The organism is Roseburia sp. CLA-AA-H209, assembly GCF_020687575.1.
GTDB classification, from domain to species: domain Bacteria; phylum Bacillota; class Clostridia; order Lachnospirales; family Lachnospiraceae; genus Roseburia_C; species Roseburia_C amylophila.
Genome location: NZ_JAJEQU010000017.1, coordinates 1 through 56,389 on the forward strand (window position 1 = coordinate 1; position 56,389 = coordinate 56,389).

A 56,389-nucleotide genomic window follows, 5' to 3' on the forward strand; every position below is an offset into this window, starting at 1 on the left:
CTGCATCAAACTGTCAAACAGCATTTGTGTTTCGTCTAATGCTTTTTGCACGGCAACTTTTGATTTGTCGACTTGGTGGACAAAATCGGCGAACTGGTTTTGAAGTTCTATTGGTGGAACTGGAACATCAAATTTTCTAAAATCATTCATAGAAACTCTTGGCATTTTTGCTCCAGCAACTTTCTCATTTATCATATTCACAAACTCATCATTACGAAGCATGAAAGCAAGATATTCTCGATTAATCTTAGTATTAACAGGCTGCAACGGAACCAATTCCGATGTTGCATACCCACATCTATTTGGTATTACAACTTTATTTAAATAAGGGCGAAGTTTAGAATACAGTACATTACTTGTATCAAACGTACAGGTTGAATTACCTACCTCATCCTCTGTTACTATCAAGTAATCAATTATTCTACCTGTCTGAGCCTCAACCATATCTAAGTTAAGAAGCCATACTTCTTCATGGAACTCTCCCTTATAATTCACAATAGGTGCAACATCTTCCATTGATTCTGTTGACCATCCTTTTGTATTTGAGACCGGCATACCAAAGAGTTCGACAAATCGGGCTTTAATGAGGTTGTCTAACATATCTAGTTCGGTTTTTCTTTTTTCTATTAGATTTGCTACTCTATCCAATATCTCGCATACTTTTTTTTGTTCATCCCATTGTGCGACATTTACAATAGTTTCTCTGATAACTCCCAAATGTAAATTAGGCACACCAATGCCCTTTAATCCAGCATTAAACTGGCGTTTTGCAACTGGACTATTTATTGCATATAAAAGATATTTGGGATAGATTGTTTCTAATGGTCTTAATACTGCCAAACTCACATATACATCAAATATTTCGTCTCTATCCACAATAGCAGCAACACCTGTTGTTCCATTTTTAGCCAGTAGAATATCATTTTTTCGTGGACTTAGTCGTTTGTACAATTTTTCATGTAACTCATCTGGGATATACCGAACATCGTCCCAATTAATTTTCCTTTCGGTAACATCTTTAGAAGATAGAAAAATCACACCATCATCACAATACTCTGGAGTCTGATGCGTTCCATCTGTTATGAACTCACACAGTTCATCTAATTTATATTTTGCCATCTACATCATCCCAACAAATCCGAATTTGTCTTCCTTTCTATTCTATCATTTCGCACTAACTGCAATCAAATAATTCACAAAAGCACTACACGACACCAACATAAATTTTGCTTCTTCAAATGTTGATGATGGTCCACCAATATTGCCAGCATGTCTTATTCCATTAGCATCCGATGTATATCCATAAAGCATATTAAAAGCCGATTTCAATCCTGCATGAATTACCACACCATTATCTTCTAATTTTTTTAACATTTTCCCCAATGAAGCCTCTTTTCCCGTTATTCCAGTAAGTATTTCACATAATGCTTCAACCGCACTAATACTTTCTTTGATAGAATTCTCATAATCAGGTTTGCTTCTGTCTGCTAGTAATTTGTTTGCCTTAGATATATGCTCATATACCGGGCTATATGGGTTTTCTAACGCTTGATTTACTTCTGTGACTTCATATTCATCACTTATTGGTACAATTATATCATCCACAAACCGATAGCCTATATACTCATCTTTAAAAAGATCATTAGCAGCTTGATACAATGATTTAATCGGATATTGGTCAAAACAAGTGTTGTAATACATAACTCTTTGCATATCAGTCCGATAGTCTTCCCAATATTGAATAATAGCTTCAATCAAAGTCAAAACATCATCATAATCGTCCTCTTGTATGGTTTTATTAATCATCTTAAAAACTGTATCATCGTAATAAGTCCGACTAGTATCCACAGGTTCCGAATAAATGGTTCCGATAACATATCTTAAAAATTCCTGTATGTTTTCTCTACCATAATATTCATCACCATATATTTCCTTATAAAACTGGCTAATCATATTTTGCAATTGTACTCTAGTTCTCTTATCAAACTCTTTTAACTGAATCTCTGTATTTTCCGGTTTGATTTTATTTCTATCAGAAAATCCACCCCGTTTACTTACTTTTGCCATAATCTCATTCTCCTAACAATTTCTCCAACTCTTCCATCTCGTTCCCAATCTCAATCTCAATCTCCCGAATATTAGCCATAATCTCAGATGTAGGCGGATACTCTACAGGCACATACTCAACTTCTTTATACTTATTGATACTAAGATCATAATCATTATCAACGATTTCATGCTTGGGAACCATGAATGACTTATCTGTACGTTTTCTATCTAACTCAGCATCACGATTGCGAAATCTTTCAATAATATCCGAAATATCATTATCCGCAATTGAAGAACGCTTGTCATCCAAGCTAAATCCATCTGCCTGCATATCATAGAACCATACATTGTCTGTTCCACCATGCTCTGTCTTTGTAAATATCAGAATGGCGGTCGATACTCCAGCATATGGTTTGAACACACCAGAAGGCATTGAGATAACTGCTTCGAGTCTCTGATTTTCCACAATTTCTTTTCGCATATCCTTATGAGCCTTGGAAGAACCAAATAATACTCCATCAGGAACGATACAGGCACATCTACCGCCGACTTTAAGCATACGAACAAACAATGCTAAAAAAAGAAGCTCTGTTTTCTTTGTTTTGCACACCTTTAACAAATCTGCTGATACAATATCTGCATCAAGGCTTCCCTTGAAAGGTGGATTTGCAAGAATCAGAGAATATTTATCCTTATCTGGATTCTGATCGGACAAACTGTCTCTGTATTCAATAAATGGGCTTTCTACTCTATGATTCATCATGTTCATTGCTCCTATACGAAGCATAGTTCTATCCATATCATAACCATGGAACATATGATTCATAAAATGATCTTTTTTCTTTTTATCATAGAAGATTTCATCTTTCTTATTCGCCCACAGATACTCTCCTGCTTCCACCAAAAATCCCGCTGTACCACAGCTCGGATCGCAGATTACATCATCAGCTTTAGGATCCATGAGTTCTACCATCATTTTAATGATATGACGAGGCGTCCTAAACTGACCATTTACCCCTGCTGTAGCCAGCTTTGAAAGAAGGTACTCATATACATCTCCTCTGGCATCTGAATCATTCAGTTTTGCCATCTGTGTATATAAATCATCCATTGCATCTACAACTTTGGAAAGCATTAGTGGTGTAGGAAGCTTAAAAATTGCATCATCCATATATTTTGAAAAAGCACTATCTTTATTAGCATGCAGATTCTTAATAAACGGGAATACCATTTCCTGCACTACAGAATACATTCTATCAGCCGGATAGTCCCTGAAAACAGACCACTTAAGTTGTGTTCCGTCAATAGTCCTCTCACCAATTTTTACTTTCTCGGCAAATACACTTTCATATGGAAGACCAAGCATAGCACTTTCTTTTGCATGTGTATTATCTGACACATCTAAATCGTGAATGAACATAAGATATGTCATCTGTTCAATTACATCCAACGGATTTGTTAGACCTCCCGTCCAGAAAATCTCCCATAAACTGTCTATTTTATTTTTTAATTCGCCTGTAATCATTTTCTAAATCTCCTTATCCCAGTTCCACTTATACTTTGTATAGCGGCCATTTCCAATCTTTATTATCTTCCCTGCCTTAACCAAATCTGTTAGTGTCCGCTGTACTGTAGTTGTACTTATTCCTGACGCTGCTTTTACAATATCAGTCTTAGTAATTGTACCTATGTGATTCTTTATAAGTTCTTCAATTCTATCTGGCTTAGGTATTCTCTTTTCCTCAACAATCTTTGTTCTATCAAAAAAATCGCGATATGCCGCAGTAATTATCCCCAAAATATATTTCACAAAATGCTCGTAATTGTTCTCATCTTCCATCCATCCTTGCGAACTTTCCTGTAAAGCATCATAATAACTGCCTTTTGTTCGCTCTATTAGCTTTTCCAGGCTGATATATTTTCCAACAATATAGTCATTCTGATATAACAATAATAAAGTCAATAATCTACTCATTCTTCCATTTCCATCATTAAACGGATGAATGCATAAGAAATCTATAATAAACATCGATATTAACAAAAGCGAGTCTGCTTCGCCTTGGTTAATTGCCTCATTATATGCTGTACACAAATTTATAATTGCGTCTGGAGTTTCCCATGCAGGTAATGGTCTGAATCTAACAAACTTATTACCCTTTTCATCCTCTTCCTCAATAATATTATCGGAAGTCTTGAATCTTCCTCCGTTAGAAGCATTCTCAAATTTATATAAATCTCTATGAAGCTGTAATATAAATGTATCACGAATCGGAATATGCTGAAAATTCTCGTGTATAGTATTAAGTACATCCCTGTATCCTGCTATCTCACGCTCATTTCTTGTCCTTGGCATTGTCTTATCCAAAACAATCTTTTTCAAACGTTCCTCAGAAGTATAAATACCTTCAATTTTATTAGAGCTCTCTGTACTTTGAATCTTTGCCATCTCAACAAGATTTTCCAGCACATCAGCGTGACGTTCAGCAATCAAGTACTGTTTACCTTTGTACTCATGAATTGTTGTAAGATAACTTACAATTTCTGGTGTAAGCAATTTCTTCCATTTTTCCGTATAATCGAATTGTTTCATTTTAATTGCCTCATTTCAAGTTCAACTTCGTCACATTCACAAAAATATCCTAATTGAATTATATATATAATCTTAGTCAAAATCAAGTTCAATTTAGTCATTTGTATAAAAATGACTAAATTGAACTTGATTTTGACTAAGTAATCATATTTCATAAAAGTCAGCACCATTCTTTGATATTTTATCCTGTAGGCAAAACTCTTCATTAATTTTGATTACGAGAATTATGAACATTTTTAATAAAACAATGTAGTCATTCTGCTGTTGTTGTTCATCTAGAGAATTCGTATCATGAATATATCGATTCCGTAAATCAAGGCCATTAGAAAATTCCGCCTTATTTAATACATAATCAAAATACTCCCATTCCGGCTTCGATAACAACGAGCTTTCCACTCTAATTTCGCCTTTACTAATAAGTTCTCTTAATATGTCACTATCTTTATATTGCAGACAAATAACACCTTTATCATTTAATTCCTTTAGAATCCGTATTCTTTCATAATTTAATATAAATATTCCATCATTTATAACCACTGCTCCGCGTTCTAATAACCAGTTAAATTCGTCGAAATTGTACTCTTTTAGTTCTTCTGGTCTTACATGTTCAGATTGAAGTAATTCGAAAAGTGTATTATATCTGCCTTTAGTCTTCTCAGTATAAGAAAGCAAGCCTTGATTCGAAAACATATCCTGCATTTCACGTAAAATTTCATTGCTATTCGCATATGCATACTTATTTTTAATTAAACTCGGAATTTCTTTATATCTCACAGACCCCGATATCATTTCATATAATTCTCTGTCAATCTCTCCTTCTTCGCAAAAAAGCTTAAACTGCTTAGTCACTCCGTCCATAACCGTAGCCACACGCTCATACTTACTAAGAATGCTGTCACTCTTCTCCGGCATAATACAAATAAAACCATTCGCACCAAATTCATTTTTTAAGTAGACTTCAAAAAACCATTTAATTATCTCCTCTAAATAAATGTCAAAATTATTAAGAATATCAACATAACCCTGCATTTGTCCACTTGAAAGCACATTTAGCAATTCAAAAAGCTGCCCCTTTTGATACATTCCATTTCCTTGAACAGATACCATTTTTTCAAAAATCCCCTGTTTCAAGCTTCTTGCAGTAAACAAACATCTCATACAAATATCTGTATATCCAAACAGATAAATGAAATTATTTAACAATGTAGGATAGTCCAAATTATTTTTTATCCAATCGGAATTGTATTTTGCAATAATAATACCGTCTGAAAAATCTAAATCTTGATCTGGATTTTCAGGTGAAAAAGATACTTCTACACCTGTTTCATATTCAAACACCGAAGTTGTATTATTGTTCCAATAACGCTCACTCCTTTTCTTTGCAAGATGTCTAAGTTTTGCATCTACATCAAATTCTTTCGATTTTTTTGACTTACCATTTATGATTAAGTCTAAAATATTTATATTTACTATATCTCCATTAATATAAGCTTTTATAATATTATACTTGTCCTCTTTCGTTAAACTTTTAGGAAAATAGCACTTCGTCTTTCCATTATCTTTCCTCATATAATAATCAACAATAAATCTAGCTCCATATTCCGGATTTTTAAGCATTTCTGTAATCTGTGTATCAAACTTCTCAACTAAATTTTTATTTTTCAAAAGCTCGTTTGGCGGTATGCGGAGCCCGTCTGCAATTTCTTTGAAATGCTCTGCAGAAATTTTGTCATACACCTTATATATGTAGAAATATTTCCAAAATTCATCCCAAAATATAACTTTACATACATTATATATAGGAACAATTGCATTCTCCGTAATGCTTTGAAAAAATAATCTCACCTCTTTTTCAGCATTTCTAGAAAGTTCTTTATACTTTCTATAATAATCATCATTCCAGGCATTTACATAATCATATTTATCAAAAAATTCTTTAATACTACTTAACTCCAAAACTCTATTTACATCAGATAAATCCAATTGATTTTTAGCATAAGCATCCAAAACGAGTGGAATTTTTTTCTCCTCACCCACAAAATAATATCCTATTGCAAAATATTCTTTCAATCCCAGTTCTTGCAAAGCTCTATACCTCTCTATGTCCCATTCGTATCTATAAAAAACTTTCTGTCAACATTTTCGTTCTATTATCCCCCTAATTTTCCCCCAAAAAAAATTCACAAACGACCAATGCCCTTACGCATCATATCTTTTGTGAACTTCTAATCTCTTTTTATCATATTTACTTAGCTTTTTCATAACTTCTCTCTCCCTCCAAATCCTATATAAATATTATGCAACTCCTTTTTCCAAATTGCAACCTTTTTTAATAAAAACCGTCAAAATCTCCCCTCTTATCAATCTGCTTCACGCCCCAATTCGACAATACTTTCTATGATTTCTATTTTATATTTATATCTACATCCTTATCTAACAATTCCCATCACAAAAGAGCACAGAATCTCTTCCATGCTCTTATCTTGCAACTTTCATCTATCTAATTATCTTCAGCCTGACCTTTCTCCTCATCAGAAGCCTCATCCCCAGATTTTTCTTCCGTCCCCATCACGATTTTTTCCTCTTTCTCTTCCTCAGCCAAACTCGAAACTACCTCATTCTCCCCCGAATCCGCAGTATCTTCCAATGCCACCACATCCTCCAGCACGTTTTCCTCTTCTAACGCCTCTTCTTCCTGCACCGCATCTTCCACAACTACTGTCTCGCCCTGCTCTGCATTTTCTGTATCTTCCGTGCCTTCATCCGAAGCAAAAACGCCCTCTTTCTCTTTCTCCTTCTCCTTTTCTTCCGTTTCTTCCACTCCCCCATCCTTCCGGAACTTCTCCCGGAACTGCTCTTTCTTGGCTGCCACAGCGTCCATGAGGGCAAGCTTCTTCTCTTCGCGGTTTTCTAAGGCTTCCTGCTTCTTTGCGTCACGGAGTTTTTGCTGTTCTTCGCGCTGTGCGGCTTTCTTAAGCTCTTTTTCCTGGCGTTGCTCTTCTTTGATGCGAAGCTTCTCGGCTTTATCCTGCTCCTTCTGCTGCAGGCGGTTCTGGCGAAGCTCGTCTTTTGCCTGCTGCTTCTGGCTCTTCTTGACCTGCTTTTTGGCGGAACGCTCGATAGAACGGATCATGCTCTTGGCATCACCGACTCTGCGGCGGGCACTGCGGTATGGATCGTAGAGGAAATAGGATGCTGTGGTAAGTGCCAGCAGCACCAGTCCTATGATAAGGCAGATTGGAAGTAGAAAATCATAGAAGCCGTACTTTAATTCATAACCGATAAAGAGAACCAGCATCACCGGGAAAACTACTGCTGAGAAAATATCGCAGATGAGTCTCCAGAGAAAGAAGCACTGCTTCTGATGTACAAAAATGGCAGCCTGCACGCCGGTAAAGAACATCAGCATCAGACAGATTTGTGATGTGATTCCATGTAAAAAGCCTACAAAGACACACAGTGCCAGTGAAAAGAAAAACATGGCTAGGGCGTAGCCTCTGCGGTATGCATATTTGTATTCCCGCATTCCCTCTCGCTTATCTGCACTCAGGTCATGGATTTCATATACCCGGTCATTGACCCGCTCCTTCATGTCCTCCCGGTATTTGCGGCCTTCTCTGGCATGTGCCATATTTTCGTCCATGTCTTCGTCCAGTTCCTGCAACATTTTCTGTTCCATAAAAATCTGCTGCAGTAACTCATCTTCCCGCTCTCTGCGCTTTGTAATTTCATCCTGAATCCAGCTTGCCTTCTGCATCTGGAGACTCTCTTTCATCCATTGTTCCTTTTCCATATTTTCACCCATAGCTGCCTTCTCCGTTTCGTACGCTTCCATTCTGTTCTATTTCTAATCAATCAAATCATTCTGAAATCTCGACAAATGCTCATAAGGAAGAATCAGTCTTCCCCGGTATAAGCCGCAGCCGTCATTCATCAGGCTGTTGCTTACTGCTGTAAACATGTCGACATCCACACCGGAAAGCTCCAGTTCCTGCAAACGCCTGCACCGTTCATAAGCTTCATCAAAATAAATGCATTCTCCCTCCGGGATGGTATCCCGGCGTGCTCTGGATGCTTCCTGCTTTTTCTCATAATTAATATGATTGGCGGAACCGATTTCTGCAATATCGTCCATCTGCTTTGTGCGAAGCTGCATTTCCACATAACATCTCGCACTGTTATCATAAAAAGTAATATGTAAGGATTTGTAATCGTCCTCCTTTTCGCTGGTGATATAATCCCGGTAATATGGTTTTACAGCATCATCCAAAAGCGGGGAACTGCTTCTTAAGACACCGCCTGTCAGCTCTGCCGTAAATCCACGCTCCTCTAAAAACTGTGGCAGCACATTTGCAATCTGATAAAGGTGCTTTAATTCCTCTTCTTCGCGGTTCTCATGATTTTTCAAATGACACCGTGGCATGGAAATCACAATCCGGTATGCAATCAGATCACGGAAGCAGTTCAGCTTTTCCTTTAATTCTGCAATGTCCGGATAGCTTTTATGCTTTTTATAATAATCATAAATGTACTCTACAATATAGCCGTTGAATTTGCCCTCCGCACGAATCAGTGACTTGATTCTTCCTTTAAAAGTAAAGGAAAGATAAGGATATTCCATTGCCATATATTTGTAGAACTCACGGATTTTCTGGGACTGCGCTGTCAGGAAATCATTGTGCTCTAATAGCTCCATAATCTGAATCAGGAAATTGCAGTGCACCAGATCCACTTCATTTTTTGATACTTTTGCGGATGCCCGGAGGTCCTGCGTATACTTTTTCAATATCCGGAACACCGTTGCTCCGGAGTATAAGTAATCATTTAATGTAACCATTTTCCCTCGCTAAAATATCTTTTTATTTCAAATACTCTGCCAGTTCATATACCCTGTTTCTTGTTAATTCTGCCGCCTTATCATTTTCCAATAATGGCTGCAGGCTTCCGCCCTCGGCATCTTTGCCGGCTTCCTCTACTGCACTGTCTTTTGTCTTAATCCAGTCACGCTCTTCCTGGGTAAGAGTCGTCATAGTGTCCTCATCCAAAGTCTCTTTTAAACGGCTCCAGATAGAATTCAGCTCATTATCCCACAACTGATACAACTGCAGAGACAGGGTATTCATTTCCTGCTGTGTCAGTTCTCCACTGGAAAGGTCTTCTTGCATGGCTGCTGCTTTCTCCTCGATTTTCTGCAATTCACTCTCTATGGATACATCGGAAGTTGTGGTTTTATCATTTACCGTAACCTTATCTCCACTCGGTCCTAAAAAGGTATCAAAGGTCAGCGTATTAAAAATTGCATAGAATGGAAGCGTCGTATCCTCATCGGTAAGACCAATGGATGCCCAGTCCAGGAATCTTTCCGGCAATTCATCTAACGGTGCACCCGGCAGATAAATATATAAATCATAAACCTCTTCCAAACCAGCCGGTCCCGTGTAAATATATTTCACGCCGCCTTTAATTTCCGTGTCGCCTTCTGTTTCCTTCGTTGCAATATTCTCCAACTGCATCTCATAGGTATAATCATTTATCTTTTCCGGCTGGGTGAATTTTCCATAGAAATCACAATAGTAAAGGGTTCCATTTGGATATCCATCCCCGCTATCTCCTGCATCTGCATCATGATAATTTCCCACAAAAGAGCCATCCTCGGATAAAATCAATGTAGAATCCCATGCACCGGCTCCGCTGGTAAACATAAAGCTTTCTCCTGCAAGCTGTGCAAAAATGTCATCTTCATCCACATTTTCCGTTTCTGTCTCCTCTGTCACCTCTTCTGAGTTTTCCGTTTCTTCCGTCTCAGTCTCAGCCTCTGTTTCTGTGGTCTTTTTCTCCGGCTCCACGACTCTTCTTCCGCAAGCCGCAAACGTTGACATTCCCAACGCTGCACTTAATATCATTGCTAAAAACTTTTTCCCTTTCATAAACGAATCCTCCTGATGTTCCTTTTCATTTCTCTCCCCCTTTTTTATCTTTCTATGATTCTAAATCAAAGACATCCTGGTTTCTTCCCCGCTCCTTTGCCGCATAAAGTTTCTCATCCGCTAAGCGATATAATACCGTAACAGCAATTCCTTCTGTATAATGCTGTACTCCGCTACTGAAAGAGCATTCGATATTCTTTTCATGCTTTGTATATTCTTTATATTCCCGTCTTATATGCTCTAGCATTTTACCGATTTCATCCGTGTTCATCCCCTTTAAAACCAGCATAAATTCTTCTCCACCAAAGCGTACTGCAATCCCTTTATTCTTTACATGCTTCGTTAAAAGTCTTGCAAATTCCACCAGAATAATGTCTCCAAACCCATGTCCGTAATTGTCATTCACATGTTTAAAGAAGTCAAGATCAATCAGTACCGCATCAAATTCTTCCTTCTCATCCAGAATAAGTTCTCCCAGATACTGATTTAAATAACGACGATTATAGAGTCCGGTCAGTGCATCTTTATCTGCGGCATCTTTCAACTGTTCATTCAACTTCTTTACTTCTTCTTCCTGCCTCTGTCTCTGCATCTGAAGCAGGATAGAAATCAAAAAGACACAAAGTAAAACGATAAGCAGGGAACAAAGTGTGCTCTGCAGCACGACTTCTTTTGACAATTTTTCACTTTCCAGCGGTCTCATATAGGCTAAAATAACTGCTGCCACATCGGCTACAATTACTATGCCGGCAAACCGGATTGCATTTCCGGTTGGAATAAAAATCGCAATTGCTACCATCGCAAGTACCATGTATACAATCGTTCCCGTCTGATATATATAATATAGTGTTGGAAATTCCACAAGGCTTAATACTGCTATCATCAAATAAGACGCATAACGTATCTGACCTTTTTTAATTCCAATGAAACTTCCTGCGGCCATAAGTAACATACAGATTCCACAGAAAATCGTTGTTCCGTTCCATCCGAAAATCAATGCATTTCCAATAAATCCTGCCAGATTTCCGATACAGCTTCCCATTGCCAGCACATAAAACTGTCTGCGGTTCACATCAATTGAAGTATCAAATAAAAAATTCATCTTACCTCTCCCATTTTATGAAAATAAAATTTTCAATTCATCCAGTGTATTTGCACATATCGTAAGTTTCTTTTTTAATTCATCATCCGGCTGTGTCTGATCCGGAACCATTGCCACCTGACAGCCTGCCTGACAAGCACTCATAACCCCATTGGGCGAATCCTCCACCGCAAGGCATTCTTCCGGAGCAAGTCCAAGTTGTGCACATGCAAAAGTATAGATATCCGGTGCCGGCTTTCCGTGTTCTACCATGGTTGCACTGATGATTTCATCAAAGTACGGATATAGTCCTATCTGCTTTAAATATCTTTCTGTCCGTTCCATGTCGGTTGCCGTTGCAACTGCCCGCCGGATTTTCTTTTCTTTTAAGAAATTCAATAACTCAACAGCTCCTCTTTTTATCTCAATACCGTTCTTTGCAAGATATTCCTCCATCAATTCCTTCCGGTAAGCCCGGATAGCCGGATAGTCAAGATTCTCATCTGCAAACATTTCCTTTAAATGCGCCGGTGCAAAGGGTTGTCCTAAGGAACGCATGGACAATGCCTGCTCATCACTCATTTCATAGCCAAAATGCGCCATTGCCTTAGGCCAGCAGATTCTATAGTATTTCTCTGTATCAATGAGTGTTCCGTCCATATCAAATAAAACTGCTTTTATCATATTACATTTTCTTCCTGCCTTTTTCATTGACTAATTTGCCATACCCACTACCACAGTTACCGAAAAAAGATTTTTTTCCTGTTTCAGGAAAACATCCCCGTTCATTTTATGCATCAGCTTTCTGCATATATAAAGCCCCAGTCCGCTTCCTTCCTGGCTTCCTGCATTGGAGCCACGATAGAAGCTGTCAAAAAGATGCGGAAGTTCCTCTGCCGGAAGAACTTCTCCTGTATTTTCCACGGTAATCAGCACACAGTCTTCTTCTTTTGAAATTGATATACCAATTTTTTTGTCACTACCATATTTTATAGCATTTTCTATGATATTCTGCAATACTTCCAGCAAACGTTCTGTATCTGCTTTCACCAGAGAATTCTGATACTCCCCCATGTTAAACCCTATATGAAGCTGTGAAAGTTTATCTTTATAGTATACTGTATCTCAACAGACATTTCCGATGGCATGCCTTCTTCCGTAAGTTCTTCTGCCAGGCAATCTAATTCTTTTGCCAAATCAGCCCGGGTCTTTCCTGCCATATTCCCCATTGCCTGTGATACATCTGATATGTAGACATCACTTTCTTTTCCAAATGTCGTAATCAGATTCTTACTTTTCATGGTATCTGTTGTAATAACCACTCCCAGCATAAAAACGGAACAAAGGAAAAAGGACAATATAATCGTAAGGAACCGTCTTGGACTGCTTAAAATATCATTGACTGCCAGATACCAGGTACTGTTAAAACGGCTTTTTCCCAGCCGGTAAATGGATTTCTTTTTAAAGCGTTCTCCGGACTGACCGTTTCGAATAGCATCCACCGGTGTCAGCTTCTTTACTTTTCCGGTACACCGGTATGCAAACCAGATAGTAACTGCAATAACAATGACTGCGCTCATGAAATTTACCGTAATGGCATGACTGTTTCCCAACATCATATTTTCTGTCACCGACTGCAGAAGCATATTGCCAAATGGGATGCTTGCCAGGAATCCAATTGCTGCTCCCACAACAGCCAGCATCAGATATTTTACAAGATAAAGGCTTCGTATCTTAAAGTCCGTAATTCCGATGGCTTTCATGACACCGATTTCCCGGTATTCCTCTGTCACCGTAAAAGTAATTGTAAATTTCAACACTGCAAAGGATACTATCATCAGGCATACACTTAAAACCAGCACCACAAATGCCACAATCATATCCATGACATAACACAATTTAAAAATGCCCCGTCCCCGGTTAAATAGGATGTTGGATGCATTGCTTAATAAAGAGGCTATTTCCGATGGATTGTCTGTGTCAATATAAATGATCTCGCCACGGTATTCTGCAAGACTTTCATCCGATGCAAATTTCTGATAATCCGCTTCGTTTATAATAAATCTTTTATTTCCCATAAATTCAGAACCCAGCAGCGCATCTTTTGCTTTTCCGGCAATCGTAAGCTCCACACTGTTTTTGCCATGGGTAATCGTAAGTTTATCTCCCTCTTTTAAATCATTTGCATCTAAGAAATTTCCTGTGACATAGACCTCACCCTCAGGCACTTTTGTAAGCTCCTTATTATCCTTTGTGAAAAAATGTATCTCACTTTCGGAAATGGATTCTATGATCATTGCCTTGTTTGCCATATCAAGTTCTTTTCCCTCTGCCTTGATATTCCCCTTGGTTGCATATATAATATGATCCATGCGGTAGTCTTTTACATACTGACAGGTATCCAAAAGCTCCGGCACACCGCCATCCCCCTGCTGGGTCAGTACTACATAATCTCCAATGTCTGCCTGATTAAGATAATAATCGGTTCCATTTACTACCGTCAGTACATTGTTCAGCCCGCTTGCCACAAACATGGCAGCTAAAATAATAAACAGCAAAATTACAATATTAATTGTTTTCTTTCGCTTTAAGTCTTTGCGTAAGATATCCCAAAACATCTTCTGCTCCTTTCTATCCTCTTAGTATACCTCAACTACGCGAAACACGCTTTGCAAGTTTCGCGCCGCAGTGCGCATCCTCGCGGAGCGTTTTTTACTTTACAGGCAATTTCCTGTAAAGTAAAAAAGAACCGGCAAAGTTTTATTTCCTTTGCTGGTTCTACTATAACGAATCAATTATTAAAGAATCCTTAAATCTGAAAATTCTTATTTCATGCTTTCTTTTAAAATAAATGCCATCAGAAGTGCATCCGGTCCGATATGGGTTCCGATTGCCATTCCAACTTCATGTAAGCTGCTTTCTGTCAGGGAAAATGCTTCCATGGTTTCTTTCCGGAATTCCTCTCCCATTTCCGGGTTATTGCTGTGAGCAAATTCTACCGGCATGCAGCTATCCACTTCTCCTTTTTTCAAAAATGCCTGCATTCCGCTTTTGGCCGCTTTCATGCCGCGGGCTTTGGAATATCCTTCAATCTCTCCATTCCGGAGCAGCAGCACCGGCTTGATTCCCATTACATTTCCCACTGCTGCAACTACCGGAGAAATACGTCCGCCCTTTTTCAAATATAATAATGTGGACGGAACACCGGTAAGATAGGTGCGGTTCTTTACTTCTTCCAAGATTCCTGCAATCTCTTCTGCACTTTTGCCTTCTTCTTTTAACTTCACGGCATACTCCACCAGAAGCCGCAAGGATAAGGATGCCTGCAGGGAATCCACGATATATATCTTTTCATATCCGCACATTTCCTTCGCCAGCACTGCTCCGTTATAGGTTCCCGAAAGCTTCGAGGAAATGAGTATTACTAACACTTCTTCCCCTGTTTCTTCTGCCGCTTCATACTTTTCTAAAAATGCTGCCGGTGATGGCTGGCTGGATACCGGAAGTTGTTCCTCGCTGCGCAGTTTCTCATAAAATGCTTTGAAATTCTCTTCTGTATTCCGGTCAAATATAACATCTTCAAAGTTTGCCGAAATCGGCACCAGATTCACGCCCATTGCCTTTGCTTCGGTTTCTAATATGTCAGATCCTGTATCTGTAATTATCTTCATTTTCGTCTCCATCTCTTGACTGTTGTCTGTATCTATGCCACACTATATGTGAGATAATTTATATCACATCGTTGTGGCTGCATAAGTAGCATTGTAGCATAGTTTTCCCTTTTTTCAACGGTTTGATGTGAGACATTTTATATCATTTTGTATCATGATACGGATGTGGTGCCGGTGGGTGGGACAGTCGTTTTATATTTGTTATTACGATTTGTATTTGATACATACATTGCTTCTAACGTCAAAGAGCGGTTTTTCTTGCACTGCATTTTTCTTTTGCCGATAAAGCCTGTCTTTCCAATGTTTGACAGTATGCCGGACTCTGTTCGCCTGAATGCGGATACGATATATGCAGTCTGTTAGAGACGCTTAGAATTCCGGCAGCAACCGGCAACGCTGGCACAGGGACGTGCCAGCGAGGCACATCTTAAGCATGGATGCGAATATGTGCCGGGTGCCGGAAGATACGGAAACTTTAACGGAATTCTTAGCGTCTCTTTCAGACGGAATGTTGTATCCGCATCAGACGGACAGAGCCGGCATCCGGTCAAAGCAACGGAAAGGACAGCCTGACAGCAAGAAAAATACAGTGCTAAGAAAAATAACGCTCTTTGCGTAATGAACCAATGCACATATCAAATGCAAATCGTAAGAAACGAATATCATATTCTGTCCCACCCACCGGCACGCATCCATAGCACATACGAACAGGAGCATTTAAATGAAAGAAACAGACAAACGATACGAAGCAAACCGCCAGGTAAAATTAAAGATTGCCCGTGCCCTGACCAAACTCATGGACACCAAAGCATTTTCCGATATATCCGTAACCGATATTATTACCACTGCCGGAGTAGCAAGAGCTTCCTATTACCGGAATTTTCATTCCAAGGAAGAAGTGTTGATTAAAATTACGGACGATATTATGGAAGAATACCGGAAGAGGGCAGAAAAGCTTGAAAATGACTTTTTCAGCTATGAGGCAATTTTACTGATTTTCCGGTATTTTAAGACTTACAAGAAATTTATTTTAAGTGTATATAAGGCAGGTCTTGCATACATTTACTTAGACCTTTTTGATCAGGAATTAGAAAATCATATGGGTGACATGCCTTATAATGATATTCACCGGTATAAAGTCTACTTCTATTCCGGTGCGCTCTATAATGTTTTCTTAAAATGGCTGCAAAACGGAATGAAAGAACATCCTTCCGCTATGGCTTCCATGGTGACGGAAATGTTAGAACAGGGAGCCTATCCGCTAGCTTAACTGCCAGCGGACATGGCTTCCTTCTTCATCTTTTGTAATAAGAAGCTGGTCTTCCATTTCCTGCTTTAATTCTGTTACATGGGAAATGATTCCAATAAGCTTTGAGCCGCCTGCCATCTCTTTTAATACCCGGACTGCCTGCTCTCTTGCATGCTCATCCAGGGAACCAAAGCCTTCATCAATAAACATCATATCAAGATGTATGGCAGCAGAATTTTCCTGAATCTCATCTGCCATGCCCAGTGCCATGGATAACGCCGCCATAAAGGACTCTCCTCCGGAAAGCGTACGGACTTCCCGCTCTTTTCCGGTTACATTGGAATATACCATAAGGTCAAGTCCCTTGTTCTTTCCGATTGCAGCCTTCTTCTCATCAAACATTCTGAGTTCAAACTGTCCTGCTGACATTTCTTCAAAACGGCGGTTTGCTGCATAAAGAATCCGCTCCAGATAATAACGTTGCACAAAGGTCTCCAAATCCATACGGCTGCCGGACACATTTCCGGAAATGACAGTATAAAGCCGTGTTATACGGTTGTGCTGCTCTAATACCTGCTGCCGCCCGCTCCATATTTCCTCTACCGCTTCTAAGATTTCCGTATCCTTCTGATTAGAAATCTCCCACTCATTGGCCGCCCTGCCTGCAAGCTTACTCTGCTCCTCTGCTGCCTTAAGTTCCTCTGAAAGCTTCTCTACGTCCGGTTTTTCTTTCTCCCCTACAGTTTCTTTCGCTGTCTCATAGCGGCTTTGATACATCGTCTTCTGATTCTGATAATCTTCCCTTTTCTGCCGCATCTCTTCCATGGCATCTATCGAATACTGCTCCACCAGAGTCTGCCATTCCAGTTTGGAAATATCTTTTTCTTCTATATATAAATCATATTTTTGCTGCTTGGCTTCTGCTTCCTTTTTCCGTTCCGGAAGTTCTCTTTCACAACGGACAATGCCTGTCTGTGTACCGGTTTTCTCTTCCTCTAAACGGCTCTTTTCTTTATCAGCCTTTGCATATGCACTTTCTGCAGAAGCCTTCTTCTGCTGTGCTTCTGCCAAGACTTCATCCGCTTCTTTTTCAGATGTATAGTCAAGGGTGCGGTTCCGCTCTGTGTAAGCTGCCTGACAACGGTCAAACTGCTCTTTTGCCAATAGCTTCTTTTCTGTTGCTTCTGTCTCTTCTTTTTGAAGTGCAATCTTTTTTGCTTCTGCCTCTTCTAATTTATGAGACAATTCCTTCTTCTTTTTTATCTCCTGAGAAAGTGTTTCTTCTTCTTTTGCAAGCTCTTTCTTTTGCGTGACAAGCCACGGTTCTATTTCTTCATCGGCTGCCGGGTGTGCTTCCTTTCTAAAGGCTTCCATTTTCTTCCTGCACTTTTCCTGTTTTTCTGCCAACTCTTTCTCCCGGTTCTCTCTTCTTACGTGACATGTACCGGCTTTTGTAGATGCTGCTTCCTGCTTCTGCTGTAACTTTGCAACCGTTTCTTCTAAAGTTTCTAACATTTCCCGGCTTAATTCTTCCTGCATTTCTACCGCAATGCATGGCTTTGGATGTTCCATGGAACCGCAGACCGGGCATGGCTCTCCCTCTTTTAATTCCTTTGCTAAAATACCTGCCTGGGCATCAAAAAACCGCTTACGATATGCTTCGTATTCCTGCTGCTTTGCCTGATACTGTCCGGATGCTTCCCGATAAATCTCTTTTGCATGTTCCTCCTGTTTCTTTTCTTTACCAAGAAGCTGCTTTGATTCTGTAATCTCTGCTACGGCATCTTCGATTTCTGCAAGAGCATTTTTCTTTCCGGTAATCTGTAACTGCCTTACTTCCATTCCTTCGAAGGCTTCTGCTTCTTTCTTCCACTGCACAATATTCTGCTCTAAGACAGCGCTTTTTTCTTTTGTCTCTTTTTCCGTCTCTTCCGCCTGCTGCAAAGCATCTTTACTCTGCTCTACTTCCTGTGCGGCTTTTCTTATTTCTTTCAATGCCTCTTTCGTGCGATTTACTTTTTCTTCTATAATACTGTAATTCTTCTGCTGTGTTTCCTTTTCCGCCTCTGCTAAGTTTCTTTCCTTTTCTGCCTCTTTTAAAGCTTTCTTTATCTCCGGCAGCTTTTCTTCTAATTTCTGCTGTTCTGCCTTTAAATTCTCCAGCCTCTTTACCGCTTCTTCATACTGCTGATAGAGCTGCTTTGCATCATAGGCAAGCTTTATCATCTGCTCTAACCGGGCAGTCTCTTTTATCTCCTCTTCCGCTTCAAAAAGGCATGCCAACTCCCGCTGTGCTTCTTCCATCTGGGTAAAGGATTTTTGCAGATTTTCCGCTTCCTGCAACGCACTCCTGCAATGCTCCCGCAGTTTTTCCGCTTCTTTTGCTTCCTTCTTTTTCTGCTTTCCCTCTTCCTTAAGATACTGGCACAATTGCTGCATCAATTCTAAAAAGCGTTCCATCTCCGGTGCTTTTGCATCCGCCTGCTGCATCTTCTTTTTCAATGCCAACAGGGCTTCGGCTTCTTCAAAGGCTTCCGGTATGTCCGCATTCTCAGCTTTGGCATGAAACTTCGTACGGATTGTGGCAATCTCTGCATCTAATTTTCTTTTCCGGTCTCCTAATTCATTGGCAATCTTTTCATATTTTTCTGTGTGGAATAATTTTCGGAAAATCACTTTTTTCTCATCGGATTTTGCCCGGAGCAGTTCCATAAATTCTCCCTGGGCAATCATTGCCACCTGCATAAACTGCCCCTTGTTCAGCCCGACAATATCAATGATTTTCTGATTCGTTTCCTTTTGTGAATAAACGATTTCATCCGGCATGATTAAGGTAACGGATTCGCTTTCTTCTTTTTCACCGCTTCCCCGCTTCAATGGGCGGACATGTCTTGGCACACGGCGCACTGTATAGACGCCGCTTTCTTCTGTTCCTTCACAGAATTTCAATTCCACATAAGGCTCTGCGCCTGCTGTGGCAAACTGACTCTGCAGCTCTGTTCCACTTTTTTTATTAGCTGTGGAACTGGCTTCTCCATATAACGCAAAGGCTATGGCATCAAAAATAGTGGACTTGCCGGAACCGGTATCTCCGGTAATCAGAAATAAATTCTGGGATGGTTTTCGAAAATCAATTTTCGTCCGGTCTCCATAGGACCCAAATGCCTGCATTTCCAAGGTTAATGGTCTCATAACTCACTCTCCTCCTCTACTTTATTGATGACTTCCTTAAGAATTTCTCTCTCTTCCTCGTTCATCTCTCCAATAAACTCACAGCATAGCGAAAAGGCATCAAGCTCTGCCTCATGCCGGAATTTTTCCATTTCATAATTGGCTTTGTGCAGCGTTTCTCTTCGGATTTCCAGCAAATTGGGAAATGCATGACGCAGCCGGTCCTGCATGTCAAAGACATTGACATCCACCTTATCGGTAAGAATCACAGTTACAAAATTATCGGATGGCTGCTTTAATACTTCTTCTAATTCCCCTTCCACAATACGCACCTGACGCAGTGGTTTTAACGGAATTACTCTGGTGGAAAGCCTGCCCTTTTCTTCCAGTTCCACCATAATAATGCCTTTTTTCTGTCCCGCTTCACTGACGGAGCAGGCAAGAGGTGTTCCACAGTAACGATAACTCTCTTTTCCCACGGTCATAGGCTTATGAATATGTCCCAATGCCGCATAGTCAAACCGCTCCAACACATCCGCAGACACTTCATCAATATTTCCCACGGTGCGGATTTCGGAATCCATCCGCTCAACATCCTCCGCCGCTTTTCCTGCCGGCAGATAGAACTGGTGGCTCACCAGCACATTCCGCTCTGCTTCATTTACATTTTCTCTTTCCAGAAGCTTATGCAAAGTTGCATCATAAGAAAGATTGTTGTCATTTTCATCCGTTCCCACAATCTGCTTTACCATAGACGGCTTCACAAATGGCAGAAGATAAAAATTCACTTTTCCATACTTATCCGTCAATGTCACTTTCTCAATGTATTCCTCTTTCGTCTCAGGCGGCTTTCCTATCATATATAAATGCTGTCTTGATAAAATGCTTCGAAAACAGTTCACTCTTGGTGCGCTGTCATGGTTTCCGCTAATCATCATAAGGACAGTCTCCGGCACCATCTCCGTCAGTTCATTGATAAAATGATCGAATACCTCTACTGCCTCTGCCGCCGGCACTGCTTTATCATAAATATCTCCTGCAATCAAAATGGCATCCGGTTTTTCTTCTCCCGCCCGCTCTACAATCTGATGCAGGATATATTCCTGGTCTTCCCTTAAATCATGATTCATTAATTTCAATCCGATGTGAAGGTCGGATAAGTGAAATATCTTCATAGCCCATGTGCTCCTTTTCTATACAGGATTATCCTACAAAGTAAGATTATATTTTTCTCTTACTTTGTATTATAGCTTGTCTGGGGTTCTGCCGCAACGGACTTCTGCCGAATTATATGGCAGCATTTTTAAGCAGTAGGCTAATTCTTTAGGGGGAAAATCTTTCAACTTTCTTCACTTTATAAAAATTTCGCAGTTTTTTTATTGATTTTATGACTTATTTATGTATAATAATTATGATGACGTAACTAGGATTTATAGTTTCTCAGTCAAGATATCATAAAAACCTGCTTTTTGCGGGCGATTATCATATTACTATATTTAAAGGAAAGAGGTAAAAAACAAAATGGCAGAAATCAATTTAAGCAAGTATGGCATTACTGGAACAACAGAAATTGTCTACAACCCATCCTACGAAACATTATTCGCAGAAGAGACCAAGCCAGAACTGGAAGGCTATGAAAAAGGTCAGGAAAGTGAACTTGGCGCAGTCAATGTTATGACTGGTATCTATACAGGTCGTTCCCCTAAAGACAAATTCATCGTTATGGACAAGAACTCCAAAGACACTGTATGGTGGACATCTGATGAATACAAGAACGACAACCATCCAGCATCTGAGGAAGCATGGAGTGCTGTAAAAGACATCGCTATCAAAGAACTTTCTAACAAAAAACTTTATGTAGTAGATGCTTTCTGTGGTGCTAACAAAGATACCCGTATGGCTATCCGTTTCATCGTAGAAGTAGCTTGGCAGGCACATTTCGTAACAAATATGTTCATCCAGCCTACTGAAGAAGAATTAAAGAACTTTGAGCCGGACTTCATCGTTTACAATGCTTCTAAAGCAAAAGTTGAAAACTACAAAGAATTAGGATTAAACTCTGAGACAGCAGTAATGTTCAACATTACAAGCCGTGAGCAGGTTATCGTTAATACATGGTACGGCGGAGAAATGAAAAAAGGTATGTTCTCTATGATGAACTACTATCTGCCATTAAAGGGCATCGCTTCCATGCACTGCTCTGCTAACACAGATATGAACGGTGAAAACACCGCTATCTTCTTCGGACTTTCCGGAACAGGTAAGACAACCCTTTCAACCGATCCTAAGCGTCTCTTAATCGGTGATGACGAGCATGGTTGGGATGACAACGGCGTATTCAACTTCGAGGGTGGATGCTACGCTAAGGTTATCGACCTTGACAAAGATTCCGAGCCGGATATCTACAATGCAATCAGACGTGACGCTCTTCTTGAGAACGTAACATTAGATGCTAACGGAAAAATCGACTTCGCTGATAAGAGCGTAACAGAAAACACCCGTGTATCTTACCCAATCAACCACATTGAGAACATTGTCCGCCCGATCTCTTCTGCTCCAGCAGCTAAGAATGTCATCTTCCTTTCCGCAGATGCATTCGGAGTACTGCCTCCAGTATCTATCTTAACTCCAGAGCAGACTCAGTACTACTTCCTGTCTGGATTTACAGCAAAACTTGCTGGTACAGAGCGTGGAATCACAGAGCCTACACCTACTTTCTCAGCATGTTTCGGACAGGCTTTCTTAGAGCTGCATCCTACAAAATACGCTGCAGAGCTTGTTAAGAAAATGGAAAAGAGCGGAGCTAAGGCTTACCTCGTAAATACAGGATGGAACGGAACCGGAAAACGTATCTCCATCAAAGATACCCGTGGTATCATCGATGCTATCTTAAGCGGAGCTATCTTAACCGCTCCTACAAAACAGATTCCATTCTTCAACTTTGAAGTTCCTACAGAGCTTCCAGGCGTTGATTCAGGCATCTTAGATCCTCGTGATACTTACGCAGATGCTTCTGAATGGGAGACAAAAGCATTAGATCTTGCTGACAGATTCATCAAGAACTTTGCTAAATACGAAGGAAATGAAGCTGGTAAAGCTCTTGTTTCTGCAGGTCCTCAGAAATAATTTTCCTGATAAGGAAATCAATAGAAATGGAAAACCGGATGTGATTCCACATCCGGTTTTCTTTATCTGTTTCTTATTTTGCTGCCAGATCCTTTACTACTTCACCTGCGATAATCAGTCCAGCGACAGATGGCACAAATGCCACACTGCCCGGAATATCACGCCGCTCCGTACATTTATGGGCTGCTCCCGGCGGACAGATACAGTTGGTTCTACAGCTGATTGCCATATCTTCAACTGGTCTGGTTGGCTGCTCTTCGGAATAAACCACCTTAAGCTTCTTTACGCCACGTTTCTTTAACTCACGGCGCATTACTTTTGCCAGCGGGCATACCTTTGTCTTATAAATATCTGCCACACGGAACTGACTGGCATCTAACTTATTTCCGGCTCCCATACTGCTGATAATCGGCACATTCATCTCCTGTGCCTTCATAACCAGTGAAATCTTCGCTGTTACCGTATCTACTGCATCTACGATATAATCATACTCTTCAAAAGGAAATTCATCCGCATTTTCCGGCAGGAAAAAGCATTTATGCACTTCTACCCTGGCATCCAGATTAATCTCTAAAATACGGTCTTTCATGACGTCTGTTTTATATTTTCCAACGGTCTTTCTGGTTGCAATAATCTGACGGTTGAGATTCGTCAGACATACCTTGTCATCATCAATCAGATCAAAAGCTCCAACTCCGCTTCTTACCAATGCTTCGCAGACATATCCACCTACTCCGCCAATTCCAAATACTGCAACCTTTGCATTCTTTAATTTTTCCATTGCTTCTTTTCCAAGCAATAGTTCGGTTCTTGAAAACTGTGTCAGCATCTTCTATCTCCTCTTCTTTGACTACGCTACATTTTACCGCGTCCTTATGTTCTTTGCAACAGAAAAATGCTGCACTCCCATTTCTGAAAGTACAGCATTTTTATTTTTCATTTCATGACTTTTCTATTTCCGATATATCCCTTTTCACTTATTTCATACGGCATCCTGCATTTAATCTGCCATATGCTCCCGCAGCCACTCCTGCCGCAGCAATCAGTACAAGAAGATATAGGAATATCTGATTGTCGTCTCCGGTTTTAACCTGTGTGCTGCTATCAGACGTTGTTGCTGCCGGTGTCTGTACCGAAGATGCGCCTGGCAATGTTGTAACAACATTACTTCCGGCGGTTAATGACGTTCCATTAGTATTTCCATTTAGTGTAGTTCCATTATTATTTTCATTTGGCATGCTTCCACCTGGTGTATTTTCCGGATTATTTCCGCCGCCCGGGTTTGACGGGTTTAAGCTGTCGGAAGAAGGAAGTCCTTTTTCTACTACAATCTGTGTTGCAGAAGACGCATAATAATTGCGTGTTTCCTGATAACGTACCAGATAAGTTCCGTCGGCAAGTCCGGTCAATTCATTTTCTGTAATTGCGGTATAGGTAGTTCCATCAATACTGTATTCCATTTCCGCATTCACACCACGAATCTTTCCATCATTTTTGCCATCAAGGGTTTCTGCTACTGCGGTAAGTCCTGTTGGTGCTCCACGATGTGCTTTGGTAATGCTGAAGTATTTTGTTACACTGTCTAAAAAGCGGGAACCACTGATAATTGCTGCAGCTGTATCACCCACTTCAATATTATCAACATAAGTAACCGTAAAATCCCTTCCTTCCGTTAATGTCATTCCATCATACGTTACGGTTACAGCCGGCTCTTTTCCTGTACCATCATAGACAAAGGCAGCCGGGCTTAAAGTAATGTCCGCTTCTGCCAGCTTCTTATTACGAAGCACCAGATTTTTGGCACGATTTCCGGATTCATCCAGTACTGTAATATCAGTATCAACAAAAACTGAATATCCGAAAGGAATTAATTTATCCAATGCCTGTTCCATTGCTGGTACATTTTTATAGTTTGCCAGACCACTTATCATGTTTTCTACTGTAATTACAGAATCGTCATCCGGTGCTATTGTAATCATTTCTACAAAGAATGAGCAAGGGGATGCCTGTGAACCTACATGAAGTCTACTGCTCTTTAATTCCAGACCACCATTTGCAGTCCAACTTATCTCATGGATATCCGCTTCCACATTTTCTAATGTACATTTATCAGAAAGACTAGTATTTGCATCATTGAGCGTACTCAGGTTAAGCTTTCCATTGGAAACGCTTAAGTGATTCATGATATTAAATGCATCTAATGTTAAACTCTTCCCATTTAAATCAAGATTTACAGCCTTATATACAGAGGATAAATCAATTGATTCACTGCTGTTCTTATAATCAACGAATAATTTTACGGTATTATATTCATTGGCATTATGGAATGCATCGGACAGACTGTTATAATTTGTTACATTTCCGTTGGCATCTACAATAGCTGCCACCGGCTCCTGGTCATCACATACAACACATTTTCCATTGATACGCTTTGGATGCGTACATCCGCTGGCAGCATATACGGTTCCATCTACGATGGCTCCTTTCTTTGTGCCGTCTACAAGCTGGATTACACCTGTTTCAAAAATCCCATTCACCATGGAAGCTAATGCTGTTCCTTCTGTATTTCTCTTTACCGTAACCGTTCCACCTGCATTCAGGCTGACTGCATTCTGAGTGTCAATCACATATGTGCTGCTTTCCTGTTCTATTGTAACATCCCCATCAGTACTCTCAATACTTCCACTGCCTCCAATCCAGGTAAGTGATGAATTTGTTGCTCCATTCTGTTTCAGTGTCACATCATTCTTTGCCTTTATATCAAGTTCTCCCCAAAACATCGGTACCGTTGCATTAGTTGAAATGCTTACTGCTCCTGCCAATGCCCGAATCGTCAGCTTACCATCTTGCATGACAGGGTTTGCAGTCTGTTCTATTGTAACATCCCCATTGGTTGAAGTTAAACTCACCTGTGGATTACTTTTGGATGTTATTATATTCGCAGATTTTAAAGAAATATCTCCGGCAGCTTCAATGGTAAGACTACTGTTGGTCAGCACCGCTGTGCTGGTATTTTCCAATTCCACCTTTCCACCGGTATTTTTCAGAGTAACATTATCTGCATTAAAAATTGGATACCAAAGAGATGATGAACTTATTACAAGGTCTCCTTCTGTCTGTGCCAGGTTCAGTGTGGATACTCCACTGTCAATCATACCACATGGTGCGGTTATCGTAACTTTCTTTCCACTTAAATCAACCACTCCACTGCTCAAAGCAATTGGCTCTGAAGACGTTGATGCAGTTTCCAGTGTAATATCACCGGTTGTATCTATCTCAAATCTGCTGCCACCGTTTATTACATTACTATTACTTGTTACCTTGAAATTTCCGGTAAAATCCTTTGTGACAACGGCAGCACTGGTTCCGGCTAACAGAAATGCAGGAGAAGTTCCTTCTACAGTAAAATTTCCTGCTCCGGAAATTGTTAAGTTTCCGCCTGTTACTGTCACCGGATTCGGTCCGGAAGTAGCAATCTCCATATCATTATATACAGTCATGGTTGCCGTATCTTTATCAAAATAAATATAACCACCACTTTCCGGTTCTTCCCCTACTTTATCGACGCCACGAATCGTTGCAGATGGTCCCGGTGTAGAAGGAGGATCCACCGCCTTCACATACCAGCCCGTCTCTAATGTTGTAATTCCTATTTGAACGGATGCCGGCGTATCCTCTGCCTTTACCAGTAGTCCGGCAGCATCTCCCATAAATAAGCCTGTCATCATAGTCAATGCCATCAAAAATGCCAGACATCGTTTTTTTCGGTTTCTTCCCATATTTCCTCTCCTTTTTTATTCTATTTCTTTTGTTCACACAGTTTCTATTTTAAGAAAACGCTTAAAATTTTGCAACCAATTCTTCCAAATTGTGATTTTATCTTCCTGATTGTCGATAAAAAATGATTCTTATTTTCTTTCAATATGTTATACTTGTTTCGTATCCGGTGTTTTTACTTTTTATATACAGGAGAATAATTATGCTGATTTACTTATGCGAAGATTCTGAAAGCGATGCCTTACGGCTGAAACATCATCTGAATACATATGCCACGAAACATCATTGTAATATGGAGATTCTACTTTTTTCTTCGGGCGAAGAGATGATTCAATATTATAAGGAAGAAAAGCGTTATCCGGCTCTGCTGTTTTTAGATATCTATATGAATAACCAGGACGGTGTGGAAACAGCACGTATCCTTCGCTCACTGGGCTATGAGGGTGGCATTATTTTCACCACTTCTTCTACGGAACATGCCATGGCAAGCTATGAGGTAAATGCTCTTTACTATCTGCAAAAGCCTTACTCACACACAGATTTTCTCAATGCCATGAGCCGCTGCGATACGCTTTTAGAGGAATCCAATGAAGTATTTACCTTTTCTGTCCGTAGGAAGGAATATTCTCTTCCTTACTCAGATATTCTCTTTTTTGAAACCGGGCAGCACAATGTCCTGCTGCACGCTATATCAGAGACTTTTACGATTCCCGGAAACCTGACACAGCTTACCGAGAACTTTGCCTCTGTTGCCTGTTTTCTTCCGGTTGGCCGCAGCTATCTGGTAAACTTAAATCATGTCACCGGAATTCTGCAGCACGACCTTATTATGGAAGACCACTCCATTGTGCAGATTCCTTTTCGTAAACGTGACGAGGTAAGCAAGGCCGTTAATAGCTGGTTTGCAAAGCTTGAGAAAGAGCCAACTCATCCCGGCTTATCCTAGAGCCAGATATTTCCCATGTTTCCAATGTACTCCTATTGTGAAAATGTTACAGACTTGTTACAATTCATTTGTACTTAGCTAAGACATGATTTCAAAGAAAATAAGGAGGACGAAACTATGTGTTTTAATTTCAATAGCTGTTCCGAGTTATTTAACACAATCTGCAAATTATTCAGACTCGGATGTTAATATGTTTTATGCGATTTGCATAACCTAAAAAAAGCTGCCGGTGGGCAGCTTTTTTCTGGGTAAAGATATTGTCTTTTTGATTGACAGTTTCTTTCTTATATGTTAGTTTTCTACTAGAACCATTATTGGTTCTTTTTCTTTACATATTATGTGCATATCATTTTAAGTAGTTCTTTTAATCTTCCTATTTCAGATTATTCCATGCATTTTTATTATCTTTTTTGTTTTAGTTTATTCCACTCTTGACACACGTATTAACACGTATTAATATAATATTGATCAAAGGAGAATTGCGTATATGCCAATGACTTCCAGAGAAATGGTAAACTACCTTAAGAAACATGGTTTTATCATAACCAGCCAAAGCGGTTCTCACATAAAATTATTTCATCCTATCACGAATAGAACCGTCATTGTTCCTTATCATAACAAAGACTTGAAGAAAGGATTAGAACAGGCAATTTTAAAAGAAGCCGGACTACGATAATCCAACTTCTATCGAAAGGAGGTTCTTATGAACAAATTATTTTATCCTTCCATTTTTCATATTGCAGAAGAAGGTGGATTTTGGGTTACTTTTCCAGATTTACCGGAATGTATGACCCAGGGAGATGATATGCAAAATGCTTATGAAATGGCTGTTGATGCCTTAGGTCTTGCCCTGACAAGCCGTAAACAGGAACATCAGGATATTCCGGTTCCTTCCCAGCCAAAAGATATTAACGTTTCAAAAAATGAATACTGCATTATCATCGAATTCGATATGCTTGCTTATCAAAAACGCAATAACTCAAAAGCAGTAAAAAAGACCCTCACTATTCCGGAATGGTTAAATGAAGAGGCTATCTCGCTCAACATTAATTTTTCACAGGTACTGCAGGATGCTCTTATTCAAAAAATTGGAGCTAAGCTGTAACCCTTAAGCAGTTTTATCCGCTAGGTCACTTTTTGAAGTGAAAGATTTAACCTTTTTGTATTTATTGACATTTATCATTCTATTATGCTATATTTTTCGCAGAATGACACATTGGACTGAGGTTCGTCTTGGACGTACCGGCTCGGGTCATTTGACACAGCCACCCCAGGGAATGTGTCATTCATTCTATTTTTCTATTCTGTGTTATCTGCAATGCTTTTGCCAGTATCTGCTCCTCCGCTTCGCTCGGATTGTTCCGATACATTTCCTCTGGAATATCCAGTGAAAAACTTATTAGTTCTTTCATTTCCTCGTCCGTTTTCAGCATATTGCATATTCCCCATATTGTAGTCGAAGCTATCCCACATGCGTCTAACCAAATTATTAAATCTTTCTCTACTTTTGTAATTTCCTTTGAACCTGCCACTGGCAGCTTCTTACGGATGCCTGCAACAAAAAAGGCTGTAACCCTTGAAAAATCAAGGATTACAGCCTTTTTTCCAGTTAAGCTGGCAACGGGAATCGGACCCGTGACCTCCGCACTACCAATGCGACGCTCTACCGACTGAGCCATGCCAGCAATTCTGTCGGAACTAATCCCGACTTGTAATACTATACTATAGAGAGCTATGATTGTCAATACTTTTCTACAGCATAATGTCAGATTTTTCTTTGCTATGCTCAATCTTCATATTTAACTTCCGGAACGGAATTGCAATTACAAGTCCAATCAGAAGTGAGATTATAATATAGATGCCCAAGATGCCGAGGCATTTCCAATAAGTCATTCCATACATACCACCGATGGTCTCCCGGAGTGCATCCATTCCATAAGGGAATGGGAAGAAACGGTAAATCCGCTGATAGATTGCCGGCAGTACTTCAATTGGGAAGGAACCGCCTGCTCCTGCTACCTGGATAACCATAATGACTACCGCCAAAGCCTCTCCGACATTTTCAAAGGCTACCGTTAATGCGTACATAAATAAGGTAAATACAAAGCTGCAGCATGCGCAGGCAAGCCAGAATAAGAATGGGTTATGGCATTGTATCTTAATATAAAACAAATCTCCCAGTGCAGTAATCAATGCCTGCACCTGTCCAATCAGGAAGAATGTAATATATCTTCCAAAGAATTTCTGGTAAGGTTTTGCATTCGGTATTTTCTCATCCGGAAGTACCTTTACATGAATGATTGCCACCAGAATCAACGCACCTACCCACAATGCCAGTACCGTATAGAACGGTGACATTGCCGAACCATAATTGGAAATCGGATAAATCTCTTTCGTCTCCATATTGACCGGAGAAGATAAGAAATCTCCTAACAAAGTCGGGTCGGTCTCTAAGATTTTCATCAAAGCCTGATACTGGTCACTGATTTCCAGAGCACTGAGACTTGTAATCACACTGTCAAGTCCGGTCTTCATTTCCTGTGCTGCTGCCAATGAATCACTTAAGCTTTCATTTCCCTTATCGAGGGTTTCACTATAAGCATCCAATACTTCCGATACTTCATCAAAATCTCCATCGACACCATTTAAAATTGCCTGTGTCTGATTCAGTGACCCCTGCATGGACTGAATGGTTGTCTCCAGCTGACCTTTTACCGAATAGTCAAACGTATCTTTTAAAGCTTTTATTTTGGTCTTACAGGAAGTTATTTCGGTAGATATTTCAGTGTTTAAAGTATCCTTTGCAGTAGTTAAATCTGTGACATTATTCTGGACACTGTTTAAATCTGCTTCAATTTTATCTAACTGTGCTTCGATTTCTGCAATCTGACCGGAAACACTTTCATCATCCTTCCAGTCTGCCACACTGTTTTCAAATAACTGACGGATCAGCGGCATCATATTAATTGCGCTCTGCAGTCCGCCGGAAGATAAATCACCATAGTTATCCAACTGATCTAAGGCATTCTGTATCAGCGTATTGATGTTGTCAAGGCTGTCGGCTGCTGTATTAAGATTTGCTGAAATAACCTCAGCCAAAGCACTGGCATTAAGGCTGCCGGAATTCAATGCTCCCTGCATGGTATTTACCGTATTCGAACCATCATCTACCATCGTATTCAGATTCGGCAGCATAACCTGTGTCGTATCAATCAGGCTGGATGCCGAATTGGTAATGCTGACAAAAGAATTCAGCAATGCAATATAGCCGTCCAAATCTCCGCTTAAATCATTAAGCTGTGTCAGAAAAAGATTTATCATAGAGCCGGAATCCATTCCATTTTCTACCATGACATCATTTACCTTTAACATGACTTCTGCCAGAGTGCTGACAAAGGTTGCATTTACCTGTTCCTGCACTGCCGTTTTTGCCTTGGATGTAATCTTTGGTGCAATGGCATTTTTCTTCTCATTTTCATAATAAATAATCTGCGGATTCTGTACTTCTCCGTTAAGGAAGCTTATCATTTTCTTGGAGAAATCCTCGGGAATAATCAGTGCCGCATAATATTCACTGCTGTATACACCGTCGGTTGCTTCATCCATGGTATCAGTAAACTGCCAGCCCATAGTCTGGTTGGCTTTCAGGGCATCAATGACGCTGTCTCCGATATTTAAAGGCAGACCTCCCATGTCAATTCCCTCATCTGCGGAATATACTGCTATCTTAAGATTTGATGTAGATTCCGGTCCATACGGGTCCCAGTTGGACAATATATTAAACCATGCGTACAGTGATGGAATAATGGAAAGACCTATTACAATAACCACTGCTACCACATTTGTGCTGACTCTCTTAAAATCCCGGTAAAAGATTCTAAAAATATTTTTCATGTGTTATCCCTCTGCTACTCCTTTGTGCTATCCGTTAAAAGTTCCTGCTCTGCCGTCTGAAGTACGGTACGAATCCGTTCTTCTACCTGGGCAATTCCATCGCCAATCAGTGCATCTCTCTCCTGCTGCTCCCGGTTGGAAATCTCATTTAATTTTTCCTGTAATTTATAATCCGAATATTCTACAAAGATTAAATATCCTGCCAGAATAAACAGCGATACAATCCACAGAATCAAAAATACAATTTTTGAGCTTTCTGTCCAGAATAACAATGCCAGGAAAATCAGTGGAATAATGATAAGACACCGCAATCCGATGCGGATACGTTTCTGGTTCTTCTTATGAATCTCCTGCTCATAGCCTAAAAGCATGTCATAAAGCTTTTCATAATCTTCTTTCTTTTCCATCTGCTCTTCACCTGCTCTCTTACATCATCTTCGTATCTTTCATTCGCTTTTCTACGAAATGATTGATACCCATAAATGGTACGCGAATCAGCAGTCCGATTAACAATGCCGCTGCTGCGAAAATCAGAAGCTCTGCCAGATTCTTCTCATAGGCTCCGCCATACATGCCGCCAATGGTTTCACGCATGGCATTAATAGCATATGGAAATGGGAAGAAAATATATACCCGCCGGTAAAATTCCGGCAATATCTCAATCGGATATGTTCCACCGGAACCTGCAATCTGGATAACAACCATTACAACCACCAGTGCTTTTCCGATATCTCCAAAGGAGAGTGTCAGCGCATAGATTAAAAGGATAAAGGTAAAGCTCGTCAGCGACGCCGCAAACCAGAACAATACCGGATTCTTCACCTGGCAATGCAACAGATAAATATTGCCCAGTACAATAATCAATGCCTGTATCTGTCCCATCACAAAGAAGATTAAATATCTTCCCAGGAAAAGCTGATAACGCTTCGGATTGGTCAAATCCTTTTCGGATGCCTTTACTTTAATCAGGGAAACCAGTACAATACCGCCTACCCAGAGTGCCAGTGTCGTATAAAATGGTGCTACCGCAGAACCATAGTTTTTAATCTCATAAACCTGCTTTGTCTCCACTTTTACCGGCTGTGCAAAGAATCTACCATAGGATTCCGGATCGCCGCCCAAAAGTTCCATGATAATCTGCATCTGTTCATCTTCCGATGCTTCATCCAGCTTGCTGATTGCCTCTTCTATCTTTGTATCACAGGTCTGCAGCAATGTCTGAATCTGTGTAAAGCTTTCATCTGTAGCATCTACCATATCTAAGGTTCCATCGAAAATGGTTTCCATGTCACCTAATGTATTATTCAGATTATTCAAAAGATTGGTTACATTGACCAGTATCTGGGATGCCGTATCCAATATTCCGGATACTCCAGGCACCAGATTATTGGTGTATACATTCTTCATATTTTCAATGGTCTTGCTGCAGGTAGACAATGCTGTATTCATTCCGCCTGTCACAGTATCTACCGCATCTTTTACTGCATCTGATGCATTGTCCGGCATCAGTGTCTCTAAAAGCTTCTGCATTTCTTCTGCATCCTGCTTCAACGCATCAATCTGTGACATCACATCATCCATATCCGTTTTCTGCTCGTCCGTAAAGCTCTCATCCGTCTTGAGTCCACTGATTGCTCCATAAAGCGACTGCAACTGGTCATTTAAGGTCTTGATATCATTCGTTGTTGTCTCAATACTTTCAGTTGTCTTCTTGGCAGAATCTCCCAGTCCGGCATTGGTAATATCCGTTGAAATCTTATTCAAAGAATTCTCAATATCCGTTAAGGTTGTCTCCACATTCTTGGAAAAATCTGAAAGTGTAGTATCCGTACTGTCTAATTGTGTCTTTGTTCCATTCAGGGAATTTACAGCTGAATCAATTTTATCTTCCACCTTTGACACACTGGAATTGGCTTCATCAATCCCTGCGCTCAGTTCTTCATTTCCGGACAGGAAGCTGTCTATCATGGCATCATAGTCCTTTAAATTCTGGCTGAGCTGCTCTAATTTCTGGCGGAATCCATCCACACCGCCATCTTCACTTATTTTCTCAGAAAGATTATCCATCTGGGCAAACATGGCACTTGCCGCTGTCTCAAGAAATGTCTCATTGATACTGGACTTTAATGTGCTCACCGCAGTATCGGTAATTTTCGTTGCAATGGCATTTTTCTTCTCATTCTCATAATATGTAATGGTCGGATTCTCCAGTCCTTTAGAAAAGATGCTGAACATGCTCTCGGAAAAGCGGTCACCAATAACTACTGCCGCATAATATTTTCCACTTTCTACTCCGTTGATTGCTTCATCAGAGCTGTCTACAAACTGCCAGCCTATGGACTTATTCTCCTTCAACTGCTCAATCACCTGAGCACCCATGTTGACGGTTGTGCCATCCTCTAATTTCATTCCTTCATCTTCAGATGCCACTGCAATATAGATATTTCCGGTGTTGGCATAAGGATCCTCGTTGGAATAAATATTAAACCATGCATACAAAGATGGAATAAAACACAATCCGATTGCAATGACCAGTGCGAAAAAATTCCTGCAAAGTCCTCTTACGTCCTTACGAAAAATGTGAATGATATTTTTCATGCTGTTACTTCCCTTTCAACTTCTTCTTTAAACGCTGTAACGCATTATCCACAGCCTTCGGCTCTTTTCCCATAGCTTCTGCAATCTGCTCATAGCGAAAGCCCTGCAGATAATACGACAACACTTCCTGTTCCATTTTGCTTAAAGTTTCATTTACTTTCCGCTTGAAATCTTCCCGGTCTTCCTGACTGATAAATAAATTCTCCGGATTCGCCTCATCTATAGTCTCTAACACATCCGCCAGATTCCTGCCTTCCGAATCCTCACTATCTGCATAAAGTGGTACATACGAATTGAGCGGTGCATGCTTTTTCCGATTGGAAGCCTCCACCGCTGTATACATCTGCCTTGCAATACAAAGGTCTGCGAAATGAAAAAAGCTGCTGTCTTTATCCGGCTGATAATCCCGGACAGCTTTAAACAGACCAATCATTCCCTCCTGAATCAAATCGTCCGTCTCACCACCAATGAGATAAAGTGCTTTTGCTTTTTTCTTAACCAGACTCTTGTATTTGTCCATCAGATAATCTGTAATTTCTTTTTCACCACTACGAAGTGCTGCAATTAATTCCTCATCACTCATGTTCTGATAAGATTGCATCTCTCTCTCCTGTTAACTTAATCTCTGTCTTACAATTTCATAAGCTAAAACACCTGTTGCTACCGATGCATTTAAGGAGTCAATATCTCCCTTCATTGGAATCGATGCCACAAAGTCACAGTTTTCTTTTACTAATTTGCTGACACCTTCTCCTTCATTTCCGATAACCAGTCCGATAGAACCTTTTAAATCCAGATCATACATGGTTGTGCCACCCATATCTGCACAGACAAACCACATGCCCTGCTCCTTTAATTCCCGGATGGTATTGGTAAGATTGGTTACCTTTGCTACCGGTGTATAATAAATGGCTCCTGCGGATGCCTTTGCTACGGTAGCGGTCAGTCCCACTGCACGGCGCTTTGGAATAATGACGCCATGGGCACCTGCCAGATTGGCAGTACGGATAATTGCACCCAAATTGTGCGGGTCTTCAATATTATCCAGCAAAATGACAAATGGTGCTTCATTTTTCTTTCTGGCATTTTCTAAAATATCTTCTACCGTTGCATAAGAAAATGCTGCTGCCATGGCAATGACACCCTGATGCTTCTTCGTCTCTGACAACTGCTCTAAACGCTCTTTTGCCACAAACTGTACCAGCGTATCATGCTTTTTCGCTTCTCTTAAAATGGTCTGAATGGGACCGTCTTTACAGCCATCTAATACAAACAGCTTGTCTATGGTTTTTCCGGAACGAAATGCTTCTAAAACTGCATTTCTTCCTTCTATCTTCGTGCTTTCCGCCTGTGTGTTTTCCATCTGCATTTCTTCCATTCTACTTTCCTCCTGCCAGATCATTCTTTCCGGTCTTCACATTATAGTGTCTGATTGCTTCTTTCGCCAGTTCCAAAATCCGCTCAAACTGATCCGTCAGATATAAATAGCCCATCAATGCTTCAAAGCCGGTGGCACGGCGATAATCTGACATAGTTGCGTTTTTTGCCATGGTCGGAGACTTGGCATTTCTGCCTCTGCGGTAAATTTCCGTTTCGTCTTCCGTAAGCATCGGAGTCAGTGTCTCCATCATCGTTGCCTGCGCATGTGCTTTCACCAGATGGCTGGTGGTCTGATGCAGACGGGATGCCTTGGTATTGCCTTTTCCAACTACAATGCTTCTTATGACAAGGTCATAAATGCCATCTCCTATGTAGGCAAGTGCCAAAGGGGAGTAGGTTGCTACATCCACCTTTGGCAGGTCAAAATATTCTTTGATATGAGAATCTATGCCTTTTTCCATTTTACACCCTCTCTGGTATCCTCTAAGACAATTCCTTTTTCCAAAAGTTCATTACGAATTGCATCTGCTTTGGCAAAATCTTTTTCCTTCTTTGCAGCCTTACGCTCTTCGATTTTTTCTAATACATATGCTTCTAAATCTGCATCGATCTCATCGGCAGGATTTGCTACTTCTCCCGCTGCTAAATCAAGAGATAATACATAATCAAAATCTTTTACCAGTGCAAGCTTGGTTGCATCGGTCATATCGGCTTTCAATACTTCATATACTACAGTCAGTGCCATGGAAGTATTTAAATCATCCTCTAATGCCTGCAGGAATTTCTCTTTGTATGCATCAAATTTATCCTGCTCTACTTCTGTAGACGCATCCAGTTTTGCAATGGTCTTACGAAGCTTTACATAGGAATTTTCCATATTATCCATTACTTCATAAGAGAATTCCAATGGCTTTCTGTAATGGGACTGCAGACAGAACATACGATATACCAGCGGCAGATAACCTTTTTCTTCCAACAAGGAAACGGTCAGGAAATCTCCCTTGGATTTACTCATTTTTCCTGATTTATCATTCAGATGATGCACATGGAACCAGTAATTACACCATTTGTGTCCAAGATATGCTTCACTCTGTGCAATCTCATTGGTATGATGTGGGAAAATATTATCCACACCACCACAGTGAATATCCATATATTCGCCTAAATGCTTCATGCTGATGCAGGAGCACTCGATATGCCAGCCCGGATAACCAACGCCCCATGGACTATCCCATTTCAGTTCCTGGTTATCGAATTTGGACTTGGTAAACCACAATACAAAATCACTCTTGTTGCGCTTATTTTCATCCTCAGATACGTCATCACGGACACCTACCATCAGCTCTTTTTCGCTCTGGCTGGAGAATACATAATAATCATCTAATTTTGATGTATCAAAATATACATTTTCTCCGGCAATATATGCATAGCCTTTCTCTAAAAGTACCTCTATCATATGAATAAATTCCGGGATACAATTGGTTGCCGGCTCTACCACATCCGGACGTTTGATATTTAATTTGGAGCAATCGGAAAAGAATGCATCGGTATAATACTTTGCAATCTCCATAACGGTCTTGTGCTCACGCTTTGCGCCCTTTAACATTTTATCCTCACCGGTATCTGCATCACTGGAAAGATGTCCTACGTCTGTTATGTTCATGACACGCTTTACATCATAACCTGCATAGCGAAGTGTTTTCTCTAATACATCTTCCATAATATAGCTGCGCAGATTTCCGATATGTGCAAAATGATATACGGTTGGTCCGCAGGTATACATTTTCACTTTTCCATCTTCGTTTGGCACAAAGGTCTCTACTTTTCTTGTAAGGGTATTAAAAATCTTTACGTTGTTCTCCATGTTATCCTCCATCGTTCCTGGAATTACTTATTTAATTCTTTTCTACTTCCTGCTTTAATGCTTTTATCTCTTTTTCCATATCAATGATACGGTTGCATAATTCTGAATTTTCCCGCTGCAATACATTGATGTCTTCCTGTACCGGGTCCGGCAGATTGCACTGATCCATATCGCTGCGTGGAATTTTTACATTGTTACGTTTTACGATTCGTCCCGGAACTCCTACTACGGTACAATTTGGCGGCACCTCTTCAATTACCACACTTCCGGCACCGATTTTCGAATTCTCGCCTACCGTAAAGGAACCGATGATTTTTGCTCCGGCACTTACCATTACATTATCCTCTAAGGTCGGATGACGCTTTCCGGTTTCCTTACCGGTTCCGCCCAGGGTTACACCCTGATATAAGGTTACATTATCTCCGATAATTGATGTCTCTCCGATGATAACGCCGGTACCATGGTCGATAAAGAATCCTTTTCCAATTACTGCGCCCGGATGTATCTCAATTCCGGTTTTTCTTGCTGCTTTCTGTGAAATATATCTTGCCCGGAAGAAATGTCCCTTCAGGTAATGCTTATGTGCACGCCTATAACTAAGCATAACACGAAATGACGGATAAAGCAAAACCTCCATTGGAGATTTTAATGCCGGATCACGCTCCTTGATAATCTCAAATTCCTCTTTTAATTCTTTTATAAAACCCATGATTACAGCCTCCTGTTCACTGTATAGATTCTTTCCTTTATGCATGCATGCCTGTAATTTTTCTCGCGGAGCGATTTTTTACTTTACAGGAAAGCAATTTCCTATAAAGTAAAAAATCGTCTCTATATAAATATAGAGACGAAGTTATTCCGCGGTTCCACTCTAAGTAAAGCATTGCTGCTTTCCCTCAATACACGTAACGTGTGCTATTCGTTCCTGGATACTTGCTTTCACCGGGACTGCTTCCGGATGCACTTCATATACTTTGGAATCAAGACTGCTTTCAGCCGATGACAGTCTCTCTCTTTTATTCACGCATGTATACTACTCTTTCCGTTCACTGCATTTATCAATTCATTTCTGAATCATTTTTAAATTCTTTTTACGCTACTAGTTTATGCACGAATTGCCATTTTGTCAATAGAAAAGTTATTTTCCGCATCCCGGGCAGCCTGCACAATTTCGTTCACTGCCTCCCACTGCTATGCTGTTTTCATAGATACTTGAGATAGCACAGATTGCCTGGGAGCTGATTCCATCTTCGCTTCCGGTAAAGCCAAGCCCTTCCTCTGTGGTTGCCTTTACATTTACCTGACTGACGTCTATCTTCAATGCCTGTGCAATATTTTCTTCCATCTTCTCAATGTGTGGACGCATCTTTGGCTTCTGGGCAATAATCGTAGCATCGATATTATCAATGACATAATTCTCTTTCTCTAAAAGCTGTCCCACTTCTTCCAATAATTTTATACTGGAAATCCCCTCATATGCCGGGTCTGTATCCGGAAAATGCTTTCCGATATCTCCTAAAGCCGCTGCCCCCAGCAACGCATCCATGATGGCATGTAACAATACATCTGCATCCGAATGTCCCAGCAAGCCAAGACTGTGCGGTATCTCCACTCCGCCTATGATTAATTTTCTTCCTTCTACTAATTTATGAACATCATATCCCATTCCTACTCGCATGTGATTACCTGCTTTCTTTTTTTCTTTTCAACTTTCCGGCTCTCTGCTTCCGCCCTATCTCGGTCCAGCTCCGCAGTGCACGCGGGAAGCTGCCATGCACCTTCCCGCTCTCGGGCTTTCGCCCTATCTCGGTACAGCTCCGCAGTGCACGCGGGAAGCTGCCATGCACCTTCCCGCTCTCTGCTTCCGCCCTATCTCAGTCCAGCTCCGCAGTGCATGCGGGAAGCTGCCATTCACCTTCCCGCTCTCGGGCTTTCGCCCTATCAAAAACAAGGAAAATCCAGTTTTGTCTGCAAGCAGCCAATCTGGATTTTTCTTGTTTTTGGCACTGCTCAATGCTTACGGACATTATACCACACTGGAGGTATTTTCTGATAGCTGTTTATAGATTTCTTTTTTCATATTATTTCCTGTTTTGCATCATACTATAGTTTCAGGAGGTATTTTTATGAATTCTAAAAAACTTTTTATCTGGGGTTTTCTCTTTGTGTCTGTGATTGGATCCCTATTACATTTCGTCTATGAATGGTCCGGTAACAATTCCATCGTACGGCTTTTTGCACCATGGAATGAATCCACCTGGGAGCACATGAAGCTTCTTTTCTTTCCAATGCTGGTTCTTGTGCTTTTTCTCTTTTTCAAACTGCCGGAACAAAGTCCGATTCCAGTAGCACTCTCCATTGGGACGCTGGTTGGGTTGGCATTAATTCCAATTCTCTTCTACACATACACCGGTGTGCTTGGCTTCTCTGTCATGACGATTGATATTGCAATTTTTTACATCAGTGTTCTGGGTGTCTTTCTTACCGGATGGTTTCTGAAAGATAACCGCAAACTTGCCAACCGCAATGGACTGCTACTTACCTGCCTTGTAATTCTTGCAATTCTGTTTTTTATCTTTAGTTACTATCCGCCTGAGATTGGACTTTTTCAGGAGCCATAAGCTATTTTTAAATAGGAAAACAGGTCGGTAAGGGATTTACAAGAAATTCTCACCTGCAGTTCTTTCCTGATGCCAGATTTTTTCTTGCTACTCGCAAAAAAAAAGAATCCTGCATCTGCAAGATTCTTTTTCAGTAGCGGAAGGGAGATTTGAACTCTCGACACCACGGGTATGAACCGTGTGCTCTAGCCAACTGAGCTATTCCGCCATATTCAATTATTTGTTTTGGAATGGGACCTACAGGGCTCGAACCTGTGACCCTCTGCTTGTAAGGCAGATGCTCTCCCAGCTGAGCTAAGATCCCATATTCCTGCGGGTTACTCATCTGCAACCCGCTTTGCTAGTATACTATATAGGAATAGTGAAGTCAAGCACTTTTTCAAAAATATTTTTGAAATATTTAAAATTTTTGAGAATATTTCAAGATTCAAAATTACTCCAATAATTCTGTCAAGCTGCCGGATACTTGCCTTATGAGATACCTTTGCAAATCATACATCTCTCCTTCTCCCTACTCCTTCGCAATAAACAAGACGCCCAGTGTTCCCGGTCCACAGTGGCTGGATACTACACCACCCGCTCTGGTCTCTAAAATTTCATGAAAGACATGCAGGTCATTGAGATAAGCCCGTACCTTATCTACGATTTCCGGGGCACTGCCGGAATGAGTGATAAATACACGTTCCGGCCGGGCATTCTTCATTGCTTCTTCCATGTCTTTCACATAAGAGAGAACAACCTTTTCCATATTGCCACGGTATTTCTTGCCCGGTCCCATCTTACCATCCTCAACACCAATCCGCGGATGAAGTTTTAATGCACCACCGGCTAAGGCAGCCAGTCCACTGCATCTGCCACCACGATAAAGATAGGTTAAGGTGTCTACCACAAAGCTTGCCCGAACCAGAGGCTTTAATTCTTCAATGCGTGCAGTAATCTCTGCTGCACCCTTTCCCTGCTGTGCCATTTCGGCTGCTTCTATGACAAGAAGTCCGATACCGGTAGAAAGGTTTGCCGAATCGATTACAGTCACCAGATTTTCCGCATTCAGTTCTTCCGCTGCAAGACGCATCACATTCATGGAAGAAGACATCCCGGATGCAATGGCAAAACAGATAACCTCCTGACCTTTTTCTACATAAGGCTTTAACAATTCTACTGCCTGCTCTGCGGATGGTGCTGAAGTCTTTGGAGTGGTCTTGTGTTCATCCGACCAGTCAAAAATCTCCTGCGGAGTAATATTTACTCCATCCAGATATTCTTCGTCACCTAATAAAATGTGAAGCGGAAGAATGGTAATATCATAACGTTTTACCAGTTCTTCAGATAAATCACAGGTACTATCTGAAATTATCTTTACCATATCAAAAACCTCCCAAAATAAAAATTTACATTTCTTCCAGTAGACGTTCTACCAGTTTTACACAATCAGCTGCATCCGGGGAATAGCCATCTGCACCGATTTCATCTGCAAAGCTCTGTGTAATTGCTGCGCCACCGACGATAATCCTGCTGTTGCAGCCGCGCTCTTTTGCCAGTTCTACCACATCCTTCATACGCATCATGGTAGTGGTCATCAGGGCAGAAAGTCCGATAATCTGGGCATTTTCTTTTAACGCTGTATCCACAATAATATCCGCTGCCACATCCTTGCCAAGGTCTAAGACACGATAACCATAGTTACGGAGCATCAGTGCTACCAGATTCTTACCGATATCGTGTATGTCACCTTCTACGGTTGCAATAATAATGGTTGCCTTTGGCTCTGCGTCCTTATCTTTGGAAAGCATTGGCTCCAAGTATTCAATGGCATGCTGCATGGTCTGCGCACTGGAAATCAGCTGCGGCAGGAAATAAATCTGCTTGTCAAAAAGGACACCTACTTCATTAATGGCAGGAATCAACTGTCCATTAATAATCGCTCCCGGTTCTTCTCCTGCTGCCAAAGCTTTATCTACTTCTTTTAAAATATTGCCCTTATTTCCCTTTAATACACAATCAAATACCGGATTTGCCGGCTCTAAAGTGCCTGCCGAAGCTGCGTTATCGGTTGCCGGAGCTTCCTTCTGTGCCCGCTGGTTCATCCGATTGATATAGCGGATATCGGAACCTTCTTTATGTAAAAGCATATCCGAAGCCACTGCCGCATTCATTAATAAATCCTGGGATGGATTTGCAATTGCCATCGTAAGTCCTTTTGCAATTGCCATGGTAAGAAATGCACTGTTTACATAAATACGTTCCGGCAGACCGAAGGAAATATTGGAAAGTCCACAGGCTGTGGCAAGGCTCAATTCATCCTTACAATACTGGATGGTATCAAAACATTCCAATGCTGCCAGCGGATTGGCACCTACCGTTGCTACCAGTCCATCCACGATAATATCTTCTTTATGAAGACCGATTTTTAAGGCGGCATCTAAAATGGTACGGACAATCTGCCGCTTCTCTTCTGCGTCTTTTGGAAGTCCCTCGTCAGAAAGCGGAAGCAAAATAAACATTGCTCCATATTTCTTTGCAATCGGAAGCAATTTTTCGAATTTCTCTTTTTCTAAGGAAATAGAGTTAATCAAAGCTCGTCCCGGATAAATACGAAGTGCTGCTTCAATAATATCCACATGGGATGAATCGATACAAAGCGGACAATCCACTGTATAAGTAACCTCATGAATGGTATTTAACATCATCTGTTTCTCATCAATTCCATTCATACCCATATTGACATCCAGAATGGCTGCACCATTTTCTTCCTGCGCCCGTGCCATATCACGAACCATATTAAGGCTGCCTTCCCGAAGCTCTGCCTGCAATTTCTTCTTTCCGGTCGGATTAATCCGCTCACCAATTACCATAAATGGTCCGTCCAAATCAATTTCTACCGTCTTACGCTCAGAAGTAAGCACTCTTCGTCTTGGTGCTTCCGCATGATGGATCCCCATTGGTTTTACTTTATCTGCCAATGCCTTGATATGTGCCGGGGTCGTTCCACAGCATCCACCAATAATCGAAACGCCTTCTTCGACTAATTTTGCACCAACTTCCGCAAATTCTTCCGGTGTGGTCTTGTATACCGTTACACCATCCTCTAATTCCGGTAATCCGGCATTTGGCTTTGCCAAAACAGGAACATAGGCATATTCTACGGTCTGGCGAATCGGCTCTAACATTTCCTCTGGTCCTGTGGAGCAGTTCATTCCCACTGCATCAGCACCCAGACTCTGCAACGTAACTACCGCAGTTACCGGATCTGTTCCATACAAGCTTCTGCCATCCTCGTTATAAGTCATACTTGCCATAATCGGCAAATCACAGGTTTCACGGATTGCCAGCACAGCGGCTCTTGTTTCCTGCAGACTCATCATGGTCTCAATGATAAACAAGTCTACTCCCGCATCTGCCACAACTTTGACCTGTTCTTTATAAATATCTACCAGTTCTTCAAACTGCAATTCACCCATCGGATAAAGCTGCTGACCGGTCATGGTAATATCACCAGCTACCAGCGCTTTTCCGCCTGCTGCCTCTTTGGAAATGGCAACTAATTGCTGGTTCATCTCTACCAGCTTATCTGCCAGTCCATATTCTTCTAATTTAATGCGGTTTGCAGTAAAGGTCGGTGCCAAAAGAATCTGTGTTCCAGCCTCCACATAAGCCCGCTGCAAATCTATCATGGTCTGTGGATGCTCTAAAATCCACTGCTCCGGGCAGACTCCTACCGGCATTCCTGCATTCTGAAGATTGCTTCCGGTTGCACCATCTAAGATAACCGGTCCATTTTTTACTAATTCTTTAAATTCCTCTCTTGTCATCTGCGTTCTTCCTCCTGTCGGATTGCCTCAATAATTCTCGCAATTAAGCCCGTCCGGTTAAATGGTGTCATAAAATAAAATCCGTCTGCAATATCATATAATTTTGCTGCGATTTCAACAGATAATTCAATTGCCACTTCTTCTGCCTCTTCTCTTGTCATATCTTCCCGATACCGGTTTACAATTTCATCGGAAACATGGATGCCCGGCATCTCATTTTTCACAAACGTTGCATTCTTATAGCTTACCAGCGGCATAATACCGCACATGATTTTGGTGTCAATGTGTTCTTTGATATAAGTCAGTCTTTCCACATCTTCCTCGGTATATACCGGCTGTGTCAGGAAATAACCGCATCCTGCTTCCGCTTTACGCTTCATCCGTTCAATAATCGCATCCGGATTGGCGCCATGATAATTCAGTGCACCACCATAATAAACCGGCTCCTGTGTAAAAACTTCTAAATTCATTTCCTTAACATACTGCATCAGTTTAATGGAATTGAAATCAAAAACGGAAGTCACTCTTTCGCGGTCTGCCCTTGAAACCGGGTCTCCGGTCACAATCAGGAAATGGCGGACATCATTCATATGCATGCCTAAAAGACCTGCCCGAAGCGCAATCACATTGCGGTCACGGCAGCTGATATGCGGCATTACTGACACACCGGTCTTCTGCTGGATTTTCACTGCCAGCTGTCCGGCATCCATTCTCGCCCGCGCCATTGGGGAATCGGAAAGGGTAATCAGATCCACATTACATTTTCTTAAATCTTCTGCTCCTTTCATAACCTTGGATGCATCCTCGGAAAATGGCGGGTCCAATTCTACAATATAAGCCTTCTCCCCACGGGAAAGCTTCTCTTCAAAAATAGACGGAGTTCTTGTAACCTCCTGCGTTACTACATTTTCAATTTTCTTTGCTGCCTTCGGCACGTCCTGTAACTCGCCAGAAAGCAAAGCAATATATTCCGGTGTGGTTCCACAGCAGCCACCTAAAATATCTGTGCCAAGGGCTGCAATATCCTTCATTTTTTCTGCATAATAAGATGCATTATTGGAATAAATTGTCTTTCCTCGCAAAGTATATGGGTACCCTGCATTTGGAAGTGCTGATACGAATTTGTCACTGGAGAACTTCAGGTTCTTCATAAACTGATACATGTGGGTACTGTCCAGTTCACAGTTAAATCCATAGGCATCCACATTTTCCATCTCGGAAGCTTCTACTGCCACACGTTGCATAGAGAGACCGGAGCGGGTGTATCCACTTTTGTCAAACGCAAACTGCACCAGAATAAATGCGTCTGATTTTTCTTTGATATATGCCGTCACCGGCTCAATATAGGTAAAGTCACTCTGTGTCTCAAATACAAAACAGTCTGCGCCACAGGAAAGGAATGTGTCACAAATTTCTTTGTACTCCTGTAACACATTGTCATAGTCCTGATGGTCAAGATCATAAATCGGTCCTAAATCTGCTCCGATAAATACCGGAATCTCTTTTCCATTTTCTGTCTGGAATGCGGTTACTGCTTCCTTTGCAATCTCATAGCCTGCCCGGACTGTCTCTTTTACTTCCTGCATATCTGCAAGAAACATGGTATTTGCTGCAAATGTATTGGTGCGGATCAGCCTTGCTCCCGCACGCAGATATTCTAAATGAATCTCCTTAATCTGCTCCGGATTCTTAAGATTCTCCTTTTCTGCAATCACGGTATCTTCGCTGTATTTTTCCTCATAATAAGTGCCCATGGCACCATCGGTTATCAGTCTTTGTTCTTTGATATATTCCTTTATATTCATAGTATACTCCAGTTTATCTTACATTTGAATTCCTACTAATTATATATGTAAGCTCCTTTTCCTGCAACTTAAAAATATAAATTTAATCCGGTGAGTTGCTTTTTTCATTTTCTGTGCTACACTGTTATTCATTGACAATGATATTTTCAAATACAAAGGAGTACACTTGATGAATTCAGTAAAGCTAATTGCCTTAGACATCGATGGCACCCTCTATAATAAAGACGGTGTCATTACCTCTTACAATAAAGAAATGATTCGAAAAGCCGTAGAAAACGGGATTACCGTTATTATCTCCACCGGCCGGCCTTATATCGGTCTTCCTGTGGATGAAATGAAGGAGCTTGGCATCCAATATGCCATTACTGCCAACGGTTCTGCGGTATACCGCGTCCCGGAAAAGGAACTGCTCTTAGATGAAAGCATGGATACCGATTTAAGTGTCCGGCTGTTACGCAAGCTCTATACGCAGTCTCTTCATATCGATGCCTTTATCAATGGTGACGGCTATACCCAGTTTTCCACCAGCGAGCTTACCAACCTATTAGATATTCCGGATTCCTTAAAAAAATATATCCAGACCACCCGGAAGACGATTACTGACTTAGCTGCTTATATCGAAGAACATAAACTTTGTGTTTCAAAACTGACTTTAAACTTTGCACCGGATGCAGATGGAAGCTATACCACAAGAGAAAAAACAAAAGAAATCTTAGACACCTTCCCGGAAGTCACTTATGTGTCCGGCGGTTTTCATAACTTAGAAGTTACCAGATGCGGCATTGCCAAATCCAAAGGACTTAAATTCCTCTGTGATTACCTCCACATTTCCATGGAAGATACCATGGCGGTAGGTGACAGCGAAAATGATCTCGATATCGTCAAAGCTGCCGGCATTGGCGTTGCCATGGGAAATGCGCAACAGCTCTTAAAAGATTCGGCTGATTTCATTTCCCTTTCTAATGAAGAAGATGGTGTTGCATACGCAATCGAGCGGTTCTGCTTTTAACAGAACCGCTCGGTTTTTATTTTACTATTTTATTTAAAGTATGCTACTCCACTTTCGAACAGCTTCATATCCTGCTCGCCGTAAATGTTGACTGCAACAGACTCTCCACGACGCTCTGCATGTGCCATCTTACCAAGGACACGTCCGTCCGGACTGGTGATACCTTCAATTGCCATGTAAGAACCGTTTACGTTCCACTCTTCATCCATGGTTGGAACACCGGCTTCGTTTACATACTGGGTTGCCACCTGACCATTCTCGAAAAGCTTGTCTAACCACTCCTTCGGAGCAACGAAACGACCTTCTCCATGAGATGCCGGGTTACAGTATACGCCGCCAAGCTCAGCCTGTGCTAACCATGGGGACTTGTTGGTCACTACCTTGGTATATACCATCTTGGAAATATGACGTCCGATGGTATTGTAGGTCAGAGTCGGTGAATCCGGTCTCTGGTGTGTAATCTTGCCGTAAGGAACCAGACCTAATTTAATCAGTGCCTGGAATCCGTTACAGATACCAAGTGCAAGACCGTCACGCTCATTTAAAAGCTTGTTTACAGCTTCTTTCATCTTCTCATTACGGAATGCTGTTGCAAAGAATTTTGCTGAGCCTTCCGGTTCATCTCCTGCGGAGAATCCACCAGGGAACATGATAATCTGTGCTTCATCAATTGCTTTTACAAATACATCAACAGAATCACGGATGTCTTCTGCATTTAAGTTCTTAAATACCTTTACGGTTACATCTGCACCTGCATTTTCAAATGCTTTCGCACTGTCGTACTCGCAATTGGTTCCCGGGAATACCGGAATAAATACATGCGGGCGGGCAACTTTGTGCTTGCAGACATAAATGTCTTTTGTATCGTAAAGTCCGCTCTTCACTTCTTCTGTTCCGGTGGTTGCTCTGGTTGGGAATACTTTCTCTAAAGTCTGTCCCCATGCTTCGATTGCTTCATCCATGGAAATGCTCATATCACCATAGATAAAGTTCTTGCTGTCATTTACTGCACCCACAACAGCTCCGTTTGCTGCAAGACCTGCTGCTGCAAGGATTTCCTGTGCTTTTGCAACTTTATTTTCCGGAACTTCTGCTACGATATTTCCAAAGCCCGGTGCAAATAATGTTTCTTTTGTTACATCTGCATTTACAGTAACGCCAAGTTTATTACCAAATGCCATCTTGCTGACTGCTGCTGCAAGACCTTTTCCGTCTAATGCATAAGCTGCTACGATAACGCCTGTCTCAGTCATTTCATGAATTGCATCATAAAGCTTCATAACCTGTGCGTAATCCGGCATATCATAAGCATCTTTTTCGATGGTAAATAACATCAGCTTATCATTTTCTTTCTTAAGCTCCGGTGTGATAACATCTTTTTCTTTTGCTACATCAACTGCAAAGGATACCAGTGTTGGCGGTACATCAATTTCATTGAAGGAACCGGACATGGAGTCCTTTCCACCGATGGATGGAAGTCCGAAACCAATCTGCGCATTATAAGCACCAAGCAGTGCTGCAAATGGCTGGCTCCAACGACTTGGCTCCTCCGACATTCTGCGGAAGTATTCCTGGAATGTGAAACGAATCTTGTGGAAATCACCACCGGCTGTTACGATACGGGAAACAGACTCTAATACTGCATAAGCTGCTCCATGGTATGGGCTCCATGAAGATAAATATGGATCAAATCCGTAACTCATCATGGTTACTGTATCGCATTTTCCATTCATAACCGGAAGTTTTGCAACCATACTCTGTGTCTCGGTCAACTGATATTTTCCACCATATGGCATGTATACACTGCCTGCTCCGATGGAACCATCAAACATTTCTACGAGACCCTTCTGGGAACATACATTAAGGTCTTTTAATTCATTTAACCATGCAGCTTTCATATCGCCTGCTGCAACTGCTTCTTCTACAGCCTTTGTGCTGATTTTATTTAAATAATTCTCTTCTTTTACCGGAAGCTCTACCTTTACATCTGTCTCCTGATGTGCTCCGTTGGTATCTAAGAATGCTCTGGAAAGATTTACAATTTCTTTTCCTCTCCAGGATAATACTAATCTTGGCTCTTCGGTTACAACGGCAACTTTCACAGCCTCTAAGTTTTCTTCTTTTGCATAATCTAAGAACTGCTGTGCATCTTCCGGTGCAACAACAACTGCCATACGCTCCTGAGACTCGGAAATAGCAAGTTCTGTTCCGTCCAGTCCGGCATATTTCTTTGGTACTTTATCCAAATCAACCTGTAATCCGTCTGCAAGCTCTCCGATTGCTACGGACACTCCACCGGCACCAAAGTCATTACATTTCTTAATAATGTGGGCAACTTCTTCTCTGCGGAAAAGTCTCTGTATCTTACGCTCGGTAGGTGGGTTACCTTTCTGAACCTCTGCTCCACAGGTATCAATGGATTCTGTATTGTGTGCTTTGGAGGAACCGGTTGCTCCACCACAGCCATCACGTCCGGTACGTCCGCCTAAGAGGATAATAATATCTCCCGGATCAGAAGTCAGTCTCTGAACGGCACGACGAGGTGCTGCTCCCATAACGGCTCCGATTTCCATTCTCTTAGCAACATAATCCGGATGATATACTTCTTTGACATATCCGGTAGCAAGTCCAATCTGGTTACCATAGGAACTGTATCCCTGTGCTGCGCCGCGAACCAGTTTCTTCTGAGGAAGCTTTCCTTCCATGGTATCTTTTACAGATACGGTAGGGTCAGCAGCTCCGGTTACACGCATTGCCTGATATACATAGGTACGTCCTGACAACGGGTCACGGATTGCTCCACCAAGACAGGTTGCAGCTCCACCAAACGGCTCGATTTCGGTTGGGTGGTTGTGGGTCTCATTTTTAAAGTTTACAAGCCATTCTTCTGTCTTGCCATCTACTTCAACAGGCACTACGATAGAGCAGGCATTAATCTCATCGGACTCTTCCTGATCCTGTAATTTTCCTTCTTTTTTCAGGCGCTTCATTGCCATTAAAGCAATGTCCATTAAGCAGACAAATTTGTCATCTCTACCCTCATACATTTTCTTATGTGTATCAAGATAATCCTCATATGTCTTTTCCATTGGCTCTTTGTAGAAACCATCTTCAAATGCAACATTTTTCAGTTCGGTAGAAAATGTGGTATGACGGCAATGGTCTGACCAGTAGGTATCCAGCACACGAATCTCGGTCATGGATGGGTCTCTATCTTCTTCTCCATGGAAATAGTTCTGAATATGTAAGAAATCCTTGAATGTCATAGCCAGTCCAAGGGAATCATAGAGTGCTTTTAATTCCTGCTCCGGCATATCCTTAAATCCGGTCATAATCTTAACATCTGCAGGCTCCGGGAACTCTGTTACCAAAGTCTCAGGCTTCTCCATGCCGGTCTCTCTGGAATCTACCGGGTTAATGCAGTGATGCTTGATTGCCTCTAACTGCTCAGCGTTGATATCTCCGTAAATAACATACGTTGTTGCGGTACGGATAACCGGCTCTTCATCCTCTTTTAAAAGCTTCACACACTGCTCTGCAGAATCTGCTCTCTGGTCGAACTGTCCCGGAAGGAATTCAACGGAAAATACTTTTCCATCCCCCATTTCAAAATTCTCTTCATAGACATCATCTACCGGCGGCTCTGAAAATACAGTCTGAACTGCTCTTTTATATACATCATCGGAAATGTTTTCAATATCATAACGAATCAGGACACGTACCTTATCTACTGCGCTGATTCCAAGATAACTCTTAATCTCTGCATGTAACTCTTTGGCGCGTACTGCGTAAGCGTCTTTTTTCTCTACATACACTCTTCTTACCTTACTCATCTTCTACCTCCTGAATGTTTACTTTCTTATGCTCATTATAGCACGGCATTATGAATAAGAACAATTAATATATTTAATTTTATTTATAAGAGTTACTAATGTTGACACAGTTATAAGCGTCACTTATAATAAAGGAAAATATGTAAGATATGCATTCTGATATGATAAAGGAGCCATTATGGATATTAATTACGAATTATATAAAGTATTCTACCACGTTGCTACTTCCTTAAGCTTCTCGGAAGCCAGCAAGCAGCTTTACATTTCCCAGTCTGCAGTAAGCCAGTCCATCAAGACCTTAGAAAAGAAATTAGAGCAGCCGCTTTTTATCCGTAGCACCAAGAAAGTCCAGCTTACTCCGGCAGGACAGGTTCTGTTAAAACACATTGAGCCTGCCATGAATCTCATCGCCCGCGGGGAAAACCAGCTCTTAGAATCCAATACTCTTGGGTTGGGGCAGCTTCATATTGCTGCCAGCGACACTATCTGCCGCTATTTTTTAGTACCTTATTTAAAAGAATTTCATAAAAAATTTCCCAGCGTTCCCATCAAGGTTACCAATGCAACCTCTCTTGGCTGCGTTGACCTCTTAGAGCAGGGAAAAGTCGATATTGCCGTTACCAACTGCCCGAATGTACGATTAAATCAATCCTACATCCGCAAAATGGTACTGGATTTTACGGATGTATTTATTGCGAATCCATCCTACTTTAATTTAAAACAACAGGAATTAAGTTTCCGGGATTTAACAAAATATCCTCTGCTGATGCTCGATAACAAGAGTACCACCAGTGAATTCATGCACAATCTCTTCCTTTCCCATCAGTTGGAGCTGATTCCGGAAATTGAACTGAGCAGTAATGACCTTCTGATTGACCTTGCCCGTATCGGTCTTGGTATCGCCTGCATTCCGGACTATTGCTTGAAACATGAATCTAAGGATTTGTTTATCTTAAAAACTTTAGAACCTCTTCCACGAAGACAGCTTGCTGTCTCCGTAAATCCGAATCTGCCGATTCTTACTTCCACAGAAGAATTCTTAAATCTGCTGCCGACATTATAAATGCTTTTCCTCCCAGAAGGTTGTCAGCTTCTCTTCCAGATTGGAAAGTTGGCACACGCTCCGCTGTTCCCACTCTCTTGGGAACAGCCGCTGATAATCATTCTGCAGAAAGCGTTCATCCAAAAGTTCAATAATTCCCACATCTTCTGCAGTCCGGATAACACGTCCCGCTGCCTGAAGTACCTTATTCATTCCCGGATACCGATAGGCATAGTCGAATCCCATGCCCTCTTTTTTGTCATAATACTCTTTTAAAATTTCCCGCTCATTGCTAATCTGCGGCAGACCGGTTCCTACGATAATTGCACCAATCAACTGCTCCCTCTTTAAGTCAATTCCTTCTCCAAAGATGCCGCCCATGACACAAAATGCCACCAGTGACTCCTCTTTTTCTCCCTGAAATGCTTCTAAAAAAGCTTCTCTTTCTTCTTCCCGCATGCCGGATTCCTGACAGATGCAGGTAATTGTTTCATCCGTCCGCAGTTCAAATGCCTCATGCACTTTTTTCAGGAAAAGATAGGATGGGAAAAACACCATATAATTGCCCTTTTTCTTCTTTATTGTACGATAAATATAATCTGCAATCCTTCCGTATTCTTCCGGTGTTCTTCTGGTATATTTACTGCTGACATCATTTCCGATTAATAAAAGTCTCTTATCCTGAGAAAATGTTGTCCTGGCATAAACTGCATAATTATCCGTTTTATTCGTCAAAAGCTCCTTATAATACTGAACCGGCAGCAGCGTTGCCGAGAAGAAAATCGTAGCATTTCCCTTATCCAGACACTCCTGCAGATTAAAGGACGGATCCACGCAAAAAAGCTTTATGACAAATCTGCCCTCTTCATCATGCTGCCCGTAAATTACATAATGCTCGTCCACACGCTCATAGATATTCAAGAAATTGCGCAATTCAAAATAAAAATCAAGGACCACATCCCGCCCCGGGAACTCCGGATTCTTCTGCATATATTCTTCGATTTTTGCTGCAAGACGCATACAGGAGAAAATGAGATTCGGAATGCTTTCGTAAATCTGATAAGTTTCGCACTCTCTCTTATATTCCAACATCAGCTTATTGCATTTACCCAGTTCTTTCTCAATGGCAGAGCTTCTTGGCTTCATAATTTTCCGCACCGCAAGAATATCCTCTTTGACAAGGGCGGCACTATACATCTCCCGTCCACGTTCCACAAGATTGTGTGCCTCATCCACCAGAAAGATATAATCACCCTTGATGCCATCTGCGAAAAAACGCTTTAGATACACATTCGGGTCAAAGACATAATTATAATCGCAGATAATATTATCCGCCCAGGTTGCCGTGTCCAGACACATTTCAAACGGGCAGACCTGATATTCTTTTGCATGTGCCAGCAAAACTTCTCTTGTCATATTATTTTCTTTCTGTAATAAATCGTAAACCGCATCATTTACCCGGTCAAAATGCCCCTTTGCATAAGGGCAGCTTACGGGATTACAGTCCACTTCCTCACAAGGGCATAATTTTTCTTTCGCTGTAATCTGCACACTCTTTGCCCGATAACCCTTTTCACATAAAATGCCAATGGTCTCTTTTGCCACATTTGCGGTAACAGTCTTGGCAGTTAAGTAAAAAATCTTATCACCTAATCCTTCTCCCACCGCTTTGATTGCCGGATATAATGTAGAAATGGTCTTGCCAACTCCGGTGGGTGCCTGAATAAACAGATTCTTTTTTCTGGCTATCGTACGGTAAACCCCGGCAGCCAACTCTTTCTGTCCCTCCCGGTACGGAAACGGAAATGCCAGTTCTTTAATGGATGCCTGCCGTTTCTTCCGCCACTCATACTGAAAATCCGCCCATTTCTTATATTTTAAAATCAAATCTGAAAACCATTCCTGCAGCTGCTGCATGCTATATTCATAAGAAAAATATTTTAAATCTCCGGTATCGAGATTTCCATATGTCATCTGAACATTGATTTTCTGTAAATCATTCTGGATTCCATATATGTACGCATAGCACTTTGCCTGTGCCAGATGTACCTTTACGGGTTCTTCCAATAAGTCAAGGCTTAAATATACGCCTTTTATCTCATCAATGGTAACTGTTTCTTCTATTATAATGCCATCTGCCCGTCCCCAGATTCCAAGCTCATAATTTTCTTCCTCAATGATAATATTTAAAGGAACCTCGGCATGGTAAGTGCTTCCCATCTTCTTTTGAATCTTCCGATGGAGTCTGCTGCCCGCCTGCATGGCTTCCATCGTATCAAGACTGGCCCTACGGTTATCAATGTCTCCGGAACGCAAGATAAACTCCACCAGATTTCGTACCGATATTCTTATCTGCTCACGTTCCATTCCGCTGTCACCTCATTTCATCCCATCTTATACTTATTTCTATTTATGCTATTCACTATTTTTTCTATTTATCAATTTTTGAAAAATCTCATTTTTCTAGCAGACTTCAAAGGAATTGAAACGTATTCTCATTTCATAATAACAAAAAAATACCAGATAGAAAAGACAATATCCAAATTGTCTCCGCTACCCGGTATTTCTTCTTACCTTATGAACCTGTATTTTCTGGCTGCCAGAAAACCTGTGCCATCATTTAAGCAGTTGCATACTTGCTTAATACATTCTCAAAGTTCATATCATGTCCGCCATACTTAACAGTAAGCTCTCGATTCAGATCAAGACTTAATACTCCAAGAAAAGACTTTGCGTCAATTATTACTCTATTGTATGAAATATCAATGTCAAAATCACATTTTCCTGCCTCACGTACAAAGTCTCTAACCTCTTCTGTGCCAGCTAATTTGATTTTCTTTTCATTCATTTTTTTCACCATCCTCAAAAAAATAAACTGATTTACTTTTGATTCTTGAGCATTATGACACCATTTCTTTTTTTTGTCAATTTTCGCTTACCATCTTAGTATATGAATTTTATGAGCATTTTACACAATAAATTTTTCTGTTTTTCTCCATTTTGGTCTTACCAAAATTAGTTTGCCTGTCACATTTTGTCGTTTTTTATGGTACTTTAGTCACATTTACAAGTTTTTTTTTACTCAGTCAATATTTTTTATCGTTTTTCACAAATTTTTGTGTCAAAAAATAAGGTAATAAGCCTCGCATTCCTTCAAAAGTCTTCAAAAAAGCTCCAAATTCCATCATTATTCCTAAACTTCTTTCTACACATAACATTTACATAATACTTACTATTGCACTTTTTTCCGTACATTCAGCTGTTTTCCATATAAGTGGACATTTTGTGTATTATAACGTGATTGTATCACTCATTAATTTCGCCGATTGTCAATCATGCAAGTATGTTGACTCGCTTGCACTCATTACATTACGTCTTTCGAAGATATCCAGATCCGCTTTTTCTTGAAATATACTATCTCTATAATAATAAGAAGAACGGACAGTCCGATTACTGCCAGATAACCATATTTCCATTGAAATTCCGGCATTCCCGGAAAATTCATTCCATACCAGCCTGTAATTAGTGTCAATGGCAAAAAGAGAGTTGTTACAATGGTCAGAATACTCATAATCCGGTTCTGGTGAATATCAATCTGCGTCTGATACATTTCACGGATTTGCTGTAAATACTCGCGGATTGTCTCTACGTAATTATGCAGCCGCTCCACACGATTCATATAGCGTTCCCAGCCCTGTTCCTCCTCTACTAAAGACTCCCGGTTCATATACATCTGCATGAAATCTCCCATATTCATCAACTGTTCATAATATGCCCGGCTCTCTGAAAGCTGCTTCCGATAACGCATAATTACTTCATTAAAATGCTCCGGTATCCTCTTAATTACAACATCCTCTACCTTCTCCAAATTTTCCTCTATCTTTTGCAGATAAAGAATATCATTGTCAATTAATGCATTACAAATAAAGAGCAACACCATATGAAGTGTGCAGCCATCAAACATATCATTTTTGACCTTTGCCAATATTTCCTGTAATTCCTCATCTTCTTCTATTAAAAATAGTTTATTTTCAAAGAGATAAAAGCCAAAGGAAAACTCTTTTTCCTTTTTACTTCCCTGTTTTGGTACATGTATAATCCCCTGTACACATTCATGAAATGCCTCTACTTTGCTATAGCGGATAAAACGCATGCTGCTAATCAGATTCTTTCGATGCGGATAATTTCCTTCTAATTGCTGAAATTCTTCCATATTTAATAGTATTATCTGCGGTTCTGATTCCTTTTCTATATTTTTCCCATTATCCCTTGCTAAAGAAAGTTCTCCTGATGCCGCATGCAACCAATACCTGTTCATTTCTCTTACAACTCCCTTCCTCACAATCCTGTTTTCATTCATCACATATTTTCTTCTATGTCAGTAGACTGCCCTTTATAAAACTTCTCTTTCATTACTTTCTCTTAGATTTTAACACTCTTTGTCTATTTTATACCACTTTTCTTTTTTATACAAAATTTACTGCTAATAGCTGTTTGTGAATTCATGCTAAGTCTGCCGGTAGCTTCTTACGAATACTTGACACAACTACGAGAAACATGCTTTGCGAGTTTCTCGCTACTCGCATAACAAAGAATGTGCCTTGGCACATTCTCGCGCCTGCGGCGGTCGCTTGCGACATCTACCTTATACGCCGCAGTGTGCATCCTCGCAGAGCGTTTTTTACTTTACAGGAAAGCAATTTCCTGTAAAGTAAAAAAAAGAAAGTATAAAATATACTTTCTGTTTAAGAACAGGGGTGGAAGGAATCGAACCCTCCTCTGGAGTTTTGGAGACTCTTATTCTACCGATGAACTACACCCCTATATGCTAAAATGACGTACAAGTACGTCACAATAGGTTTGTTTTGTAACATACCTTCAAAACTTCATACAGATTGCTTTCCGAGTTGCTTTGGTCAAGCCCTCGACCGATTAGTAACAGTCAGC

The 56,389-nt window shown here is 40.9% G+C and carries 43 protein-coding genes, 4 tRNA genes and 1 other annotated feature; of the genes, 9 read left to right on the plus strand and 38 right to left on the minus strand.

Going from position 1 to position 56,389, the window contains the following annotated elements:
• The 13 genes from LKD41_RS12965 to LKD41_RS13025 all read right to left on the minus strand — a co-directional run.
• Nucleotides 1-1,119, minus strand: a 1,119-nt coding sequence (locus tag LKD41_RS12965) for a restriction endonuclease subunit S (RefSeq protein WP_227701405.1), incomplete at its 3' end; no start/stop codon positions are given.
• A 45-nt stretch (nt 1,120-1,164) separates the two neighbouring features.
• The gene (locus LKD41_RS12970) at nt 1,165-2,067 is read right to left on the minus strand and encodes an AbiJ-NTD4 domain-containing protein (RefSeq protein WP_227701406.1); all 903 of its coding nucleotides are present in this window, start codon (nt 2,065-2,067) and stop codon (nt 1,165-1,167) included.
• A 4-nt stretch (nt 2,068-2,071) separates the two neighbouring features.
• Complete coding sequence (locus tag LKD41_RS12975; RefSeq protein ID WP_227701407.1) at nt 2,072-3,574, minus strand: class I SAM-dependent DNA methyltransferase; 1,503 nt, start codon at nt 3,572-3,574, stop codon at nt 2,072-2,074.
• Between the two features lie 3 nt (nt 3,575-3,577).
• Nucleotides 3,578-4,639 (minus strand): Fic family protein, encoded by a 1,062-nt coding sequence (locus LKD41_RS12980; RefSeq protein WP_227701408.1) that lies wholly within the window; start codon nt 4,637-4,639, stop codon nt 3,578-3,580.
• 144 nt (nt 4,640-4,783) lie between these two features.
• On the minus strand, nt 4,784-6,724 hold the full coding sequence (locus LKD41_RS12985) for a hypothetical protein (protein ID WP_227701409.1): 1,941 nt from the start codon (nt 6,722-6,724) through the stop codon (nt 4,784-4,786).
• Between the two features lie 415 nt (nt 6,725-7,139).
• The gene (locus LKD41_RS12990; protein WP_227701410.1) at nt 7,140-8,474 is read right to left on the minus strand and encodes a hypothetical protein; all 1,335 of its coding nucleotides are present in this window, start codon (nt 8,472-8,474) and stop codon (nt 7,140-7,142) included.
• Between the two features lie 12 nt (nt 8,475-8,486).
• The gene (locus LKD41_RS12995) at nt 8,487-9,476 is read right to left on the minus strand and encodes a guanosine polyphosphate pyrophosphohydrolase (protein ID WP_227701411.1); all 990 of its coding nucleotides are present in this window, start codon (nt 9,474-9,476) and stop codon (nt 8,487-8,489) included.
• 22 nt (nt 9,477-9,498) lie between these two features.
• A complete protein-coding gene (locus LKD41_RS13000) occupies nt 9,499-10,566 on the minus strand; it encodes a lysozyme inhibitor LprI family protein (RefSeq protein ID WP_227701412.1) in 1,068 nt (355 codons plus the stop codon).
• Between the two features lie 52 nt (nt 10,567-10,618).
• The gene (locus tag LKD41_RS13005) at nt 10,619-11,668 is read right to left on the minus strand and encodes a GGDEF domain-containing protein (protein WP_227701413.1); all 1,050 of its coding nucleotides are present in this window, start codon (nt 11,666-11,668) and stop codon (nt 10,619-10,621) included.
• Nucleotides 11,669-11,683: 15 nt separating this feature from the next.
• On the minus strand, nt 11,684-12,331 hold the full coding sequence (locus LKD41_RS13010; protein WP_227701414.1) for an HAD family hydrolase: 648 nt from the start codon (nt 12,329-12,331) through the stop codon (nt 11,684-11,686).
• A gap of 30 nt (nt 12,332-12,361) precedes the next feature.
• Nucleotides 12,362-12,721: a sensor histidine kinase gene (locus LKD41_RS13015; RefSeq protein WP_227701415.1), complete on the minus strand. Its 360-nt coding sequence runs from the start codon at nt 12,719-12,721 to the stop codon at nt 12,362-12,364.
• An 8-nt stretch (nt 12,722-12,729) separates the two neighbouring features.
• Nucleotides 12,730-14,265, minus strand: coding sequence for an ABC transporter permease (locus LKD41_RS13020; RefSeq protein ID WP_227701416.1), 1,536 nt, complete (start codon nt 14,263-14,265; stop codon nt 12,730-12,732).
• Between the two features lie 207 nt (nt 14,266-14,472).
• On the minus strand, nt 14,473-15,318 hold the full coding sequence (locus tag LKD41_RS13025; RefSeq protein WP_255669509.1) for a DegV family protein: 846 nt from the start codon (nt 15,316-15,318) through the stop codon (nt 14,473-14,475).
• Nucleotides 15,319-15,751: 433 nt separating this feature from the next.
• Here LKD41_RS13025 and LKD41_RS13030 point away from each other — a divergent pair, with 433 nt between their 5' ends.
• Both LKD41_RS13030 and LKD41_RS13035 read left to right on the plus strand, forming a co-directional pair.
• Nucleotides 15,752-15,937 (plus strand): hypothetical protein, encoded by a 186-nt coding sequence (locus LKD41_RS13030; protein ID WP_118627745.1) that lies wholly within the window; start codon nt 15,752-15,754, stop codon nt 15,935-15,937.
• 102 nt (nt 15,938-16,039) lie between these two features.
• Complete coding sequence (locus tag LKD41_RS13035; RefSeq protein ID WP_117840685.1) at nt 16,040-16,588, plus strand: TetR/AcrR family transcriptional regulator; 549 nt, start codon at nt 16,040-16,042, stop codon at nt 16,586-16,588.
• On the opposite strand, the gene LKD41_RS13040 is transcribed toward LKD41_RS13035, so the two are convergent.
• Both LKD41_RS13040 and LKD41_RS13045 read right to left on the minus strand, forming a co-directional pair.
• Entirely contained in the window at nt 16,580-19,759 is a 3,180-nt protein-coding gene (locus LKD41_RS13040; RefSeq protein ID WP_227701418.1) for an AAA family ATPase, read from the minus strand. The two genes, LKD41_RS13035 and LKD41_RS13040, sit on opposite strands and share 9 nt — an antisense overlap.
• On the minus strand, nt 19,756-20,913 hold the full coding sequence (locus LKD41_RS13045) for an exonuclease SbcCD subunit D (protein ID WP_227701419.1): 1,158 nt from the start codon (nt 20,911-20,913) through the stop codon (nt 19,756-19,758). The genes LKD41_RS13040 and LKD41_RS13045 overlap by 4 nt, the downstream gene beginning before the upstream one ends.
• Nucleotides 20,914-21,259: 346 nt before the next feature.
• On the opposite strand from LKD41_RS13045, the gene pckA reads away from it, so the two are divergent.
• A complete protein-coding gene (gene pckA / locus LKD41_RS13050; RefSeq protein ID WP_227701420.1) occupies nt 21,260-22,864 on the plus strand; it encodes a phosphoenolpyruvate carboxykinase (ATP) in 1,605 nt (534 codons plus the stop codon).
• 73 nt (nt 22,865-22,937) lie between these two features.
• Here pckA and LKD41_RS13055 read toward each other — a convergent pair whose 3' ends face one another.
• Nucleotides 22,938-23,693, minus strand: a complete 756-nt coding sequence (locus tag LKD41_RS13055) for a tRNA threonylcarbamoyladenosine dehydratase (RefSeq protein WP_227701421.1) — start codon at nt 23,691-23,693, stop codon at nt 22,938-22,940.
• Between the two features lie 148 nt (nt 23,694-23,841).
• A complete protein-coding gene (locus LKD41_RS13060; RefSeq protein ID WP_227701422.1) occupies nt 23,842-26,643 on the minus strand; it encodes a DUF4097 domain-containing protein in 2,802 nt (933 codons plus the stop codon).
• 200 nt (nt 26,644-26,843) lie between these two features.
• Between LKD41_RS13060 and LKD41_RS13065 the strand changes: the two genes are divergently transcribed.
• The 3 genes from LKD41_RS13065 to LKD41_RS13075 all read left to right on the plus strand — a co-directional run bounded on the left by LKD41_RS13065 (nt 26,844) and on the right by LKD41_RS13075 (nt 28,692).
• Nucleotides 26,844-27,587 (plus strand): LytR/AlgR family response regulator transcription factor, encoded by a 744-nt coding sequence (locus tag LKD41_RS13065; protein ID WP_227701423.1) that lies wholly within the window; start codon nt 26,844-26,846, stop codon nt 27,585-27,587.
• 487 nt (nt 27,588-28,074) lie between these two features.
• On the plus strand, nt 28,075-28,263 hold the full coding sequence (locus tag LKD41_RS13070; protein WP_117840672.1) for a type II toxin-antitoxin system HicA family toxin: 189 nt from the start codon (nt 28,075-28,077) through the stop codon (nt 28,261-28,263).
• Between the two features lie 27 nt (nt 28,264-28,290).
• Nucleotides 28,291-28,692, plus strand: a complete 402-nt coding sequence (locus LKD41_RS13075) for a type II toxin-antitoxin system HicB family antitoxin (RefSeq protein WP_227701424.1) — start codon at nt 28,291-28,293, stop codon at nt 28,690-28,692.
• A 181-nt stretch (nt 28,693-28,873) separates the two neighbouring features.
• On the opposite strand, the gene LKD41_RS13080 is transcribed toward LKD41_RS13075, so the two are convergent.
• The 11 genes from LKD41_RS13080 to ispF all read right to left on the minus strand — a co-directional run bounded on the left by LKD41_RS13080 (nt 28,874) and on the right by ispF (nt 39,001).
• Entirely contained in the window at nt 28,874-29,119 is a 246-nt protein-coding gene (locus tag LKD41_RS13080; protein WP_227701425.1) for a hypothetical protein, read from the minus strand.
• Nucleotides 29,120-29,199: 80 nt separating this feature from the next.
• Nucleotides 29,200-29,272: transfer RNA gene (locus LKD41_RS13085), tRNA-Thr, on the minus strand.
• 67 nt (nt 29,273-29,339) lie between these two features.
• Entirely contained in the window at nt 29,340-31,481 is a 2,142-nt protein-coding gene (locus LKD41_RS13090; protein WP_227701426.1) for a YhgE/Pip domain-containing protein, read from the minus strand.
• 14 nt (nt 31,482-31,495) lie between these two features.
• Complete coding sequence (locus LKD41_RS13095) at nt 31,496-31,888, minus strand: hypothetical protein (protein WP_199534332.1); 393 nt, start codon at nt 31,886-31,888, stop codon at nt 31,496-31,498.
• A gap of 19 nt (nt 31,889-31,907) precedes the next feature.
• Nucleotides 31,908-34,079, minus strand: a complete 2,172-nt coding sequence (locus tag LKD41_RS13100; RefSeq protein ID WP_227701427.1) for a YhgE/Pip domain-containing protein — start codon at nt 34,077-34,079, stop codon at nt 31,908-31,910.
• 4 nt (nt 34,080-34,083) lie between these two features.
• On the minus strand, nt 34,084-34,680 hold the full coding sequence (sigH, locus tag LKD41_RS13105) for an RNA polymerase sporulation sigma factor SigH (RefSeq protein ID WP_022242898.1): 597 nt from the start codon (nt 34,678-34,680) through the stop codon (nt 34,084-34,086).
• 12 nt (nt 34,681-34,692) lie between these two features.
• Nucleotides 34,693-35,448: a 23S rRNA (guanosine(2251)-2'-O)-methyltransferase RlmB gene (gene rlmB, locus LKD41_RS13110; protein WP_416390276.1), complete on the minus strand. Its 756-nt coding sequence runs from the start codon at nt 35,446-35,448 to the stop codon at nt 34,693-34,695.
• A gap of 10 nt (nt 35,449-35,458) precedes the next feature.
• The gene (locus tag LKD41_RS13115; protein WP_022242900.1) at nt 35,459-35,920 is read right to left on the minus strand and encodes a Mini-ribonuclease 3; all 462 of its coding nucleotides are present in this window, start codon (nt 35,918-35,920) and stop codon (nt 35,459-35,461) included.
• A complete protein-coding gene (gene cysS, locus LKD41_RS13120; protein ID WP_022242901.1) occupies nt 35,905-37,323 on the minus strand; it encodes a cysteine--tRNA ligase in 1,419 nt (472 codons plus the stop codon). The genes LKD41_RS13115 and cysS overlap by 16 nt, the downstream gene beginning before the upstream one ends.
• Nucleotides 37,324-37,354: 31 nt before the next feature.
• Entirely contained in the window at nt 37,355-38,032 is a 678-nt protein-coding gene (gene epsC, locus LKD41_RS13125; RefSeq protein WP_022242902.1) for a serine O-acetyltransferase EpsC, read from the minus strand.
• 131 nt (nt 38,033-38,163) lie between these two features.
• Nucleotides 38,164-38,382: a binding site (T-box leader), on the minus strand.
• A gap of 79 nt (nt 38,383-38,461) precedes the next feature.
• A complete protein-coding gene (ispF, locus tag LKD41_RS13130; protein ID WP_022242903.1) occupies nt 38,462-39,001 on the minus strand; it encodes a 2-C-methyl-D-erythritol 2,4-cyclodiphosphate synthase in 540 nt (179 codons plus the stop codon).
• 448 nt (nt 39,002-39,449) lie between these two features.
• On the opposite strand from ispF, the gene LKD41_RS13135 reads away from it, so the two are divergent.
• Complete coding sequence (locus tag LKD41_RS13135; protein WP_227701428.1) at nt 39,450-39,944, plus strand: DUF6512 family protein; 495 nt, start codon at nt 39,450-39,452, stop codon at nt 39,942-39,944.
• 134 nt (nt 39,945-40,078) lie between these two features.
• Here the strand turns inward: LKD41_RS13135 and LKD41_RS13140 are convergent.
• From LKD41_RS13140 to LKD41_RS13160, 5 genes are all read right to left on the minus strand, one after another.
• Nucleotides 40,079-40,152: transfer RNA gene (locus tag LKD41_RS13140), tRNA-Met, on the minus strand.
• Nucleotides 40,153-40,175: 23 nt separating this feature from the next.
• Nucleotides 40,176-40,248, minus strand: a tRNA-Val gene (locus tag LKD41_RS13145).
• Between the two features lie 207 nt (nt 40,249-40,455).
• Nucleotides 40,456-41,307, minus strand: coding sequence for a DegV family protein (locus LKD41_RS13150; RefSeq protein ID WP_227701429.1), 852 nt, complete (start codon nt 41,305-41,307; stop codon nt 40,456-40,458).
• Between the two features lie 25 nt (nt 41,308-41,332).
• A complete protein-coding gene (locus LKD41_RS13155) occupies nt 41,333-43,753 on the minus strand; it encodes a homocysteine S-methyltransferase family protein (RefSeq protein WP_227701430.1) in 2,421 nt (806 codons plus the stop codon).
• The gene (locus LKD41_RS13160) at nt 43,750-45,558 is read right to left on the minus strand and encodes a bifunctional homocysteine S-methyltransferase/methylenetetrahydrofolate reductase (RefSeq protein WP_227701431.1); all 1,809 of its coding nucleotides are present in this window, start codon (nt 45,556-45,558) and stop codon (nt 43,750-43,752) included. The genes LKD41_RS13155 and LKD41_RS13160 overlap by 4 nt, the downstream gene beginning before the upstream one ends.
• A 169-nt stretch (nt 45,559-45,727) precedes the next feature.
• Between LKD41_RS13160 and LKD41_RS13165 the strand changes: the two genes are divergently transcribed.
• Nucleotides 45,728-46,567: a Cof-type HAD-IIB family hydrolase gene (locus tag LKD41_RS13165; RefSeq protein WP_022242649.1), complete on the plus strand. Its 840-nt coding sequence runs from the start codon at nt 45,728-45,730 to the stop codon at nt 46,565-46,567.
• Between the two features lie 29 nt (nt 46,568-46,596).
• Here the strand turns inward: LKD41_RS13165 and LKD41_RS13170 are convergent, their stop codons facing one another.
• Nucleotides 46,597-50,400 (minus strand): phosphoribosylformylglycinamidine synthase, encoded by a 3,804-nt coding sequence (locus LKD41_RS13170; RefSeq protein WP_227701432.1) that lies wholly within the window; start codon nt 50,398-50,400, stop codon nt 46,597-46,599.
• Nucleotides 50,401-50,578: 178 nt separating this feature from the next.
• Here LKD41_RS13170 and LKD41_RS13175 point away from each other — a divergent pair, with 178 nt between their 5' ends.
• A complete protein-coding gene (locus LKD41_RS13175; protein ID WP_022243377.1) occupies nt 50,579-51,463 on the plus strand; it encodes a LysR family transcriptional regulator in 885 nt (294 codons plus the stop codon).
• Here LKD41_RS13175 and LKD41_RS13180 read toward each other — a convergent pair.
• From LKD41_RS13180 to LKD41_RS13195, 4 genes are all read right to left on the minus strand, one after another.
• Entirely contained in the window at nt 51,458-53,809 is a 2,352-nt protein-coding gene (locus LKD41_RS13180) for an ATP-dependent DNA helicase (RefSeq protein ID WP_227701433.1), read from the minus strand. The two genes, LKD41_RS13175 and LKD41_RS13180, sit on opposite strands and share 6 nt — an antisense overlap.
• 253 nt (nt 53,810-54,062) lie before the next feature.
• The gene (locus LKD41_RS13185; protein WP_117698613.1) at nt 54,063-54,290 is read right to left on the minus strand and encodes an HPr family phosphocarrier protein; all 228 of its coding nucleotides are present in this window, start codon (nt 54,288-54,290) and stop codon (nt 54,063-54,065) included.
• Nucleotides 54,291-54,806: 516 nt separating this feature from the next.
• A complete protein-coding gene (locus tag LKD41_RS13190; protein WP_227701434.1) occupies nt 54,807-55,760 on the minus strand; it encodes a magnesium transporter CorA family protein in 954 nt (317 codons plus the stop codon).
• A gap of 434 nt (nt 55,761-56,194) precedes the next feature.
• Nucleotides 56,195-56,265 (minus strand) — tRNA-Trp (locus tag LKD41_RS13195).
• Nucleotides 56,266-56,389: the final 124 nt, after the last annotated feature.

Excerpts from the sequence above, each read along its gene's own strand:
- LKD41_RS12970 (WP_227701406.1), bottom strand. The coding sequence starts at position 2,067 with ATGGCAAAAGTAAGTAAACGGGGTGGATTTTCTGATAGAAATAAAATC.
- LKD41_RS12975 (WP_227701407.1), bottom strand. The coding sequence starts at position 3,574 with ATGATTACAGGCGAATTAAAAAATAAAATAGACAGTTTATGGGAGATT.
- LKD41_RS12980 (WP_227701408.1), bottom strand. The coding sequence starts at position 4,639 with ATGAAACAATTCGATTATACGGAAAAATGGAAGAAATTGCTTACACCA.
- LKD41_RS12990 (WP_227701410.1), bottom strand. The coding sequence starts at position 8,474 with ATGGAAGCGTACGAAACGGAGAAGGCAGCTATGGGTGAAAATATGGAA.
- LKD41_RS12995 (WP_227701411.1), bottom strand. The coding sequence starts at position 9,476 with ATGGTTACATTAAATGATTACTTATACTCCGGAGCAACGGTGTTCCGG.
- LKD41_RS13000 (WP_227701412.1), bottom strand. The coding sequence starts at position 10,566 with ATGAAAGGGAAAAAGTTTTTAGCAATGATATTAAGTGCAGCGTTGGGA.
- LKD41_RS13005 (WP_227701413.1), bottom strand. The coding sequence starts at position 11,668 with ATGAATTTTTTATTTGATACTTCAATTGATGTGAACCGCAGACAGTTT.
- LKD41_RS13010 (WP_227701414.1), bottom strand. The coding sequence starts at position 12,331 with ATGATAAAAGCAGTTTTATTTGATATGGACGGAACACTCATTGATACA.
- LKD41_RS13015 (WP_227701415.1), bottom strand. The coding sequence starts at position 12,721 with ATGGGGGAGTATCAGAATTCTCTGGTGAAAGCAGATACAGAACGTTTG.
- LKD41_RS13020 (WP_227701416.1), bottom strand. The coding sequence starts at position 14,265 with ATGTTTTGGGATATCTTACGCAAAGACTTAAAGCGAAAGAAAACAATT.
- LKD41_RS13025 (WP_255669509.1), bottom strand. The coding sequence starts at position 15,318 with ATGAAGATAATTACAGATACAGGATCTGACATATTAGAAACCGAAGCA.
- LKD41_RS13030 (WP_118627745.1), top strand. The coding sequence starts at position 15,752 with ATGGATGCGAATATGTGCCGGGTGCCGGAAGATACGGAAACTTTAACG.
- LKD41_RS13035 (WP_117840685.1), top strand. The coding sequence starts at position 16,040 with ATGAAAGAAACAGACAAACGATACGAAGCAAACCGCCAGGTAAAATTA.
- LKD41_RS13040 (WP_227701418.1), bottom strand. The coding sequence starts at position 19,759 with ATGAGACCATTAACCTTGGAAATGCAGGCATTTGGGTCCTATGGAGAC.
- LKD41_RS13045 (WP_227701419.1), bottom strand. The coding sequence starts at position 20,913 with ATGAAGATATTTCACTTATCCGACCTTCACATCGGATTGAAATTAATG.
- pckA (WP_227701420.1), top strand. The coding sequence starts at position 21,260 with ATGGCAGAAATCAATTTAAGCAAGTATGGCATTACTGGAACAACAGAA.
- LKD41_RS13055 (WP_227701421.1), bottom strand. The coding sequence starts at position 23,693 with ATGCTGACACAGTTTTCAAGAACCGAACTATTGCTTGGAAAAGAAGCA.
- LKD41_RS13060 (WP_227701422.1), bottom strand. The coding sequence starts at position 26,643 with ATGGGAAGAAACCGAAAAAAACGATGTCTGGCATTTTTGATGGCATTG.
- LKD41_RS13065 (WP_227701423.1), top strand. The coding sequence starts at position 26,844 with ATGCTGATTTACTTATGCGAAGATTCTGAAAGCGATGCCTTACGGCTG.
- LKD41_RS13070 (WP_117840672.1), top strand. The coding sequence starts at position 28,075 with ATGCCAATGACTTCCAGAGAAATGGTAAACTACCTTAAGAAACATGGT.
- LKD41_RS13075 (WP_227701424.1), top strand. The coding sequence starts at position 28,291 with ATGAACAAATTATTTTATCCTTCCATTTTTCATATTGCAGAAGAAGGT.
- LKD41_RS13090 (WP_227701426.1), bottom strand. The coding sequence starts at position 31,481 with ATGAAAAATATTTTTAGAATCTTTTACCGGGATTTTAAGAGAGTCAGC.
- LKD41_RS13095 (WP_199534332.1), bottom strand. The coding sequence starts at position 31,888 with ATGGAAAAGAAAGAAGATTATGAAAAGCTTTATGACATGCTTTTAGGC.
- LKD41_RS13100 (WP_227701427.1), bottom strand. The coding sequence starts at position 34,079 with ATGAAAAATATCATTCACATTTTTCGTAAGGACGTAAGAGGACTTTGC.
- sigH (WP_022242898.1), bottom strand. The coding sequence starts at position 34,680 with ATGCAATCTTATCAGAACATGAGTGATGAGGAATTAATTGCAGCACTT.
- rlmB (WP_416390276.1), bottom strand. The coding sequence starts at position 35,448 with ATGCAGATGGAAAACACACAGGCGGAAAGCACGAAGATAGAAGGAAGA.
- LKD41_RS13115 (WP_022242900.1), bottom strand. The coding sequence starts at position 35,920 with ATGGAAAAAGGCATAGATTCTCATATCAAAGAATATTTTGACCTGCCA.
- cysS (WP_022242901.1), bottom strand. The coding sequence starts at position 37,323 with ATGGAGAACAACGTAAAGATTTTTAATACCCTTACAAGAAAAGTAGAG.
- epsC (WP_022242902.1), bottom strand. The coding sequence starts at position 38,032 with ATGGGTTTTATAAAAGAATTAAAAGAGGAATTTGAGATTATCAAGGAG.
- ispF (WP_022242903.1), bottom strand. The coding sequence starts at position 39,001 with ATGCGAGTAGGAATGGGATATGATGTTCATAAATTAGTAGAAGGAAGA.
- LKD41_RS13135 (WP_227701428.1), top strand. The coding sequence starts at position 39,450 with ATGAATTCTAAAAAACTTTTTATCTGGGGTTTTCTCTTTGTGTCTGTG.
- LKD41_RS13150 (WP_227701429.1), bottom strand. The coding sequence starts at position 41,307 with ATGGTAAAGATAATTTCAGATAGTACCTGTGATTTATCTGAAGAACTG.
- LKD41_RS13155 (WP_227701430.1), bottom strand. The coding sequence starts at position 43,753 with ATGACAAGAGAGGAATTTAAAGAATTAGTAAAAAATGGACCGGTTATC.
- LKD41_RS13160 (WP_227701431.1), bottom strand. The coding sequence starts at position 45,558 with ATGAATATAAAGGAATATATCAAAGAACAAAGACTGATAACCGATGGT.
- LKD41_RS13165 (WP_022242649.1), top strand. The coding sequence starts at position 45,728 with ATGAATTCAGTAAAGCTAATTGCCTTAGACATCGATGGCACCCTCTAT.
- LKD41_RS13170 (WP_227701432.1), bottom strand. The coding sequence starts at position 50,400 with ATGAGTAAGGTAAGAAGAGTGTATGTAGAGAAAAAAGACGCTTACGCA.
- LKD41_RS13175 (WP_022243377.1), top strand. The coding sequence starts at position 50,579 with ATGGATATTAATTACGAATTATATAAAGTATTCTACCACGTTGCTACT.
- LKD41_RS13180 (WP_227701433.1), bottom strand. The coding sequence starts at position 53,809 with ATGGAACGTGAGCAGATAAGAATATCGGTACGAAATCTGGTGGAGTTT.
- LKD41_RS13185 (WP_117698613.1), bottom strand. The coding sequence starts at position 54,290 with ATGAATGAAAAGAAAATCAAATTAGCTGGCACAGAAGAGGTTAGAGAC.
- LKD41_RS13190 (WP_227701434.1), bottom strand. The coding sequence starts at position 55,760 with ATGAACAGGTATTGGTTGCATGCGGCATCAGGAGAACTTTCTTTAGCA.